The sequence below is a fragment of the Agriterribacter sp. genome (genome assembly GCF_035497235.1).
Classification (GTDB): Bacteria; Bacteroidota; Bacteroidia; order Chitinophagales; family Chitinophagaceae; genus Agriterribacter.
Genome location: NZ_DATJEB010000032.1, coordinates 1 through 57,671, shown reverse-complemented (window position 1 = coordinate 57,671; position 57,671 = coordinate 1). Strand labels below are relative to the sequence as shown.

At 42.4% G+C, this 57,671-nt stretch carries 46 protein-coding genes (1 of these 46 running past the window's edge); 18 read left to right on the top strand and 28 right to left on the bottom strand.

Translation table 11 applies throughout. The features are described 5' to 3' along the window. From VL121_RS09080 to VL121_RS09060, 5 genes are all read right to left on the bottom strand, one after another. Positions 1-256, bottom strand: the 5' portion of a protein-coding gene (locus tag VL121_RS09080) for a putative porin (protein WP_325404405.1). It extends 1,760 nt beyond the left edge of the window; the window shows 256 of its 2,016 coding nt (coding positions 1-256); the start codon lies at positions 254-256; the stop codon falls past the left edge of the window. A 73-nt stretch (positions 257-329) separates the two neighbouring features. Beyond that, on the bottom strand, positions 330-1,151 hold the full coding sequence (locus VL121_RS09075; protein ID WP_325404403.1) for a purine-nucleoside phosphorylase: 822 nt from the start codon (positions 1,149-1,151) through the stop codon (positions 330-332). A 344-nt stretch (positions 1,152-1,495) separates the two neighbouring features. Continuing rightward, positions 1,496-2,329 carry a DUF2911 domain-containing protein gene (locus tag VL121_RS09070; RefSeq protein WP_325404401.1) on the bottom strand — a complete coding sequence of 278 codons (834 nt, stop codon included), beginning with the start codon at positions 2,327-2,329 and terminating at the stop codon, positions 1,496-1,498. A 196-nt stretch (positions 2,330-2,525) separates the two neighbouring features. After that, entirely contained in the window at positions 2,526-3,842 is a 1,317-nt protein-coding gene (locus VL121_RS09065) for an energy transducer TonB (RefSeq protein ID WP_325404399.1), read from the bottom strand. A gap of 175 nt (positions 3,843-4,017) precedes the next feature. Then, positions 4,018-4,584, bottom strand: a complete 567-nt coding sequence (locus tag VL121_RS09060) for an RNA polymerase sigma factor (protein WP_325404397.1) — start codon at positions 4,582-4,584, stop codon at positions 4,018-4,020. 158 nt (positions 4,585-4,742) lie between these two features. On the opposite strand from VL121_RS09060, the gene VL121_RS09055 reads away from it, so the two are divergent. From VL121_RS09055 to VL121_RS09045, 3 genes are all read left to right on the top strand, one after another. Next, entirely contained in the window at positions 4,743-6,716 is a 1,974-nt protein-coding gene (locus VL121_RS09055) for a vWA domain-containing protein (protein ID WP_325404395.1), read from the top strand. A 169-nt stretch (positions 6,717-6,885) separates the two neighbouring features. Beyond that, positions 6,886-7,839 carry a bile acid:sodium symporter family protein gene (locus VL121_RS09050; RefSeq protein ID WP_325404393.1) on the top strand — a complete coding sequence of 318 codons (954 nt, stop codon included), beginning with the start codon at positions 6,886-6,888 and terminating at the stop codon, positions 7,837-7,839. Between the two features lie 51 nt (positions 7,840-7,890). Continuing rightward, positions 7,891-8,508 (top strand): FMN-binding negative transcriptional regulator, encoded by a 618-nt coding sequence (locus VL121_RS09045; RefSeq protein ID WP_325404391.1) that lies wholly within the window; start codon positions 7,891-7,893, stop codon positions 8,506-8,508. A 43-nt stretch (positions 8,509-8,551) separates the two neighbouring features. Here VL121_RS09045 and VL121_RS09040 read toward each other — a convergent pair whose 3' ends face one another. The 3 genes from VL121_RS09040 to VL121_RS09030 form a co-directional block, all read right to left on the bottom strand. Then, on the bottom strand, positions 8,552-9,319 hold the full coding sequence (locus VL121_RS09040) for a YdcF family protein (RefSeq protein WP_325404389.1): 768 nt from the start codon (positions 9,317-9,319) through the stop codon (positions 8,552-8,554). Between the two features lie 320 nt (positions 9,320-9,639). Then, complete coding sequence (locus VL121_RS09035; RefSeq protein ID WP_325404387.1) at positions 9,640-10,521, bottom strand: 3-hydroxyacyl-CoA dehydrogenase NAD-binding domain-containing protein; 882 nt, start codon at positions 10,519-10,521, stop codon at positions 9,640-9,642. A gap of 112 nt (positions 10,522-10,633) precedes the next feature. Next, positions 10,634-11,275, bottom strand: coding sequence for a carboxypeptidase-like regulatory domain-containing protein (locus VL121_RS09030; protein WP_325404385.1), 642 nt, complete (start codon positions 11,273-11,275; stop codon positions 10,634-10,636). A 151-nt stretch (positions 11,276-11,426) separates the two neighbouring features. On the opposite strand from VL121_RS09030, the gene VL121_RS09025 reads away from it, so the two are divergent. Then, a complete protein-coding gene (locus VL121_RS09025) occupies positions 11,427-12,521 on the top strand; it encodes an Mrp/NBP35 family ATP-binding protein (protein WP_325404382.1) in 1,095 nt (364 codons plus the stop codon). A gap of 205 nt (positions 12,522-12,726) precedes the next feature. Here the strand turns inward: VL121_RS09025 and VL121_RS09020 are convergent, their stop codons facing one another. Then, the gene (locus VL121_RS09020) at positions 12,727-13,422 is read right to left on the bottom strand and encodes a uracil-DNA glycosylase family protein (RefSeq protein WP_325404380.1); all 696 of its coding nucleotides are present in this window, start codon (positions 13,420-13,422) and stop codon (positions 12,727-12,729) included. Positions 13,423-13,502: 80 nt separating this feature from the next. On the opposite strand from VL121_RS09020, the gene VL121_RS09015 reads away from it, so the two are divergent. Then, positions 13,503-14,531 (top strand): phosphotriesterase family protein, encoded by a 1,029-nt coding sequence (locus tag VL121_RS09015; RefSeq protein WP_325404378.1) that lies wholly within the window; start codon positions 13,503-13,505, stop codon positions 14,529-14,531. A gap of 24 nt (positions 14,532-14,555) precedes the next feature. Here VL121_RS09015 and VL121_RS09010 read toward each other — a convergent pair whose 3' ends face one another. Together VL121_RS09010 and VL121_RS09005 are read right to left on the bottom strand one after the other, a co-directional pair. Further along, positions 14,556-15,500 carry an NADP-dependent oxidoreductase gene (locus tag VL121_RS09010; RefSeq protein WP_325404376.1) on the bottom strand — a complete coding sequence of 315 codons (945 nt, stop codon included), beginning with the start codon at positions 15,498-15,500 and terminating at the stop codon, positions 14,556-14,558. 36 nt (positions 15,501-15,536) lie between these two features. Further along, positions 15,537-16,226 (bottom strand): helix-turn-helix transcriptional regulator, encoded by a 690-nt coding sequence (locus VL121_RS09005; RefSeq protein ID WP_325404374.1) that lies wholly within the window; start codon positions 16,224-16,226, stop codon positions 15,537-15,539. A 213-nt stretch (positions 16,227-16,439) separates the two neighbouring features. Here VL121_RS09005 and asnB point away from each other — a divergent pair, with 213 nt between their 5' ends. After that, a complete protein-coding gene (asnB, locus tag VL121_RS09000; RefSeq protein WP_325404372.1) occupies positions 16,440-18,116 on the top strand; it encodes an asparagine synthase B in 1,677 nt (558 codons plus the stop codon). A 110-nt stretch (positions 18,117-18,226) separates the two neighbouring features. On the opposite strand, the gene VL121_RS08995 is transcribed toward asnB, so the two are convergent. Continuing rightward, entirely contained in the window at positions 18,227-18,430 is a 204-nt protein-coding gene (locus VL121_RS08995) for a hypothetical protein (protein WP_325404370.1), read from the bottom strand. A 216-nt stretch (positions 18,431-18,646) separates the two neighbouring features. Here VL121_RS08995 and VL121_RS08990 point away from each other — a divergent pair, with 216 nt between their 5' ends. From VL121_RS08990 to VL121_RS08970, 5 genes are all read left to right on the top strand, one after another. Then, a complete protein-coding gene (locus VL121_RS08990) occupies positions 18,647-21,577 on the top strand; it encodes an FAD-binding and (Fe-S)-binding domain-containing protein (protein WP_325404368.1) in 2,931 nt (976 codons plus the stop codon). Positions 21,578-22,085: 508 nt separating this feature from the next. Beyond that, positions 22,086-23,184, top strand: a protein-coding gene (gene prfB / locus VL121_RS08985) for a peptide chain release factor 2 (protein ID WP_414635409.1) whose coding sequence is annotated in 2 segments (ribosomal slippage) — positions 22,086-22,133 and positions 22,135-23,184 — 1,098 coding nt in all. Because the reading frame shifts where the segments join, the coding sequence is not laid out codon by codon here. Positions 23,185-23,381: 197 nt separating this feature from the next. Further along, positions 23,382-23,651, top strand: coding sequence for an RNA recognition motif domain-containing protein (locus VL121_RS08980; protein ID WP_325404364.1), 270 nt, complete (start codon positions 23,382-23,384; stop codon positions 23,649-23,651). A gap of 215 nt (positions 23,652-23,866) precedes the next feature. Beyond that, a complete protein-coding gene (locus tag VL121_RS08975; protein ID WP_325404362.1) occupies positions 23,867-24,244 on the top strand; it encodes a hypothetical protein in 378 nt (125 codons plus the stop codon). A 104-nt stretch (positions 24,245-24,348) separates the two neighbouring features. Continuing rightward, positions 24,349-24,594, top strand: a complete 246-nt coding sequence (locus VL121_RS08970; RefSeq protein WP_325404361.1) for an RNA recognition motif domain-containing protein — start codon at positions 24,349-24,351, stop codon at positions 24,592-24,594. An 81-nt stretch (positions 24,595-24,675) separates the two neighbouring features. On the opposite strand, the gene VL121_RS08965 is transcribed toward VL121_RS08970, so the two are convergent. Both VL121_RS08965 and VL121_RS08960 read right to left on the bottom strand, forming a co-directional pair. After that, positions 24,676-26,193 (bottom strand): RagB/SusD family nutrient uptake outer membrane protein, encoded by a 1,518-nt coding sequence (locus VL121_RS08965; RefSeq protein ID WP_325404359.1) that lies wholly within the window; start codon positions 26,191-26,193, stop codon positions 24,676-24,678. 17 nt (positions 26,194-26,210) lie between these two features. Further along, the gene (locus VL121_RS08960; protein WP_325404357.1) at positions 26,211-29,408 is read right to left on the bottom strand and encodes a SusC/RagA family TonB-linked outer membrane protein; all 3,198 of its coding nucleotides are present in this window, start codon (positions 29,406-29,408) and stop codon (positions 26,211-26,213) included. Between the two features lie 690 nt (positions 29,409-30,098). Between VL121_RS08960 and VL121_RS08955 the strand changes: the two genes are divergently transcribed. After that, a complete protein-coding gene (locus VL121_RS08955; protein ID WP_325404355.1) occupies positions 30,099-30,566 on the top strand; it encodes a hypothetical protein in 468 nt (155 codons plus the stop codon). 6 nt (positions 30,567-30,572) lie between these two features. Here the strand turns inward: VL121_RS08955 and VL121_RS08950 are convergent, their stop codons facing one another. From VL121_RS08950 to VL121_RS08940, 3 genes are all read right to left on the bottom strand, one after another. Further along, positions 30,573-34,070, bottom strand: coding sequence for a PVC-type heme-binding CxxCH protein (locus VL121_RS08950; RefSeq protein WP_325404353.1), 3,498 nt, complete (start codon positions 34,068-34,070; stop codon positions 30,573-30,575). Positions 34,071-34,189: 119 nt separating this feature from the next. Further along, the gene (locus tag VL121_RS08945; protein WP_325404352.1) at positions 34,190-35,317 is read right to left on the bottom strand and encodes a Gfo/Idh/MocA family oxidoreductase; all 1,128 of its coding nucleotides are present in this window, start codon (positions 35,315-35,317) and stop codon (positions 34,190-34,192) included. A gap of 230 nt (positions 35,318-35,547) precedes the next feature. After that, entirely contained in the window at positions 35,548-36,417 is an 870-nt protein-coding gene (locus tag VL121_RS08940; RefSeq protein WP_325404350.1) for an AraC family transcriptional regulator, read from the bottom strand. A 68-nt stretch (positions 36,418-36,485) separates the two neighbouring features. On the opposite strand from VL121_RS08940, the gene VL121_RS08935 reads away from it, so the two are divergent. Beyond that, complete coding sequence (locus VL121_RS08935; RefSeq protein ID WP_325404348.1) at positions 36,486-36,719, top strand: hypothetical protein; 234 nt, start codon at positions 36,486-36,488, stop codon at positions 36,717-36,719. A gap of 31 nt (positions 36,720-36,750) precedes the next feature. Next, positions 36,751-36,972: a YgaP family membrane protein gene (locus VL121_RS08930; RefSeq protein WP_325404346.1), complete on the top strand. Its 222-nt coding sequence runs from the start codon at positions 36,751-36,753 to the stop codon at positions 36,970-36,972. A 108-nt stretch (positions 36,973-37,080) separates the two neighbouring features. Here the strand turns inward: VL121_RS08930 and VL121_RS08925 are convergent, their stop codons facing one another. The 7 genes from VL121_RS08925 to VL121_RS08895 form a co-directional block, all read right to left on the bottom strand. Further along, on the bottom strand, positions 37,081-39,315 hold the full coding sequence (locus tag VL121_RS08925; RefSeq protein ID WP_325404344.1) for a hypothetical protein: 2,235 nt from the start codon (positions 39,313-39,315) through the stop codon (positions 37,081-37,083). A 137-nt stretch (positions 39,316-39,452) separates the two neighbouring features. Then, positions 39,453-40,724, bottom strand: a complete 1,272-nt coding sequence (locus VL121_RS08920; RefSeq protein WP_325404342.1) for an aryl-sulfate sulfotransferase — start codon at positions 40,722-40,724, stop codon at positions 39,453-39,455. A 140-nt stretch (positions 40,725-40,864) separates the two neighbouring features. Then, positions 40,865-42,502: a RagB/SusD family nutrient uptake outer membrane protein gene (locus VL121_RS08915; protein ID WP_325404340.1), complete on the bottom strand. Its 1,638-nt coding sequence runs from the start codon at positions 42,500-42,502 to the stop codon at positions 40,865-40,867. Positions 42,503-42,529: 27 nt separating this feature from the next. Next, on the bottom strand, positions 42,530-45,799 hold the full coding sequence (locus tag VL121_RS08910; RefSeq protein WP_325404338.1) for a TonB-dependent receptor: 3,270 nt from the start codon (positions 45,797-45,799) through the stop codon (positions 42,530-42,532). A gap of 219 nt (positions 45,800-46,018) precedes the next feature. Continuing rightward, a complete protein-coding gene (locus VL121_RS08905; protein WP_325404336.1) occupies positions 46,019-47,212 on the bottom strand; it encodes a FecR family protein in 1,194 nt (397 codons plus the stop codon). A 98-nt stretch (positions 47,213-47,310) separates the two neighbouring features. Continuing rightward, on the bottom strand, positions 47,311-47,904 hold the full coding sequence (locus VL121_RS08900) for an RNA polymerase sigma factor (protein ID WP_325404334.1): 594 nt from the start codon (positions 47,902-47,904) through the stop codon (positions 47,311-47,313). A gap of 251 nt (positions 47,905-48,155) precedes the next feature. Next, entirely contained in the window at positions 48,156-50,495 is a 2,340-nt protein-coding gene (locus VL121_RS08895) for a glycosyl hydrolase family 95 catalytic domain-containing protein (protein ID WP_325404332.1), read from the bottom strand. 72 nt (positions 50,496-50,567) lie between these two features. Here VL121_RS08895 and VL121_RS08890 point away from each other — a divergent pair, with 72 nt between their 5' ends. Both VL121_RS08890 and VL121_RS21675 read left to right on the top strand, forming a co-directional pair. Next, complete coding sequence (locus tag VL121_RS08890; protein WP_325404330.1) at positions 50,568-51,269, top strand: nucleotidyl transferase AbiEii/AbiGii toxin family protein; 702 nt, start codon at positions 50,568-50,570, stop codon at positions 51,267-51,269. Positions 51,270-51,367: 98 nt separating this feature from the next. Continuing rightward, the gene (locus VL121_RS21675; RefSeq protein ID WP_414635408.1) at positions 51,368-51,751 is read left to right on the top strand and encodes a hypothetical protein; all 384 of its coding nucleotides are present in this window, start codon (positions 51,368-51,370) and stop codon (positions 51,749-51,751) included. Positions 51,752-52,486: 735 nt separating this feature from the next. On the opposite strand, the gene VL121_RS08880 is transcribed toward VL121_RS21675, so the two are convergent. Together VL121_RS08880 and VL121_RS08875 are read right to left on the bottom strand one after the other, a co-directional pair. After that, positions 52,487-53,584, bottom strand: coding sequence for a baeRF3 domain-containing protein (locus tag VL121_RS08880; RefSeq protein ID WP_325404326.1), 1,098 nt, complete (start codon positions 53,582-53,584; stop codon positions 52,487-52,489). 346 nt (positions 53,585-53,930) lie between these two features. Next, positions 53,931-54,791, bottom strand: coding sequence for a universal stress protein (locus tag VL121_RS08875; RefSeq protein WP_325404324.1), 861 nt, complete (start codon positions 54,789-54,791; stop codon positions 53,931-53,933). Between the two features lie 416 nt (positions 54,792-55,207). Here VL121_RS08875 and VL121_RS08870 point away from each other — a divergent pair, with 416 nt between their 5' ends. Further along, on the top strand, positions 55,208-55,654 hold the full coding sequence (locus VL121_RS08870; RefSeq protein WP_325404322.1) for an Hsp20/alpha crystallin family protein: 447 nt from the start codon (positions 55,208-55,210) through the stop codon (positions 55,652-55,654). Between the two features lie 240 nt (positions 55,655-55,894). Continuing rightward, the gene (locus VL121_RS08865) at positions 55,895-56,296 is read left to right on the top strand and encodes a hypothetical protein (protein ID WP_325404320.1); all 402 of its coding nucleotides are present in this window, start codon (positions 55,895-55,897) and stop codon (positions 56,294-56,296) included. Positions 56,297-56,365: 69 nt separating this feature from the next. On the opposite strand, the gene VL121_RS08860 is transcribed toward VL121_RS08865, so the two are convergent. Further along, entirely contained in the window at positions 56,366-57,382 is a 1,017-nt protein-coding gene (locus tag VL121_RS08860; RefSeq protein ID WP_325404318.1) for a hypothetical protein, read from the bottom strand. Beyond that, positions 57,360-57,671: P-loop nucleotide/nucleoside kinase family protein (locus VL121_RS08855; RefSeq protein ID WP_414635407.1), on the bottom strand; the 312-nt coding region annotated here is incomplete at its 5' end. The genes VL121_RS08855 and VL121_RS08860, both read right to left, overlap by 23 nt.

The following is a 57,671-nucleotide window of genomic DNA, read 5'->3' as shown; positions in this document are numbered from 1 at the left end:
GAATCTTTATATAAAAATCAATCAAAGAAGAATCGAAAGTATAGGAGCGTACCGAATCAATATATTTAAAGCGTATGCTAACAGAGTCTGCAAAAGGGTCGCGGTGTTCGAATTTTATAGAGTCGCCTCCTCCCGACCTGCCCCCTCTGCCCATATTGCTGATATTGCCCAGCCGGCCCGGAAGTCGCTGCGATAAGGCGGGTAGCGCGGAACCCACCAGTATAAATAGCAGTAAGTATGAAAATATTTTCTTCAATGCTGTTAGCTTAATCCTGTTTACGGCGAAAATACCTGAAATCGGCTCATATCTGTTGAAAAAAATGACGGAATCAAATAGCTTTAACTAACGCTTTAAATAAAGCCGTAAGCTTTGGTTCTGCTGCAGATGCCGCCTCCAGCACTTCTTCATGCGTAATAATATTGTCTTCCTCCCTTATGCCTAAATCGGTAATTACGCTTATGCCAAATACCTGTATGCCGGCATGCGCAGCCACAATCACTTCCTGTACGGTACTCATTCCTACGGCGTCTCCTCCCAGCGCAAGAATCATTTTATATTCTGCGCGGGTTTCAAAAGTAGGGCCCGTTACCCCAAAATATACGCCTTCTTTTACGGGGATATCCAGTTGCCCGGCAATTGCTTTTCCTTTCCTGATCAGCGTTTTTGCATAGGGCTCGCTCATATCGGGAAATCGCGGGCCAAAAGCATCCTCGTTTTTGCCTATTAAAGGATTTACCGTTGCCAGGCTGATATGGTCGGTAATAATCATCAGGTCGCCTACGGCAAAAGCGGCATTAACGCCGCCTGCGGCATTGCTAAGGAGCAGCGTGTGAACGCCGAGTAGTTTCATTACACGAATGGGAAAAGCAACTTCAGTGGCAGCATGCCCTTCGTAAAAATGCAGGCGTCCTGCCATTACCACAATATGTTTGTGGCCAATTTGGCCAAAGATCAGCCTGCCCGAATGTCCTTCAACGGTAGAAACAGGAAAATGAGGTATTTCCGTATAGGGGATCTCTTTTTCCACATTCATTTCGCTTACAAAATTGCCCAGTCCGCTGCCCAGCACTATACCTATTTCTGATGGAGTGCTATAGCGGCTCTTAATATATGCAACGGCTTCCGTTATTTTTTCAGGTATTACACGCATGCGGTTTTTTTGTGACCGCAAAGATAAGAACAGGAGAAGGGAAAAAGGAAGATGAAAGGAAAAGGTTCATACGGGGTGTGTAAATGAGGTGGCTTTGCCGAAGATTCGAAGATCAAATCTACAGCATCTTTATTACGATTGGAGTACCAGCAATAGGGTAAAACAATTTCCGGGAAGCACTTCCCTGCAATCCAAAAGTTCAAATAAATGCTATTCCAACAGCTCCGATAGCACTATTCCAATAAAAAAGCCGCTCAGTTTCCAAAAACAGCAGGTAAATATTCCTTACTGCCTTTGCATCTCAGCGACCTTTCGATTTTGTTGTTGCGAAAGCAATCAAAAAATTAATTCAATGTAGCCAGTAACTTTTTATTCAGCGTAACATAATCTTCATTTTTAGCAGTAGCAGCCAGTTCGGTAGATTTATTGGCTGCTGCTATGGCTTCTTTCTTCTTGCCCAGTTTTGCCAGGCATTGGGCTTTCTGGTGCCATATCCAAAACGCGTTGGGTTCTTTTTCCGTTGCTTTATTAAACCAGCCAAGCGCTTTATTGAGGTCTTTGCCATTTTCAAGATAATAAGCCGCGGCTGCGAAATAAGGGAAATCTGCTTTTCCTTCTAAGCTGCTGATCTGCGCATTAACCTTAGTGCTTACATCCGTAGTAATGGGGATAATAACAACTGTTCTGTCCCATCCAATGATCATATTCAGGGAGGATGGTAAGATGTTGTCAAAAGAGATTAAAAAAGACTCCAGTGGAAAAGGAAGATCGGTAGCACTGATTTTAACGCGGGCCACATCCTGGTCTTCTTTGTAAGCGGATGGACTGGTTACATTGAGCTGTTTAGATAAAATTATCGTCCATTCGTAGGCGTTAGGAATAGTAAGCAATCCATATTTTCCGGCAGGGATTTTTTTTCCGCCAAAAGTAACATCATCGCCAAAACTAATAGTGGTAGCACCGTTTGCACCCGTACGCCACACCTTACCGTAAGGTACGAGATCGCCGAATATGGTTCTGCCTTTTACCGCTGGTCTTGAATAAGACAGTTCAATGGCTGATAAGCCAAATTCCTGTTTTACCGTTTGCAGTGGCGAAGGAGCCGGCGTTTTTAATTGTTGCGCTTCTGCAAAACAAATTATCGTAGAAAAAGCGGCGAGAAAAAAAATCTTTTTCATCTGTAGTTGTTTTTTTGGTTGATTAATCAGGTCTTTGTTTTATGCATAAACCCTGCGGTACGCATTCGTTTATTGCACTGTTATTTGTTGCGGCGAAGATAATGTTTACAGCGATGTAATTCAAGGCGGAAAGGAAATTGAAGAGAATTATGCCAGGTTTAACAGAATACCTTCTTTATCCGGGTTGTTTTAGCGGTTAAAACTGAACGGTAAGCGTCACTTTTGCCGTACTGCCGCCTTCCGCTAATTTCCATTGCGGACCTTCTTTTACCACGCGGATGGCTTCTTTATTACACTGCGGACAGGTAGAACGGGTGATCTTAAAATCCGAGAGCCGGCCGTATACGTCAACAGAAAACGACAAGTCAACAAATCCCCGGCTGGTAGTAAATGCCGTTTCGGGTAAACGGGTATTATTCACCAAATAAATATCATAATTGCCCCAGCCATCTGCAGGCGCTGCTTCAGGAGCTTCACCGGGGCTTTCATCCCTTACTGTTACTTTTTTCTTTTGGCTCCCATAGCCCGATACTACAACCTCCGGTAATTGTTTGCCATCGGGTTGAAGAATAATATTATTGACAGGAGCGCCGGCATATAAAACCACTTGCTGCGGTTGAAAGCCTACAGACTTTACATCCGCTACCAATGAGGTATCCCCGCTTAATAATTTAAAATTTCCCCTGGCATCGCTATAGGTACCCGATAATGTGTTGCTGATACGGATATTTACAAAAGGCAATGGTTTGTTATTGTTATCAGTTATTTTGCCGGTAATAATATAGGTGTACACTGCTCCCGAAGCATTGTTTTGCGATGTTGATGCAGGAGTAGTGCGGGGTACGCTTAATATTTTTTTTTCACTTTCCGCTTCTTCCTCTTTCCGCGCCCTTAGTATGGCGGCTGCTGCAGCCTGGTTTGCCGCACTAACCGTTAAATCAGGAAATACGGAATCGTTTTTTGCTTTGGGTTGTGATGCGGCAGAAGATTTTATTTTTTGGGGAGCGGCAGGAGGCAAAGCCGGAGATGCTTTAGCGGGGCTTGGAGGTGGTGTAGTACTTTGTTCCCTGCTTTTGTTCTCCAGCACGGCAGTATCCGTTGCCCCGGCTGTTATTTGGTCTGTGTTTTGTTTTTCCCGTAATGGCTCATTTTTTTGCTGTTTTTCTTTTTGCTGCGCGATATTGTTTCCGGTTGGTGCAAGCCAATACCATGTAAGTCCTGTTCCCAATACAATAAGAATGACTGCTGCGGCGCTCCACCATATTTTTGTGCTGCGCAAAGGCACTACTTTGGCGCCCGCTTTTTGCTGTAATCTTTTTTTAAGGCCCTCTATATCCAACTGAATATCCGGCGGGGAATGCTGCATATAGCCTTCTATTGCCTCAGCAAGAAAAGGGTCCTCCAGCGCGGCTTTTTCCATAGCATGCCTTTCTTCCACAGGCATCTGCCGGTTCAGGTAGCGCTGTATATCCGCTGCCGTATATTGTTTGGTATGTTTATTATTTTCTGGCATTGGTTATTTAGTGAGTAGTGAGTGGTGAGTGGTGATACCCGGTACCTAATCAGTGCCTGCGGTCTGACGCTCCTTCGTTGCGTACCAACCGCCACATTTTCACATTTCCCACATTCCCTTCCTTTTCTCCCTGTATATCATTTTCAAATTTTCAAATTCGCACATTTCCCCATTTTCACTCCTCTCCCATACAATTCTTCAAATTCCTTCTCCCGTTTTGAATATAGCTTCTTACCTTATTCCATTCGTAGCCTGTAATTTCGGCAATTTCATCATAACATTTCTGCTGTAAATAAAAGAGCTGTACTGCTTGCTTCTGTTCATCCGACAGGGTTTCTATACATTTCTCCAATTTAACGAACTGCGCTTCTTTTTCCAGCACGCCATTAAGATGCACCGTTTCTTCCAAATGCATATAATCTGCGTTAAATTCGGTGGTTTTCAGGTTTTTGGGGGTACGCAACTGCATCAGGCAGTAATTGCGGGCAAGCGTATGCAGCCAGCTTTTAAAATTATCCACTTCGTGCAGCCTGAGCTTCTCAACCAGTTCTTCAAAAATACTCATCACAGCATCTTTACTGCGCTCGCTGTCTTTAAAATATTTCAGGCAAACCCCGTATACCAGTTCCATATACCGCTGGTACAGGTCCGACAGCACACGCATATCCTGTGTTTGTTTATACAAAGCAATCAGTTCCGTATCCGTGTTGCCGGCAATTGATATGTTTTTAATAAAATCCAAACAATAAGAAAAAAGTAAAAACCAAAGATAAAAGATAATAAGAAAGGGGGCATAATTACTCCTTTACCTTCTTTTTGCTCAAAATATTTTTACGCTGTGTATGTAATACTTTCCGGCAGGGCATCCATCATTCAAACTAAACCTTAAAAATTATTTGTATGAAGCAATTAACCATTTGCGGCATTATAATTATTGCCGCCTTAACGGCATTTTTGCCGCGCACTTCTTTTACGGTAAAAGGTAAAGTAACCGATAGCACAGGCGCTGTCCTTTCCGCGGTATCTGTTACGGAAAAAGCCACGGCAAATATTACCCAAACCGATACCAATGGCAACTTTGTCATTACCGTTGCCAATGCCGGCGCCATACTGGTTTTTTCATCCGTTGGGTTCAATACCAAAGAAATAAAAATATCGGGCCAATCAATGCTGCATGTGCAGTTGTGCGGATCGGCAGCAAACCTGGAGGAAGTTGTAGTTACAGCATATAGTGCTGTTAAAAAGAAAAGCGTTACAGGAGCGGTAGTGGAAGAGAAAGAGGCGGATATGATGCTGCAGGGTATGGCGGCAGGCGCAGCAATAAGGGCAAATGCTTCCTATCCTTCGCCCGCTGCTAAGCAAATACGTAATCATAATTACCGGTTGCACCAGCAACGGGATGAAGGGTTTAATACTGAAGATTATGATGGCATTGCTGAAAACCGTTTTCTTACGGTGAAAGATAATCCGTTGTCTACTTTTTCTATAGATGTAGATGCGGCTTCCTATAGTAATGTACGGCGTTATGTAAACAACGGGCAGTTACCACCTGCCGGGGCAGTGCGTATTGAAGAAATGGTTAATTATTTTCATTACGATTATCCGCAGCCGGAAGATGATAAACCTTTTTCTATTTATACCGAATTGTCTGCGGCGCCCTGGAATAAAGATCATCGCTTAGTATTGGTGAGCCTGCAGGGAAAGAAAGTGGCAACGGAAAATATACCGTCCTCCAACCTGGTTTTTTTGATTGATGTATCGGGTTCAATGGAAGATGCCAATAAGCTGCCCTTAGTAAAGCAATCTATGAAACTGCTTACAGATCAACTGCGCGAAAAGGATAAGGTGGCCATAGTGGTATATGCCGGTAACGCGGGACTGGTATTGCCCGCCACAAGCGGAGCAAATACACAAACCATTAAGGATGCTATTGAAAGGCTAAAGGCAGGTGGCTCTACTGCCGGTGGCGAAGGGATAAAATTAGCTTACAATATAGCCAGGCAAAACTATATGCAGGGCGGTAATAACCGTGTTATTTTATGTACCGATGGCGATTTCAATATAGGTGCCAGCAGCGATGCCGATATGGAAAGGCTGATTGAGCAGGAAAGAAAGAGCGGTGTTTTTTTAACGGTGCTGGGCTACGGCATGGGTAATTATAAAGACAATAAGATGCAAAAGCTGGCCGACAAAGGCAATGGCAATCATGCTTATATTGATGATATGGGTGAAGCGAAGAAAGTATTAGTGAGCGAATTTGGCGGCACTTTATTTACCATTGCCAAAGATGTGAAACTGCAGGTGGAATTTAATCCCGCCAAAGTACAGGCTTACCGTTTAATAGGATACGAAAATCGTTTGCTGCATAAGGAAGATTTCAACAACGATAAAAAAGATGCAGGCGAGCTGGGTAGCGGGCATACCGTTACGGCTTTGTATGAGGTAATACCCGCAGGCGTAAAGAGTAATTTTACAGAAAAAGTTGATCCGCTGAAATACCAGTTCGAAGAAAACAATACGAAAAATAATAATTCTCCCGAGCTGATGACGATCAAATTCAGGTATAAAGATCCGGATGGCGAAAAAAGCAAGCTCATACAACACCCGGTTGTTGACGGGCACATTGCATTAACCCATACTTCCCATAATTTCCGGTTTGCCGCAGCCGTGGCCCAGTTTGGCATGTTGCTCACCCGTTCCGCGTTTATGCAGCAGTCTTCGTACAACAATGTGCTGGCATTGGCTAATTCCGCTATTGGTACTGATCAGGAAGGTTATCGCAAAGGCTTTTTGGAATTAGTGAGGAGAGCAGGAACGCTGGCGAAGAAGGAAAAGCGTGTTGAAAAAGAGGATGAGTTGGTGGGAAGAAAATAGTATGCGGGAAGCAATAAGCATAGCGTACGGCACCTGTGCAGGTGGTACGCTATGTTTTTTATGCATATTACCAATGAATGATCGTATTGATCCGGGTAATAAATAACTGACTGGGGAATGATGATTATAAATTGCAGCGTATTTTTATACGAAGGTTATTTGTAGCATTATGAAATTGAATAAATTTGTATTAGCGCTGTTTATTGCTGTTGGGGTTGGCTGGTTCTTCCCGCAATTCGGTTCCGCCCAAAGTGGTATTCCACTAAATACTATTTGCAGTGCGGGTATTGCGTTCATCTTCTTTTTTTATGGCGTGAAGCTGAGTCCGGAGAAAATAAAGGCGGGATTAAAAAACTGGAAGCTGCATATCGTTATCCAGGCAGCTACGTTTATTATTTGCCCGTTACTTGTATTGATCTGCTATCCTTTCCTGAAAAATGAGCAGCAGGAGATGATCTGGCTGTCTGTGTTTTTTTTAGCCACATTGCCATCCACCGTTTCTTCTTCTGTAGTAATGGTAGCCATGGCAAAAGGTAACCTGCCCGCGGCTATTTTTAATGCCAGCATTTCGGGACTCATTGGCATTTTTTTAACACCATTATGGATGGGATTGTTTTTGCAGCAGCAAAGTGATGTGGATTTTCTGCAAATCTATTTCAGGCTAATGATTGAAATCATTATACCTGTGATAGCGGGAATAGCGGTTCAACGGGGTATCGGGCGCTGGGCTGCCCGGTACGGTAAGCAACTGGCGGTATTTGACAAGAGTGTTATTGTATTAATCGTGTACAAAAGCTTTGCAGAATCATTTTACGATGGTACTTTTTCGGGTATGCAATGGAATGACCTGGCAATAATATGCGTTATTACTATCGTTTTATTTTTTGCATTGTATGGCATTATTTATTTGATCAGCATATTGCTTGCTTTCAATAGGGAAGACAGGATCACCGCGTTGTTTTGCGGCTCAAAAAAATCATTAGTGCATGGCACTGTATTTTCAAAAGTGCTGTTCGGTAACGCGTCTTTCGCAGGGTTTATGCTGCTGCCATTGATGATCTTTCACGCGTTTCAGCTATTTATTGTAAGTTATATAGCAGGTAGGTTTGGAAGGAAAGAATAGCGATAAGAATTTGCTGCGCATAATCAATTCCTGAAAATAAAATACTAAGGTATGTATATCCCTGAAATGAATGCAATGACAGATCGCGGAGAGGTGATTGCCTTCATGAAACAGTTCAGTTTTGCAACTATTATTACTGCCAGGGAAAACCTTCCTGTGGCTACACATCTGCCCTTTCTTGTATCGGTTCACGGCGATAAGATTATACTGACTTCTCATTTTGCAAAGGCAAATGAACAATGGGCAGGGGTTGTTGAAAATAAGGTTTTAGTGATATTTTCGGAACCACATGCGTATATCTCACCCAGGAACTATGATAAGGAGTTAAATGTTCCTACGTGGAACTATATTTCAATTCACGCTTACGGGCAGGGAAGATTAGTTATCCAAACGGATAAGGTTATTGACATACTGGAAGCGACTATTGGTAACTACGAACGGGCTTATATGCGGCAATGGAATAGTTTGCCGGAAGATTTTAAATTGAAGATGATAAAGGGTATTGTGGCTTTTGAAATTGAAGTAACTGAATTGCAGGCAAAGAAAAAACTGAGCCAGAATAAAACGGAGGCCGAACAACGAAGAATCATCAATTCGCTTTCGGGCAGCGATAATGATAATGAGCGGCATATTGCAGAGTATATGAAGCAAAACCTGAAGAGGATATAAAAACATTGTAAAAACTTGCGGATGCAGGATTAGCCCCGGATTGTTATCCTCTTCCGGTTATCCAATACATCAGGCTGCCTGTAACTTCCCTTAAATACATGTCCCAGTTTCTAAGCGCGTTGGCCGATGGGAGTATATAATCGGTTGGCACAACGCTATCCGGGGGCCTTACAAAAAAAGCAGCCGGGTAAGGAATTACTTCTATGCCCGCTTTAATAAAGGTTTTTTGGGCGCGGGGCATATGCATGGCTGAAGTAACCAGCAGGTAGGGCGGGGGAAGATGCAGTGAATCAATAATCTTTTTGGCATTGGCGGCGTTTTCGGCAGTATTTCGGGAATCCCTGTCTACTGCAATGTCTGCAGCAGGTATGCCCATGGCAATAAGTTGTTCCTGCACAAAATCGCCTTCCCTGAAATCGCCCCGGTTAAAAACGGAGCCATCGCCTGCCGCTACAATTATTTTTTTTATATGGCCTGTTTTATACAATAGTGCGGCTTGTATAAATCTATCGCTTTGCTCACTGAAATAGGTTTGTTGATCTGTTTTATTCCTGCCCGCAAAGCCGCCCAATAAAATACCGGTGCTATAATTTTGGACTGCAGCGAATGTTGCTTTTTTAGGTTGATAAACAAGGATGAGCTGACTGATGATAAAAGGATTGGTAAAGAACAGGAGCATAATAGTGCCGGCAATATAACATCTTTTTTTCCGGGTTGCTTTTTTACTGAGCCATCCCCATACAAAAACAATAACAATCCATAATATGGGGCTCAATAATACAATTACCAGCTTAGAAATAGCGAACATCATGCTTCAATATACATTGCAATGCGCAAAAACCCAAAAATGCAAATGAAATATGTGGTTTAGGGTTTGTGGTTTATTCCACTTCAGATTGTTTCACGCCCGCCTGAACAGACGGGCAGGCAGAGCACGCAAAGGAGGAAAGAACGCAAAGGAAGGTTTAAGGGTTTGAGGCAATCAGGTATTAGATTCAGGTGAGCAGGTACGGGTTAGGTTGAATATTTCTTCTTTCACCTCTCACTCTCTTCTCTGTGGTTATAGTTTATTGTTAGTAAACAGCCTTCATTTTCAAATTTCCACCCGCCTATTCAGTCGGGCAGGCATTTTCATAAAGCCGGTATCAAGTCTTTACTGCCGGGTGTATACCTGTAAAATCCTTCCCCGCTTTTTACGCCCAGCTTACCGGCGGCAACCATATTCACCAACAGGGGGCAGGGTGCATATTTGGGGTTACCGAATCCTTCCTGTAAAACTTTTAATATGCTCAGGCAAACATCTAATCCAATAAAATCTGCCAGTTGCAGCGGCCCCATAGGATGCGCCATGCCCAGCTTCATTACGGTGTCAATTTCCTCCACTCCTGCTACTCTTTCATATAAGCTGTACACGGCTTCATTAATCATGGGCATCAAAATGCGGTTGGCAATAAAGCCGGGATAATCGTTAACGATACATGGAATTTTTTGCAGTTGCGTGCTGATAGCCACCACTTCGTTCGTTACTTCCTGCGCTGTAGCATACCCGTTAATGACTTCCACTAATTTCATTACCGGCACGGGATTCATGAAGTGCATGCCTATTACCTTTTCGGGGCGTTTTGTTGCGGCAGCAATGGCTGTTATGGATATGGATGAAGTATTACTGGCCAAAATGGCCGCGGGAGGCGCTAACTCATCTAACTGTGTAAATATTTTTAGTTTAACCGCTTTGTTTTCTGTTGCGGCTTCTATTACCAGGCCGGCGTTGGCCACGCCTGCTTCCATTACTGTAGTGGTATGCAGAGTTGATAATATCCTTTCTTTTGTAGCCTGCGTAATCATTCCTTTGCTCACCTGCCGGTCCGAGTTTTGTGAAATTGTTTGAACGGCTTTTCCCAGCGCGGCTTCATTGGTGTCTATGAGGGTTACATTAAAATGATATTGGGCAAATACATGAGCGATACCGTTGCCCATTGTACCTGCGCCAATTACGGCAATATTTTTTATCATGATCGTATGTTATGAAAGGGGCGATCAGCCAGGAGTCATCAGCGGGCTCCCACCTCTCACGGCTCTCTCTTCTCACCACTACTCACCACTGACTATTCACCAACGCGGTTGCTCAGTATTTTTTTTTGAAATCGCCTCTTTTCCAGGCTTTCACAAACTCACTCCAGGCAAAGGGGTTGAATATATTCATAGGAGGGGCTTGTCCGTTGTAATAATAGCCCTGCGCATTTTTACTTAAAGCATAATTAGTGGCTTCTCCGCCATCGCGGGGTAAAGACCGTGCCAGTACTCTTCGTTTGGCTTCGCTGGTATTTTGCCGGGCAATTTCTATACCATCATCCGGAACATCATTATTAACAAAATCACGCTCAAATTGTTCACGGGTAGGACGCGCTTTTATTATAGCGGTAGGCAGGTAAATGGTATCCTGGGCCATTAATTTAACCATATTGAACTGGTTCCCTTCTAAGTTGGTGGGAATCCTGTCTGTTTCTGTTCTGTAGGATACGTGCGTAAACTGAACTTCATCTCCTTTTAATACCACTATTGAAAAAACACCCTGATCGTTTGTAATGGTACCCCTGTTTTGGCCTTTTACCATTACGGTTACTCCCGGTATGCCCTTTAAGCTGTCATGTGTCATTACTATACCATACAACTGAACAACGGAATCTTTCAATGATTCAAACTGTGCTTTTGCCGCAAAAGGAGCTAATAAGAATGAGAAAAATAAATATCGTAAAAAATATTTCATCAAGCTGTTTAAATGAACTGCAATAATACCTCAAAATCATAACTCCCGCATCCAGTCCTGTAATTTAATCCGAACACAGGAAAAAACCAAAGTAAGCATTTATGGGGTTAACTTTGCCGGGTAATATTTTTTTTAACAAAAAGTTCGGTTCATGAAAGAAAGTGATATTTTAAAAGCGTTGGGGAACGTAATTGAGCCAGATCTGGGCAGGGATCTTGTAACCCTTAACATGGTGAAAGACGTTGTAGTAGAAGGGGATGACGTGTCTTTTACCATTGTACTTACCACGCCGGCATGCCCTTTAAAAGATATGATTAAAAACGCGTGCATTAATGCGGTGCACCTGCTGGTCAATAAAAACGCACAGGTAAATATAAAGTTTACCGCTAATACCAACAGCAACAGAAAAGATAATAAGCATATTTTACCGGGTGTAAAGAATATTATTGCCGTGGTAAGCGGTAAAGGAGGAGTAGGTAAATCAACGGTTGCGGCCAATCTTGCTTTGGCATTGGCGGAAGGCGGCGCTTCGGTAGGGCTGATGGATGCCGATATTTACGGTCCCAGCGTACCTATGATGTTTGGTGTACGGGGCGAAAGACCCCTCATGAAAAAAGAAGGAGAGAAAGGTATTATTATTCCCTTAGAGAAATTTGGTATAAAATTAATGAGCATTGGCTCGCTGGTAGACGAAAAGCAGGCTATAGTATGGCGCGGGCCTATGGCAAGCAGCGCTATCCGCCAGTTTGTAACAGACGTGCAATGGGGAGCGCTGGATTACCTTGTAATTGATATGCCCCCCGGTACCGGCGATATTCATTTAACGCTGGTACAAACGGTGCCGGTAACAGGCGCTGTAGTGGTAACCACTCCCCAGCCTGTAGCCCTGGCGGATGCCAAAAAAGCGATTGCCATGTTTGGACAAGCGCAGATTAAAGTGCCCATCATAGGACTGGTGGAGAATATGAGCTGGTTTACCCCTGCCGAATTGCCTGAAAATAAATATTATATTTTTGGAAAAGACGGCGGCAAAAGATTAGCTGAAGAATTTGATGTGCCTTTTTTAGGACAAATACCATTGGTGCAGGGAATAAGGGAAGGTGGCGATATGGGCATACCGTTAATGGTGAGTGATGATGAAGTTACCCGGAAAGCTTTTATGGGGTTTGCCGGTAATGCCGTTAGAAGCATCGCCATGCGTAATGCCAATATGGAAGCTACTAAAATTGTGGAGATCGTAGTATAATACGCATATAATACAAGTTATCAGCAAAGGTAAAAAATATAGCATCACATAGCTGTGTCTTTTTATGAAGGTAAGAGGGCAAAGATGAAAAGAGGTATGAGATATTTCTCATATAGCTTGTGGAACCCGTGGTGGGCACCCAATGAAAGGAGGGTCAGACCGCACTGAAAAAGCGGTTTGAAATGCACCCGTTTTGAACTATGCATTATTCTAGCAGGCTGAAAGCATTGAGATATTTATCAATGTAATCCTGCATATATTTTGATTTATACTGCATTACGAACCGGGGGTGTTCGAGCGCTATTATTTTTTTAAAGAAGCCATGCGTTTCATTTAGCCTGTTTAATATCTTCTCATTTTTGCCACTGCCCAGGCAAAAGCATATATCGGTATGTATCCCCAGTGCAATGTGTTGTTTGATGCTTCGGATAATAAAGTTATGCGCGGCATCCGTTAATGCCTTATTGTCATAAAAATTATAATTCACTTCTTTGCCCAGGCTGTTTTTTATGGTAAAGCCCAGGGGACATATGGAATTGATATAGAATTTTCCGAAAAACTTTTCTGTTCCGCCATAAGCCTCAATCATATGGTATATAAATACAGAGGAAGGCTCATGGGCCGGTGGCCCGGGATATGCTATCGCGCACTTTTCTGCCAGCCTTTTAGGATCGGTGAAAGGAACGCCTGTTAGGCCTGCCCCAAACCTGCCGGGGTTAATGCCCAGTATGATATGCCGGGGATTGTTATCGTTATAGTATTTTTTATAAAATGCCGATGATACCATTAAACTATTCTTGTTTTCTTTAAAAGGGTTCATTACACGAATACCGGCAGGCAGTTTGGCTGTGAAACGGAGTGATTTGTTAAATGCAATTACTTTGTCGGCAAATGTTGGCATATAGTGAAGGAAGGTAAGTAATTTTAAAAAAGGAAAGCGGAACTATATCAAATCTTACATCTCCAATTTCAAACTAATATATGCATCGTAAAGATTTCATCCGTTCGGGTATTTTATTATGTACACCTTATGTGCTGCCATTGCGCAGCATAATGCTGCCAACCGGCGGTGAAGATTATATAATGACGGTAAACGGGCATATTCCTTCCGCACACGCGGGCTTTACCTTATCGCACGAACATATACTGGTAGATTTTACAGGAGCAGATAAGGTAACTACCTCCCGTTATGATGCGGATGAAGTGTACCATACAGCCCTACCCATTTTGCGGGAGGCAGTACAAAATGGCTGTACAACGCTGGTAGAATGTACGCCTGATTATTTAGGCAGAAATGTTGCCTTACTGCAAAGATTATCCAGAGCCAGCGGGCTGCATATTATTTCGAATACCGGTTATTACGGAGCGGCAAAAGAAAAATTTTTGCCAAAGCACGCTTACGCCAGTTCGGCGAAACAACTGGCAGCCCGATGGATAAGCGAATGGGAAACAGGCATTGAGGGCACGTCTGTTAAACCCGGATTTATCAAAACCGGCATTGATGCCTACCCGTTATCTGCTGTACAGCAAAAGCTCATTGAAGCCGCTGCATTAACACATTTGTCAACAGGGCTTAGTTTTGGAGTGCATACCGGCAATGGGGCGGCGGCGATAGAAGAATTGAACATCATTAAAGCTGCGGGTGTTAGTGCTGATGCCTGGGTGTGGATCCATGCGCAAAACGAAAGTAGCAGGGAAATGCATATTCAGATGGCGAAAGCAGGAGGCTGGGTTTCTTTTGACGGGCTGCATGATAATACGGTACAGCAGTATGTGCAATTTTTAAAAGACATGAAAGCTGAAAGATTGTTGCACAAAGCGCTCATTTCGCACGATGCGGGCTGGTATCATGTTGGCGAACGCGGCGGCGGTATATTCAGACCTTATGATACCGTTTTTACCGCTTTGCTGCCCTTGTTGCGGAAAGAAGGGTTTACAGAAGCTGAAATAAAACAGGTATTTACAGTTAACCCGGCCAAAATGCTAACGGTTAAGGTAAGGAGGGCATAATTTGCCGGTTGTGTTTAAGTTATTTTACGGCATAGTTACTACTACCTTTCCTCTTGTTCTTCCTGTTTCTATTTGCGCGTGGGCTTTCGCCATATCAACAAAAGAAAAAATATGCGAGACGTGCGATTGTATGATGCCTTGCTGCAGCAGGCTGGCTATAGCTTTCATATCGCTTCCAGCGGATTTAACCATAAAGGAATAGCCCTGCATTCCCTTAGCGCCGGCCTTCACTGTAACTGCTTCATTTAGTCCGGAAGGAATACTAACGATGGTAGCGCCTTTTTTCATCACTTCCAAAGAGCGGTCAATGCTTTCTCCACCCAGCGTATCCAGCACAAAATCAATATCCGATACCTGTTCATTCAATGGCGCGGCATTATAGTCAATATGTTCATCGGCCCCAATGTTCAATACAAAATCCCTGTTTGCTGCCGAAGCTGTTCCTGCAACCCATGCGCCAAAATATTTGGCCATTTGTACGGCATAATGTCCTACGCCTCCCCCGGCGGCATGAACCAATACTTTCTGCCCCCTTTGAATAGTAGTAAATGCTTTCATAGCCTGCCATGCCGTTAAAGCGGCAAGCGATGCCGCGGCAGCTTCATTATGCGAAATATTGGAGGGTTTTATGGTAAGATGAGCGGCAGGGGCGGCCGCATACTCCGCATAGGCTTTACCGTGACCCGGAAAGTTAACCATGCCAAATACTTCATCTCCCTTTTTAAATGCGGTAACGCCATTGCCTGCTTCCGCAACCACTCCCGAAATATCCCAACCCAGTATCAAAGGCTTATCCTCTTTTAACGCGTTGTACAGCGCCTTGCCGGAGCGGGTTTTTACATCTACAGGGTTTATGCTCAGCGATTTTACTGCTATCAATACCGCTTCATCTGTAATTGCAGGGATAGGCAGTTCTTTCAAAACCAGGTTTTGGCTTCCTCCCGGCTCTTGTAAAACCAATGCTTTCATATAATGTATGTTTTAATTGTTATTCAAAAGGTATGATCAGTAATTAACGGGTAATAGTTTCATGTATTCATTCAGGTCGGTATGGTCTTTTTTCCGGAATGCGGTTCCGGCAGAAGATAATTTTAAGATGCGCGAAACCCTGAAGTCGCGGTAGTCATTGCGCCACCAGCACCAGGCGATCATGTGCCAGTTAAAAGCATAAAATACAAGACCTATAGGTTCTGTCGCCCGGGAACTTACCTCATCCCTCAGGTTCTGGTATTCTATGTTAAGCATGGTTTGTGTTGCAATGGCATGCTGGATTTCAGATAAATATGCAAAATTATTTCCGCCAAATGCGCAGGTTACAATTTTTATCTGCGATTGCAGTTGCTCCAGCTTTTCTTTCTGGCTTCCGCGCAATACAGATCTGACCTTATTTAATGCCGTTTCGTAGTGTTTTTGAATAGATTGGTCGGAAAAACGGGCAGCAATACGCTCCATCAGTATCAGCGCGTTGGCTTCTTCGTTAGTAAAGGATACGGGCGGTAAAAAGTAGCCCTGCACAATGAAATAACCCCGTCCGGTTTCGAAACTTACCGGCACCCCAATTTCCGCAAGCGCCTTAACATCCCGGTATACTGTGCGGATGCTTATAGAAAACTTTTCAGCAATACGTTCCGCTGGCATATATCTTTTAGATTGCAGCATGGTTAAAATACCCATGAGCCGGTCAATACGATTCAATTGCGTTTTGATTTAGTGGAATTAAAATTACGCACAAAAGCATTCCCACCCATTCAGAAGAAGTATCATACATGCTTGTATTTTAAAAATTTTCATAATAATCGCCATATTCTTTGAATATTTTTCATCAAAATGAAAATATGTTTTTATATATCGCAAGCAATTGTGTATTTTTGACGAAATTTTTTAACCAAAGAAATAAATAGCATTTTTATGTGTGGCATAGTTGGCGTATTTGATTGCAAAACGGGTACGGAATCGCTTCGTCCCCAGATACTTAATATGTCAAAAAAGATCCGGCATCGCGGGCCGGACTGGTCGGGTATATACAGCGATGATCATATTGTTATTGCACACGAGCGTTTGGCCATTGTAGATCCGCAATCGGGCAGGCAGCCATTATATACAAAAGATAAAACCTTAGTGCTTGCGGTAAACGGAGAAATATATAATCACCGGGAGATACGGAAATCATTACCCAATTATGAATTTTTAACCCAGTCGGATTGTGAAGTGATCCTGGCTTTATACCAGGAAAAAGGTATTCATTTCCTGGAAGACCTGAACGGCATCTTTGCCTTTGCCTTATACGATAAAAAGGACGGCTCTTATTTTATCGCCCGGGATCACATCGGCATTATTCCTTTTTATATGGGCTGGGATGAATGGGGCAATTTTTATGTGGCATCTGAACTGAAGGCGCTGGAAGGTGTTTGTAATACTATTAAAGAATTTTTACCCGGCCATTATTTGCATAGCAAAGATGGCGGCTACGAACTGAAACGCTGGTACAAACGCGAATGGGAGCAATATGAAAATGTAAAAGACAATGTTTCTGATATAGCTGTTTTGCGTAAAGCGCTTGAAGACGCCGTACACCGCCAGTTGATGAGCGATGTTCCTTATGGCGTTTTGTTATCGGGTGGGCTCGATTCTTCTATTATAGCGGCAGTAACAAAAAAATTCGCGGCCAAAAGAGTAGAATCCGGCGATACACAGGCTGCCTGGTATCCGCAGTTGCATTCCTTTGCTGTAGGACTTAAAGGTTCGCCCGATCTGGCTGCGGCGCAAAAGGCGGCAGAACATATTGGTACCGTACATCACGAAATTCATTTTACCATACAGGAAGGATTGGATGCTATAAGAGATGTGATCTATCACCTGGAAACTTATGATGTTACTACCATCCGTGCTTCCACACCTATGTACCTGATGGCAAGGATCATTAAATCTATGGGTATAAAAATGGTACTTTCAGGTGAAGGTTCCGATGAGCTGTTTGGGGGTTACCTGTATTTTCACAAAGCGCCCAATCCGGAAGCGTTTCACGAAGAAACCGTACGGAAATTAAGCAAGCTGCACTTATACGATTGCCTGCGGGCCAATAAATCACTGGCTGCCTGGGGAATTGAAGGCCGTGTACCGTTTTTAGATAAGGAGTTCATGGATGTGGCTATGCGGTTAAACCCTGCTGACAAAATGGCCAAAGACGGCAAAATGGAAAAGTGGATACTGCGTAAGGCTTTTGAAGATTACCTGCCCGAAAGTATTGCGTGGCGTCAGAAAGAACAATTTTCTGATGGTGTGGGCTATAGCTGGATTGATACGCTCAAAACCGTTGCCAACCTTAAAGTAACAGATGAGCAATTAGCCAATGCCAGGTACCGCTTTCCTATCAACCCTCCCATGTCGAAAGAAGAATATCATTACCGTTCTATATTCAATGAGCACTTTCCTTCTGATGCTGCGGCGGCTTGCGTGCCTTCGGTACCCTCGGTTGCCTGCAGTACGCCGGAAGCGCTGGCCTGGGATAAATCTTTCCAGAACCTCAATGATCCCTCGGGACGCGCGGTAGCCAGCGTACACAATATGGCGTATGAAGAAAAATAAAGAGGGGAAAGGCTGTCAGCATTCAGCCCTCAGCTATGAGCAATACAGGAGAAGAAGTACATATCTTATCGTTAGTAGTCTTCACCTGATACCTGGCACCTAATGCCTGTTTACTCTGGTAACACAGGTCCATAATGCAATTTCTTTCCTATCTGGTTCCTGTTGGGGAAAAGAATATCGTGCGCGGTTTCATATCCTTCATCTGAAACCTGGTTAAGCATGCTCCTTTCTCTATAGCGGCGCGCGGCATATACAGCCAATCCGGCTAAAAAACCAACGGCTACCGCAACAAGTATTTTATCTGACTTTTTCATCCTCTGTCTTTTTACAAAGATAAAACAGCAAAGTATATAGCATATTAAATGGCGATAAAATATATACAAGCATGCAGCAACATTTACCGGTATAGTGTGTGGGCATTCATGGCCGGCTTTCTAAAAAAAACTAATTTCGCGGGCAAACAGTAAAGAAGAAAACGACCCGTAAAAAAATAAATACCCTTAAACGGTGTAATTTCCACATTTTAAGCAATGATGACAACTCAATTAGCGCAGCTTTCCTCAACCCTGGAAGGCGAATTGTATAGCGACAAAACAATAAGAACCTTATACGCAACCGATGCTTCGGCTTACCGCGAAATGCCCTTGGCCGTTGCCATGCCCCGCTCCGTAGCGGATATAAAAAAGCTGATCGCTTTTGCTCATGCGCAAAAAACGGCGCTGATACCCCGAACAGCCGGCACTTCACTTGCAGGGCAGGTGGTAGGCAATGGCATCGTAGTGGACGTATCAAAATACTTCACCCGGGTACTTGAATTGAACGCAGAAGAACACTGGGTTCGGGTACAGCCCGGCGTTATACGCGATGAGCTGAATCTTTTTCTTAAGCCACATGGTTTATTCTTCGGTCCGGAAACGTCTACCGCCAACAGGGCAATGATTGGCGGTATGGTAGGCAATAACTCCTGCGGGTCAAATTCTATAGTGTATCGCAGCACCCGCGAGCATTTACTGGAAATAAAAGCGTTGCTGAGCGATGGCTCGGAAGCGGTATTTAAGGCGATGGATATAGATGCGTTTCATGCCAAATGTGAAGCGCCGGATTTGGAAGGAAAGATTTACCGAAGCATACGCGGTTTGTTGAGCAATTACAACACACAGGAAGAGATACGGAAGGAATTTCCTAAAAAAACAGTGGAGAGAAGAAATACGGGATATGCCGTGGATATGCTGCTGGATACGGCGCCGTTTACCGCGGGAGAAGCCGATTTTAATTTTTGCAAACTCATTGCAGGCTCAGAGGGCACGCTGGCCTTTATTACGGAAATAAAACTGAATGTGGTTCCGTTGCCAAAGGAAGCAGGATTGTTATGCGTACATTTTAATACGATAGATGAATCGCTCAGGGCAAATCTTATAGGACTAAAATACAAGCCTTCTGCCAGTGAATTGATAGATCACTATATACTGGAATGTACGAAAGATAATATTGAACAAAGTAAGAATCGCTTTTTTGTACAGGGCGATCCGGGCGCTATACTGGTAATAGAGTTTACACGAAACACAAGAGCGGAAATTACTGCCGTGGCCCAACAGGCGGAAGCGGAAATGAGAGCGGCAGGACTTGGCTATTACTTTCCTTTATTGTTTGGAGAAGACACCAAGAAAATATGGACGTTACGGAAAGCCGGACTGGGCCTGTTAAGCAATTTGCCCGGCGATGATAAGGCTGTGCCGGTAATTGAAGATACGGCGGTTGATGTAAATGACCTGCCGGCATATATCCGGGAGTTTAATGACATTCTTAAGAAGTACAATTTGTATTCTGTGCATTATGCGCATGCCGGCAGCGGCGAAATACATTTACGGCCCATTATCAATCTAAAAACAAAAGAAGGGAATCTCCTTTTCCGGACTATTGCAGAAGAAATAGCCACACTGGTAAAAAAATACAAAGGCTCATTAAGCGGCGAGCATGGCGATGGCAGGTTAAGAGGAGAATTTATCCGGCAAATGATAGGTGAAAAAAATTATGAACTGCTCAAAGCCATAAAGAAGGCCTGGGACCCCAATAATATTTTTAACCCCAATAAAATTGTTGATACGCCGGCCATGAATACCATGCTGCGCTATGAACCCGGCCGGCAAATGCCTGCTTTTAAAACCATTTTCCGTTATCCCAACCAGGATGTATTGCAGCATGCCGAACAATGCAACGGGTCGGGCGATTGCCGCAAAACCCATTTGTCGGGAGGAACAATGTGCCCTTCATACATGGCAACAAAAAATGAAAAAGACACTACAAGAGCAAGAGCGAATATTTTAAGAGAGTTCCTTACGCATTCAGATAAAATAAATCGCTTTGATCATAAAGAAATTTATGAAGTAATGGATTTGTGCCTGAGCTGCAAAGGCTGCAAATCAGAATGCCCCTCCAACGTGGATGTAGCCAAACTAAAAGCGGAATTTTTACAGCAGTATTTTGACGCTAACGGGGTACCCTTGCGGAGCCGCCTTATTGGTAATTTTACCGCATTGTCAAAAGCTGGCGCTATGCTGCCCGGGTTATACAACCTGGTAATGACCGGTAAGCTAACCGCGGGGCTGGTAAAACGCATAGCGGGGTTTGCCCCCGGGCGCTCGATGCCTGAAATGTACAAAATAACATTAAGGCGTTGGTATAAAAGGCACAGGCAACAGGCTGCAAAGCATTATGCCCGGAAAGTGTACCTGTTTTGCGATGAGTTTACCAATTATAACGATACGGAAACCGGCATTAAAGCGATTTTGCTGCTGGAACAATTGGGCTATGAAGTGATTATTCCCGAACATATAGAAAGCGGAAGGTCATGGCTTTCCAAGGGATTGTTACGAAAGGCGAAAACGATAGCGGAAAAGAATGTCAGGCTTTTATCGCCGTTAATAAATGAACAAACCCCGCTCATAGGTATTGAACCCTCCGCCATACTTACTTTCAGAGATGAGTATATTGACCTGGCGGATGATGCTATGCTGGAAGAAACAAAACGTTTGTCGGCAAATGTTTTTACCATAGAAGAGTTTTTAAGCCGTGAGGCAGATGCGGGTAATATTACCGGCGGAATGTTTACAAAGGAACAAAAGAAAATTGTTTTGCATGGTCATTGCCATCAAAAGGCATTGTCTTCTACTGCGCCATCGGTAAAAATATTATCACTTCCGCAAAATTATGCTGTACAAATTATTCCTTCGGGATGCTGCGGTATGGCAGGCTCCTTTGGCTATGAGAAAGAGCATTATGATCTTTCCATGCAAATTGGGGAGCTGGTATTATTGCCCGCCGTTCGCAAACAGGCGGCCGATGTAATTATTGCCGCGCCAGGTACCAGTTGCCGGCACCAGATCAAAGACGGCGCTTCAAGAAAAGCATTGCACCCGGTGGAAATATTGTATGATGCGTTAGCGGACGTTGAAAGAAAATAAGGAGGCTTTAGTTTGCGGGACGGAGTACTATTGTCATTTCGCTTTTAATTTCAGGGGATTTCGATACGTATTCCAGAATTGCAATAATTCAATTTCTTTTTTTCTGCTATTAATACGATAAATCAATGACACTCTTTTATACAAAACAGTATGCCTGATATTTTGCTGCTTCCGGTTACGGGGAGCGCCAATACCCGGTTGCCTTGATAAAACAGAAACCTTCTTTTCAACCGTTAATGCAAATTTCTTTACTTCATTCGTAACTTTGCATCCAGCACTTTAGTATTTACCGGATAAAAGAAACAATGACAACAAAAAAAATCATATTTTCCTTCCTGCATTTTTTAAAAGGATTATTTGTGAAAAAGGATTGCTGCAGGTGAATGCATTTTTAATTTTAATGTGCGGTTTAACCCTCCTTGCGTTGGGTACCAACCGCATTAATTAAACTGTATTGCATCTCAAATTTTAAATTTCAAATCTCAAATAACCCTTATTTTTGCCAGCTATGACACAGGAGCACATAAAAGATATGAGACAAGCCGTTGGCGTGTTGGGGAGGTTTCTTTGACGTTGCTAACAGGCGCGACAAAATAATAAACGATAAGCAACTTACGCTTTCCTCCGGTTTTTGGGACGACAATGCCCGGGCCACACAAATTCTTAAAGATACTAAGCTCAACGAATATTGGGTAAAGTTGTATGAAGATGTACATACGGCAGTAGAAGACTTTGCCGTGTTGTTCGATTTTTGGAAAGAAGGAGAAGGAACGGAAGATGAAGTAAAAGCTGCGTACGAATTTGCCCATCACCGTATTGAAGAAGCGGAATTTAAAAGTACACTTAACCAGCCCGAAGATGAATTACCCGCTGTGCTGCAAATCAATAGCGGCGCAGGCGGAACGGAAAGCCAGGACTGGGCTGAAATGTTGGCCCGCATGTACCGTATGTACGGCGAGAAACAAGGCTGGAGCGTTAGTGAGTTAGACTGGCAGGAAGGCGATGGGGCCGGCATAAAATCTGCCACTTTGCAATTTGACGGACCCTTTGCCTATGGATTTCTTAAATCGGAAAGCGGTGTGCACCGGCTGGTACGCATTTCACCATTCGACAGCAATGCCCGGCGCCATACTTCCTTTGCCTCCATTTTTGTATATCCGCTGGTAGACGACTCCATTGACATAGCGGTAAGTGCCGCAGACCTGGAGTGGGAATTTTACCGCAGCGGAGGCAAGGGCGGTCAAAATGTAAACAAGGTAGAAACCGCTGTACGATTAAAACATACGCCGTCCGGCATTATTGTAGAATGCCAGCAGAGCCGCACCCAGGGAGAGAACAGGGAGAAAGCGTTAAAAATGCTGAAGAGCCGTTTGTATGAAGAAGAAATACGCAAACGGGAAGAAATGAAAAACGCTTCAAACGCCAACAAGAAAAAGATTGAATGGGGCAGCCAGATACGTTCTTATGTATTTCATCCATACAAAATGATCAAAGACCACCGCACAGAGTATGAAGTAGGCAATGTACAGCCCGTAATGGACGGTGAATTAGATGGCTTTATCAAAGCCTACCTGATGATGGAAAAGGAAGCGGAAACGCATTCCTGATTTGGAATAGCGGCACAACGGGTAACCCGTATTTTTAAAAATTAGCAGCATAACCAATATTTAAGTGTATATTCGTAAGGATAACAATTTGAGTTTATCAGCATTTTGTAAGTGAATGATTCCTGCTATTGGTTAGCCATCTTTTTTACCGCTGCTTTTTTCTCAGATCATTTTTATTCTTAAAATAATTTAAAGAAATGAACATTTATGTTTCAAATCTAAGTTTTGCCGTAGTGGATGCAGACTTAGTAAAACAATTTTCACAATACGGCGAAGTAAATTCCGTAAACATCATCATGGATAAAATTACCAACAGGAGCAGAGGTTTTGCCTTTGTAGATATGCCTGAAAACAGTGCCGCGGAAAAAGCTATCCGTGAACTGAATGGCGCATCTCTTGACGGACGGGTTATTAAAGTAAACGAAGCCCGGCAAAAAGAAGATAGAAATAAGTCTTCCTCTTATTAAAGAAATCAGAAGGGGCTGTCTAAAAAGTAATATTTTGCCACAAAGTCTCTAAGGCACGAAGAAAATAAAACCTGAAGATCAGCGCTATGTTTCTTAGGGGCTTAGCGGCATATCTTCTATACCAGCCCTTTTGAGACAGCCCCTTACTTATGCTTTTAACTAAAAGAATGTACATTCTGTAACTTTTAACCTTAGCAGGTGTTACCTGCCGGAATATGACAATTACTGACGCGGATAAAATTTTAAAACACTTAGTATTCAATTTGTATAAAGAGCTTTACGGATGCGGTATTAAATTAAGAAAAGAAGAGTTAATAGATCATCCCATGGAATCTGAGCTTAGCTTTTTGGGCAGATATACCATTAATATTAACCAGGCAGCTTTGTCGTTGTCCACCAATGAGTTTACTGTTTGCCTGTCACACCAATTAAGCAAGATAGTGGAATTCCGGAGCATGAACCTGTTATCAAAAATAAAAGACACGCTGTTTTCAAGATACTCTCCCTCCTATTTCATTGGCCGGGAAAAAAGGGCCAAAACCATGACGGCAAAAAGAAGCAAACAAACGCCCTATGCTACGGCAAACAGTTAATAGCCGTAATGCAATTACACTTTTGACAACCGGGTAAACGCCATTCCATTAAATAAAATAGGTGGTGTTGTTTTATATACTTAATTTATCCGGAAAGTTTTTATATGAATATACAGATATCCAACATCAGCCTTAATACCATTGATGCCGATGTACGGAAGCTATTTTCTCCTTTTGGTACAGTTGATTCTGTAATGGTAGTCCGCAACAAATTTAACGGGCGTTCAAAAGGCAGTGCCATTATAAATATGCCTTCTGATGCACAGGGCAGGCAGGCTATTATTTCATTGCATCAAACAATGATGGATGGAAAAAAGGTGTCGGTAGATGAGCTTCGCGATCCATTGTAGTTTTACCGGAATTATTAAAAAGAAAAGGGCCGCCCTTTTAAAAGCAGCCCCTTATCAATAAATAGCCATGCTATACTTACTTTAGAAACCCGGGTTGTTCGGCAACAAATTAGGATTAACATCTGTTTCCTGCTTGGGTACAGGAAAGAGCAATTGCTTTTCAGTAAATGTTGCATTGAAAACCGTTGTATGCCCAATAAAATCATCCCAGTTACCCGTTACATCGTTGTGTACTTTACGTGTTCTCAGCATATCAAACCACATCTTATTTTCAAAGCATAATTCAAAATAGCGCTGCAGCCAAACTTCTTTTTCAAAAGCATCCTGGCTCAATGCTCCAATTGGAGCAAGTTTAGCTCTCTGGCGAATAGCATTAACGTATGCTATCGCATTTGAATTGGGCGCGCCTTCTGCCCGGTTGGAAGCTTCAGCATACATGAGGTACACATCGGCTAAACGGTACAGGGTATAATTCAAATCCGATTTTACCGTGTTAACTACTGCCACCGAATCAAACCATTTGTAAATATATGGGCCTTTAAATGTTACCACTGTTCCGGGCGATTTAGCGCTGGGATAACTGCTGTAAAAAAACTGGCGTTCCTGCACCCGTTTATCACCTGCAGGAAAAGAGGCAATAAACTGGGGCGTTGGATATACCGATCCGTATTCGTCAGAATATTTAGAAATACCTGAATAGTTGGGAATAGTTAAAGGCGTTAACGGATTGGTGGAAGGTACACTGGCAGCATATTGCACCTGGAAAATAAATTCACCTTTATTTTTGTTGGCAGGATCAATCATATTCTTATACTCCGGGAACAACGTATAGCCACCATTATCTATCACTTCTTTTGAACGTTTGGCCGATTCGGTATAAGCGGCATCTCCACCATTGATTGCAGCGCCCGCATAGGTAAGGTACACATCTGCCAAAATGGATTTTACAACGCTCATGGAAACATACCCTGTAGTATTATTCCATCCCAGTGTTGACTGTTCGGCCAGCAGGAGATCGGGTATAATGATACTATCATAAATGGCTTTTGCCGGAGTACGCGGAAGATTTAATCCATCTACCGACCTGGGTACTTTTGTTACGTTGGGTACAGCGCCATACATCCTTACCAGGAAAAAATAATAGAAAGCCCGGAGCGTATGCGCTTCCGCAAGCAGGTTGGTTTTGGCTTCATCCGTCAATCCCGGCGCATTAATACCCGGAATTTGTTCTATAGCCTGGTTACACGCACCTATTCCTTTATACAGGTTCTGCCACCAGGTATCCACATAAAAAGAAGTGGCATTATAACTCAGGTTCTGAAACAGGGTGAAGTTCGTTTGACCCAGGTCGCTGTTTGATTTACCGGTCATAAATTCCATCAGGTTCCAGGTGTTACCGCCATAGGAAGAGGGCTGACCGCCCAGCATAGCACCCTGCAGGTTCTGGTAACAGGCATTGGCAAAAGCTCTTGCTACTTTAACGCTCGACAAAGACGATTCGGGCGTAATAAAATTCGTAGGTTCCTCTTCAAGGAATTTTTTGCATGAAGCGGTGAGCAAAATAACCGCTCCAATAATAATATATTTAATCTTCTTCATAATTCATTTTTTTATAGTTAGAAATTGAGGGTAACACCTGCATTCCATACGCGCGGCCGGGGATAGGAAAAAAAGTCGAGGTTCTGAGAAAACGAACCGTTAGCACCGTATGAACTGTTATAGGTATCCACTTCCGGATCGTACCCTGTATACTTGGTAATAATAAACAGGTTCTGAACACTTGCGTAAATCCTCAATTTGTTTATTTTAAGCCTGTCTAAAGTGTGGGATGGCAATGTGTAGCCCAGCACAACATTCTGTCCGCGAATAAAAGAACCGTCTTCTACCCACCAGGTATCGAACTTGGAGTCCTGCGCAAATTTGTAATTCCTTACCTGCGATATCATGGTATTCTGATGCTCCGGCGTCCATGCGTCCAATACCGTTTTAAGGCTATTGGCAATCGTCTGCCTGTCTTCTGAAGAATGCTTGAATGTGGCAGCCGTATTTATACCTTCCACAAAACGGATATCAAAAGAAAAATCCCAGTTTTTATAATTGATCGTGCTATTAAAATTACCGGTCCATTTTGGATACGCGTGCCCGATAATGCTATAATTTTCTGAACCATCCGCATTTAGCAGGTACTTCCTGTCGCCCGGCTTTAAACCCTGTGAGGCGGCAAGATCAGTTTCTTTGTCGCTATATGTACCCAGCCTTGTTCTGCCCCAGAAAGAACCAATAGCTTCTCCTACACGCAGGATATTCGTTTGCCCGAGGAAGTTAGGGCCGGGAAATATATCGGCATTACCATCTTTAAGTTTGATGATTTTGTTTTTGTTAGCGGCAAAAATAAAATTGGTTGACCATGTAAAATTTTTCGATTTGATATTAACGGTATTCAGGTTAAGCTCAACGCCGGAGTTTCTAACAGAACCTACATTAATGTACACAAAATTATTATTCAGGCCTGCAGACCATGGGATAGGCGCCTGCAATAACAAATCTTTGGTAACCCGGTTATAATAATCAGCGGTTAAGTTGATGCGGTTATTAAACAAACCCAGTTCAACACCTCCGTCTGCCTGCAATGATATTTCCCATTTCAGGTCGGGATTACCCAGGTAACTTGGAATAAGCGTTGACTGCAGGCTTCCGTTAAGTACCGTAGTGCTTGGCTGTATTTGCGCGATAGACTGGTACTGCCCGATTTCCTGGTTACCAGACGTACCATAACTGGCCCGTACCTTCAGGTTGCTGATGATACTATTGCTGTTGTCCTTCATGAAATTTTCTTCAGACACTCTCCACGCGGCGCCTACCGAGGGGAAGAATGCGTATTTTTTATTGGCGCCGAATTTAGATGACCCATCGTAACGACCGGTAGCAGTAAATAAATATTTATCACTGATATTATAAGTAACGCGGGCAAAATAAGAATTCATTGCCCATTTGTAGTCCTGCGATTCTTCAGCAGAGCGAACAGAACCGGCCTGCAAATAATGCCATTGAAAAATATCATCAATAAAGTTTTGTGCTTCCGCTCTTATTCGTTCCTGGTTGAACTCCTGCCACGAGGCGCCCAGCAAAGCGGTCATTTTATGACCATTACTGAACTCCTTATTCCAGGTAAGATAGTTTTCAGACTGCCAGTAAGTATTGTTGTAAGCGTTCAGGTTGGCAACACCACCCTGGTCCTGCGACAGGTTATGTAAATCTCCGGCAGAGTAGAAATTATTTTTTTGATCATTCAAATTAAATCCAAAATCAGATTTAAAATCAAGGTCTTTTGTAATGTGAAATAACAGGTAGGTATTACCCAGCGTTTGGAAGTTGTTATTGAGCGTATACCTGTTTTGAGCTATGTGCACAGGATTAGCGCCACCTTCCAAACCATCAATATCACTATTGCCGGCCCAGGTGCCATCGGGGTATTTTACAGGAAGAATGGGCACTTCTTCTGTAACCATCCTCGGCACATTTAATCCGCCATTACCGTCTGACACCACCCGTTGACGGGACTTTATTAAAGAAAGGTTACCGCCAATCTTCAGCCACCTGTTTACATCATTATCTAATGTAAACCTGGCAGAATAACGTTTGAAGTTTGAATTTGCCATTATGCCATCCTGGTCTAAATAACCTAAGGAAACGCTGAATAAAGTTTTGTCGTTGCCGCCCTGGAAGTTAAGCTGGTGACTATGCGATACTGCGGGTTTATATACTTCCGATTCCCAGTTGGTATTATAAAGCGGCTTATCATTGGCGTCAAAAAGCAAGGGGAAGTTGGTATGATTTAAAGCTTTGGGAGGCGTCCATACCCCACCCAGCGGATCAAATTTTTGCCCGTTGGCAAAGGACAGGTTGTATACATCCACAAACTCCTGTGCATCAAGCGCAGGTAAATGCCGGTATAGTTCACCAACATTTACGTTTCCATCATAGGTAACGCTTGTACCACCGCTCCTGCCGCGTTTGGTAGTGATCATAATAACACCATTGGCGCCACGTGCACCGTAAATGGCGGTAGAAGAAGCGTCTTTTAATACTTCCAGTGAAGCAATATCATTAGGATTAATGCTGTTGCCATCAACGCCTGCCACACCATCTACTACGTACAGCGGATCAAGACTCGAATTAATAGATCCCAGTCCGCGAACGCGAACCTTAGCTCCGGCACCGGGAGCATTATTATTTACGCTTACATCAACGCCTGCCACTTTTCCCTGTAAAGCCTGCGTAACGTTTGGCACCGGCCGGTCCATTAACTGATCTGCCTTTACTACGGCAACAGCGCCGGTAAGATCAGATTTTTTAGCGGTACCATAACCTATTACCACTATATCAGTGAGGCTGCCCGTTTCAGGCGTTAATGTAATGTTTTGTAACCGGCCCGCATTATTAGCCGGTACTTCAACACTGTTAAAACCCACGTAGCTGATGACCAGTACGGCATTGGCATTACTTACATTAATACTAAAATTACCGTTAGCATCCGTTGTGGTTCCGTTAGTAGTTCCTTTTTCAAGCACGGTTACTCCCGGAAGCGGCTCTCCTTTATCGTTCTTCACTTTTCCTTTAATATCAATCGCATCATTTTTTTCAAAACCACTATTTGCTGATCCGGGTTTAAGCTCCGCATCCCTATTGTAAGGATGTGCAAAAGCGGGAGCATGTAAACCGAAAACACTCAATAGCACCATCTCCGTAAGAAGCAGGTACCTGTTTAACAAATGACGTATGCCATGCCATACGCCGCATTCATTTTTTTTCATATCAGATTTGTTTAAGTTGATGATAGCTGCTGTAAAAGCAGTTTACTTTTTTTACAGAGGAATGAGCTATCCTCCGTATGCTTCATGTGTGTGCTTAGGTAATTGTATTCATATGCAGATAGTTTAAACGAATGAATGAAATAGATACCCTACAAAATGAACACCAGGGGATGCATTTCAAATTGTCGCCGGTTGGTGAAACACCAACCGGGGCGTCCGCCGTGGGCAGTGAAGACACTGCCCATATAAAGCAAAGCAATGCGACAATTTTGAAATGCACCCACACCAGGGATAATGCTTATCGCTTATTTATTCATACATTGTATAATAGCATTACATACATATACCGGGGTGAGCTGACACGGATATGCCTGTAATTAAATTATAACGCAGGTGGGGATGTTGGGAACTTATGCAGGGTCAAAGGAATGTGAAATTTACCGGATATTTCGCTATTGATTTGTTAACCTGAAAAAAATGTTGCAGACCAAAAAGATAACCAACGGGTATTTATTTGCGATGCACAGAACTAAAATATTTTGAAAGAAGAAAAATTATTTATAAACTTTGATCATGATCGCTTGCCAAAAATGAAAACGCCTTTCTACATAGAACATGAACACAGCCCGCCTGCTGCAATACGCATGAGCCTTGTACATTAATGTGCTATTTATTCAAAACAGGTATTGTATGAAAGCAATATTACTTGCCGCTAAGCTTTGCTTCTTTCTGACCGCTGCTTTGTGTTTTAGCCGCTGCAAAAAAAACAACAGTACACCCATTGACAGGCTGAATATCGTATTATACGATAAACCGCTTTCCGTGATCCGGCAGCATATCCAGGGGAAGTGGCAATTGATTTATGGTAAAGGAGGCATTGCCGCTAACAACATACAGCATTTTCGTAACAATTTTTGGAATTTTAATGATGATAGCGTTAAGATTTTAGACGATAATAGTGTGTATGCGGATGCTATTATGCACTGGAATTATGACTTAGGTACCTATACTAATGGTGATTCTACTTTTTTGATGAAATTTTATGACAAGGAAAGTGTTCCATGGGTTTACGTTGTAGAAAGGATTTATAATGACACATTGATATTACACGATCACGCTTCAGACGCCCTTTTTTATCATTTTATCAAATCGAATTAACCAGTTTTATCTCTCCACCGTTAATACACCATTCATTATCCGCCAATGCCCGGGGTAAGAACAGATATACGGATAATCACCTGGAATATCCGGCACACGGAACTTCAGGCTAAACTGCTGATCAGGATTAACCAATGGCGTTGCAAATAAAACATCCGGAACGGAAGGAATATACTGCATACTAACGCCTTCGGGTACCTGCGCAAGCTTATCTGCTGCCGCCCCTACCCTTTCCATGCTGCCGGGTTTTAATACCAGCAAATTGTGTTGCATAAAATCTATATTGGTAAGCACAATTTCTACTATCGTTCCCGCTTTGGCGGTAATTTTTGTTTTCTCAAATTTCATTTGATTCTGCACTGTTTTCATTATAATTACCTGGTCGGGCTTACCCAGGTCAACCTGTTGTGCTTCCGCCAGAAGGGTTTCCATACGTGCATCGTATACCTTACCTATATTTCTTGCGCTGTCTTCATAATCGCCTGCTTTTTTTGCGCCGCTGTTCCAGTAATCATTTGCTATGCGAATGCCGGCATCACGCAAAGGTATTTTAAACAATCCTTTTGCTTTCCCGGTAGCAGCTCCTTTATCATTCAAAAGCAATTCCATTACGCCTCCTTTTAAAAGTTTGGCGGTTACGGAAAAGGTATCAGTAATACTATCCTTGGATTGTATATTAAAAGATTGATTATTTTGGTTAACCTGGAAATGCAATTTCTTAGCATTGTCAACATACACTGCATATCCATTGGCTTTATTGCCCTGAGCTACAATTACTCCTTTTTTACGGTCCTTATTGTTCAATTCCACATTTGCAGTAAAAAACAATTCTCTTCCTGTAAGGTCGGGCAGCAGGTCGGGCCTGATATAAGTATTTTGAGGCAGTGAGAGCACATTTAATTTTGAACGCAGCATTATACGATGAATCAAACCGGCTTTACCCAATTCTACCTGTTCGTTGATGCCGCTGGCTTTAAATGCTTTTTCAAAACCCTGCTGTTGTATGCCCGATGCAATAAACAATGCTTTTTGAATCCATTTATCTTCGGCGCTTCCGCCTTCCTTACTGGCCAGTTTAAATAAAATCTGTCCCAACGTTTCAGATGAAGGAAGATCGCATGCTTTTAATACAGCAGCCAGCACCACACGCAAATCCTTATCTTCAAATATACCAGCCTCAATCAGGGCTTTTGAAACTTCTTCAGTTGCTGGCAACACCTGTATGGCAGCCCTGCGCACTCCTGCCGAAGGATGCTTTAATGCGCCAATGGCAACATTCAGCGCTTCCTTATTATCACCGCTAAAAGCTTTCAGCCCCTGCAATGTCCATAATGCATGCACTGCAGGCGCATTTAAACCAATCTCATCAACCGAAATATTTTCTATAATCTTATACAATTTATCCACTACCTTTTTATCGCCTGATTCCACCAGCAAACGCTGGGCTGTAGTGCGCCAGAACATATTAGAACTGCTCAGCGCTTCGATCAGTTCATCCGGATCATTTTTATCGAGTGATGATATTTTCTCTCCATCCGATTTCTTATAGCGAATACTATAGATGCGCCCCCTGAGTGAATCTCTTATCGGGTTGATATACGCATTTCCCTTGCCGGTTTCATATCCCTGCGGTGTGGGGTTATGCTGGATAATAAAATTATACCAGTCCGCTATCCATACATTTCCATCCGGGCCAACATCAGCCTGAACAGGTCCAAACCAGTCATCGGCGCTTGCCACAAAGTTCCAACCATCCTCACCCTCTTTAAAAGTAGAACCATCGGGTTCAATAATATTGCGATGAATAACCCTGCCGGTGGGTTCGCTTACAAAAGCAATCCTGTTCCAGAATTCTTTCGGATAATTACGCGCTGTATATAAGCTATGCCCGGCCGCAGCAGTGAAACCATTATGCACATCTACCTGCCGCAGGTTTTTGGTTACCACATGCATGGCATAATGACTTTCAATTTTATCTATACCAGTTTCGCCGCCCTGTCCCGACATTTCAAAGTACCGCTTAGGAATAGTGTACGCGGCGCTGTGGGTATTATTGGCTGTAGATATAAAAGCATCAAAATCTTCGGAAAAGCCCAACCCCCAGGTATTATTGGAAGTATTACCCAGGAACTCCAATTGTTTTCCATCGGCGGTAAAATGATATAAGCCCTGGCTAAAGCGCATCGTGTCTTTGCTATCGCCTATCACACCTTTAAAACCGGAATAGCCAACGGTTCCCCATATGGTATTATCGGGGCCGTAACGGAAATTGGAAGGCCCCGCATGCGTATCAAATGTTCCCCAGCCCGAAATGATCTTTTCCCGTACATCCGCTTTATCATCACCATTTGTATCTTTCAAAAATAAAAAGTCGGGCGCCTGCGCCACTACTATTCCACCATTAATAAAAGCAAAGCTGGTAGGTATATTCAGCTTATCGGCAAACACGGTAAATTTATCTGCCTTACCATCTCCATCCGTGTCTTCCAGTATCTTAATCATATCCTTACCTTCCTCTTTATTATCACGCACCATATTGGGATAATCCATGGTTTCCGCTATCCACAGGCGGCCCCTTTCATCCCAATCCATGTGTATAGGTTTGTTTATATCGGGCTCAGCAGCAAAAAGTTTTATTTCAAACCCTACCGGTACCTGTATCAATTTCATAGATTGTTCGGGCAATAAGGGCTCCTGGAATTGCGGCGGCGGGTCACGTTTTTCATAATTAGGCATTCGTGCATCTGTATACTTCGGCTGGGGCGTTTGAAATTGCTCTACCAGTTGTTTTGCATGATCGCCTACCGCCCACATGATACCGTTGTATACTAATTTTAAAAATCCGGGGTTCGCCCATGTTTTTTCATCATGCCCGTAAGCCGTATAAAAAACTCTTCCTTCTCCATAATTGCGCACCCAGGTATAGGGTTCGTGATGACCGCCTTCCACCCGTTCCGTAAGCACTTCTATATTTTTACTGATCTTATCATGCACATAGGTTTCATCCTCGGTAGAAAAAGCAGGCACATCTTTCATTACCGGGTGATCCGGCTTCACAATTACAGCAGTAAAGGAATCGTATTGATGTGTTTTAAACTGGCCCCCGATCAGTTCTACCACTTCCGGTGAATTACGGAAGCACCACGATGCGCAATGCAACGGAATAAACCCTTTACCCGAACGCACATATTCCAGCAGCGCTTTTTCCTGTGGTGCGGTAATACTGTCGTGGTTGGCATATAGCAGCAACCCGTCATATAACTTCAAATCTTCTGTTAACAGATCATCCGGATTGGTAGTGTACGTAATATTGATCCCCTTCTTAAAATATTCCTGCGAAAGCAATTCGGCCAGCTTCTCCGAATCGTGGTGTTTGCTTTTATGCCCGAGAAATAATATTTCCAGCCGCCGGGGCTTATCATCTTTCTCCTGCCGGTTGCAGGCGTTAAACAGTAAAGCAAAACAAAAAATACATAGCAGGGATAGCAAAACATTGCGTTTCATTTGTTCGGTTTTATTTTGATTTAGTCAACTACCGGCATCATGGATGCACATTTGCTGAAAAGAGCAATTATAGCTGATCCGTTTTATGGCATATTATTATACCCTAAATAACAAACAATTCAGGACAAAGTGAAGTCCGGCAGTTTAATGATCTCGCCTCCTTTCTTTGCCGACTCGTGCGCCAGAATACCCACGCAGGTAATATTGGCGGATTGCCTTGCATTGGGAAAAGGTTCTCTTTTTTCCACCAGCGCACTTACAAATTCATGCACCAGGTGCGGATGTGATCCGCCGTGACCTGCGCCCTGTAAAAAAGAGAGGTGCTGGTGTTCATCGGTATCATACACACCGCCGGTAGTAAAGCGCCGGATAGGCTCGGGCAGCAAATGCGCATAATCGGGCGATTCTACTTCTTCCGGGATCTCAGGTTCGGGGCGTTTGGCAGTGTGCACCACTAACGGTTTGCCTTCTATCAACGGCCATTCAACAGATTTTTTTGAGCCATATACTTCAAAGCTTTCGCGGTACTGCCGCGCCGTATCAAATAAAGAGCGGTATACATAAGCGCTGAGATCGGAATTCCTGAATTTGATATGCGTACTCTCTACAGCATAAGGAGAATTGTAAAACGCATGCAGCTCCGATCTTATGGTTCCCGACCCGAAGCACGATACATATTCCGCTTCGGACCTTGTTAACCCCAGCACCGGCCCCACGCAATGTGTGGCATAATACATGGGCGGCAACCCCGGCCAATAATTGGGCCAGCCGTCCATATCCTGCTGGTGACTGGCTTTTAGAAATTGTATTTTCCCCAGTTCTCCTTTTTCATATAATTCTTTCATAAACAAAAACTCCCTGGCGTATACCACGGTTTCCATCATCATATAGGTGAGCCCGGTATCTTTTACCGCCTGCACAATTTGTTTGCATTCTTCCACGGTAGTAGCCATAGGAACAGTACAAGCCACATGTTTACCTGCCTTTAGTGCCTTTAATGACTGCGCCGCATGATCAGGAATGGGCGTGTTGATATGCACCGCATCAATATGGGGATCTTTCAGCAATTCGTCATAATTCGCATATCTTTTCTCAATGCCAAAAGCATCTCCTGCTTTTTCTAAACTTTCTTTGTTTCGCTGGCAAATCGCGTACATATTTGCGTTAGGATGCCGCTGGTAGATAGGAATAAATTCGGCGCCAAAACCAAGTCCTATAATGGCGATGTTGATTTTTTGAGAAGACATAAAGCAATAGGCTTATATTAAATAAATAATTACAGGTTAAAAGCGAATGAACACTGGTCAACACACGATTGCAGCACCGGCTTCCTTTTTTTTGACTGAACCCATACGGGAAACAGAAAAACAATCGTACTAAATTACGCTTAATTACGTACCTGTAATTTATCGGATTATGTCCAATACCGACTTTATTTTATCCTAAAAACGGAAGAAACTGCCAGATCATGAAAAAATCATAGAACTGAGAACTGCTCACGATACCCTTTTGGCGTCATCTTCATATACAGTCTGAACTGGCGGTTGAAGTTTGACAAAGTATTAAATCCGCATTCATAGCTTACCTGGTTAATGGTTTTTCCGTCTTCTTCACTTAATAACTTACAGGCATGCCTGATACGCAGTTCAGTAATAAAATCGGAAAATGATTTACTGGTTTTCATTCTGAAATAGCGGCTGAATGAAGTAGGCGTCATACTAAGCAAGTCGGCTAATTCCTGCAGGGCAATGCGGCTGCGGAAGTGCTGGGCGGCATAATTATACACTACATTGATACGCCGGGTTTCTGATTCTTTTAACCCGTATATATAATCAGCATTATGCAATAAATGATAGTTTTTTGCCTGTGCCATTGTTTCCAGCATTTGCAATAACTGTATAAGACTTGCAGCGCCGTGCGCCTCAATAATATGTGTCATCATTGCAGCAAGCCGGCTAACTGTTTGCCCGTAATATGCAATGCCGCGCTTTGCTTTTTCAAATAAGTCTTTCACCTGTTGCATCTCTTCCTTCTCTATAAGATCCCCGATGAAATCGGCCCGGAAATAAATAACCAGCCCATGCGTAAGGAGCTTACTCCGTTTATCAAAATAGGTGCTGTCGCTTCTCCATAAATGGGGCATACCCGGGCCAAGGAAAGTTAGGTCACCTTCATTAAAGGATTGCACCGTATTGCCAATGAAACGGGTGCCTGTACCTTTCAATACCATAAACAACTGGTATTCGCTATGTGCATGCCAGGTAGCGTCAAAATGTTTTTCTTTCAGCTCTTTTGCTACAAATATCCTGGATTCCGGTATGGGAGATTTTTGGAGCGCGAATTTCATACAAGCTATTTAACACCGTGTTTATCAATAAAGGTAATGGATTGAATGTAACATATGTTACAAAGAAAATGAATGTAATTACCGACTTTTGCAGTATGAAGAAATGGCTGATACACAATAAACTTTTGCTGACCGGCGCTATAGTTGGCGGTGTGGGAGGTTTTATTTACTGGAGGCTGGTAGGCTGCAACAGCGGCACCTGTGCCATTACATCTAATGCGCGCAACAGCACAGTTTATTTTGCCGTAATGGGCGCTTTGCTCTTTAGCATGTTTAAAAAGCAAACAAAAGACGCAGCATAATATCTCCGCTTATTATAAAAAACAAAAGACAATGCTAAATACAGTATCATCCAAAAATGTAATATGGTTCAGCAGGTTACTGCGCTGGGGGCTGGGTATTGTTTTTATAGTAACCGGGTACTTATATTATTCTGAAGGAGGCTGGCCCGCCCTGTTATTTGGGGTCATTCTTTTTGCCACGGGATTTCTTCGCCCCAAACGATGTTTGGATGGCACTTGTGACCTGCCGGATAAGCGTACCGGCATTGTGTAAAAAATAGTTGTAAGAAATTACCGGGTAGTTTTGATATCATCCGGTGTATTTATGCTCTTTTTTCATTGTTCACTTTTAGCTTATCAGTGATCTCTTTATGCTCATCCGTTAATACCCACCTGCCACATCCCTCGTTAAATTAATGGCTGTTCCTTTTACTCCACCCGGCATTGGATAGAGTTTCCAGTTGTTATCATCTGCCTGTTCCAACCGCCAGCTTTTTGCCGGATCAGCTAATTGTTTTTTTAAGCTTCGGGAAAAAGCATTGGCAGCCCTTGCGTTTTCCCAGGTACGGATCACGCTGAAGATGGCTTCTTTCTGTGCACAACTTTCCACATCTTTTTGGTTCAACTGAAGACTGTAAGTAGTACCCACACCCACCGAAATGGCCTGTATATGTTCATACTGCTCTACCGTAGAATTGGATTTGATGGGAAAATTGCCACCCATACCTACCGGAAAATAGTTGGAATACGTTACGTCCCGAAGGTCCTTACCCTGGCTGGTAGCGCTTCCCCATTCCCTGGTATCCGCATCATACAAATTTTTTCCACCGCCTACATTCCATATACTTTGATAATGCCAGGAACCCTCCGACAAAGTGGCCCCGGTAAAACGAATATAAGAAACGCCTGATTCCTTAGCCCGTTCAAACATTTTCCGGAAAAACCGCTTGGTTGAATAATAACCATGCCCATTATTGAACAGGAATTCCTGCCCGTCAAAATCGTAATAGGCTAACCCGTTTATGTAACACACTTCCGCGTAATATTTTGCAATCTCATCCTGCAGTTGCATATTGGGAATAACACCATCATACCCATAATTGATGGTAACCTGTAATTTATAAATAGTATCACCCGTATTGTGATTGGAAGGCGTAGTTTTCCAATAGCCGCGCTCTACATTAAGCAAGCGATAAGGCGGATTGTTGGACACCCCCAGATAATGGATCAATTCCTTGCCTATTTTAACCATATTCAAATTTTGGGCATGGCCTTCCCAGCTTCCTGTTTCTTCCAGGTGTTTGGGATCATTTACGATAATGGTGGTATCTGAAGGGCTTATGTTTTTTATAAGCAGGCGCTTCTGCTGATAACATAAGCTATCGCTCGGAACCGGGCTCGCATCCTGGGTTCCCGGCGCCAGGGAAGTAGTAATGGGTGTTCTTCCGATAGTAATGCCACGGCTGGCAGCCATTTGAGAAAAGGCTTTGTGCGACACATTGCCTGAGCTCAATTTTATCGGCTTTTTTTCAAAATTTCTTCCGTCAATGTATCCCTCATTTCCCCTGTCGGGCCGCAAAAAACCCTGGTCGTATAAACTGATCGTTTTAAACCCTAACCTGCTGGTGTAGGAAATAATGCTATCGTTCAAATTTCCGGCAGACATGGCGTCAGGAACATATGCCGCAGGGTCCTTCACCCATTTGCCGTTGATGGTTGGATAAGGCAAACCTTCCAACTGTACTATATTTTTGATAACATTCATTAAAGCAATACTGTCGGGGCTGCCCCATAAAGCTATGCTTGAGCCAATATAATCAATACCAGGTAATGGCTGAACCTCAATATGATTGGGCGTATTAGCTGCCATATTGGGTATGAGTGAAAAATAAACTTCTCTTTTAACAGACCTGTTTCTGGAATGATAGGAAATGAAAATTCTTCCTTTTTCATCAACCTGCGCGGCATTACCATACATAATGCGGTACCAGGGCTCTTTATGGGCGTAAAAAGCCACATCGCTGATGCCATCACCGCCCAGCGTAAAAACCTGTCCTTCGTGTAAAGAATCAGGCAGAGGAAAGCGTTTTGCATCCGGTGTATGAATAATGTATTGAAATGGCGCCGCATCTCCTATGGTTGTTGACGTGCCTCCCAATGTATTGTCGTTAAGGGCAAGCATACCAATTGCGTAATTAACGGCTTCACTGGTGTCCCTGGCCACGCCAATTATTTCTCCCAAAAGATTGGTGATACTGGTATAATAAAACCCCCATTGTATATCATCAATTTCGCTTCGGTTGGTAAGCGACTTCAACGTTAACTTAAAATATTTCGCTTTTGCTTCAATAGCAACCCGCGCTACGGAACCATTCGCATACTTTAACGTAAGCATGCCCGTGCCTTTTGAATAAGTGGCTTTTTGCGGCTCGTAATATTTTTTCTTATTACCGTTATACAAACACAGCAACGGCGATGGTTTGTCTGCCGGGCTAAACTCCCGGTAAGGTGTTTTGCTAATGTTCTTCATACTGGTAATAAAACCTTTTGCATTAATGTGTATCCTGAAATAACCGGTGGAAAGATTTACCTGGGCATAACCCTGTTCTGCATACATGCATATTCCAAGCAAGAATAGAAATACGTATTTTGTAAAGCAACCGGGGCATTTGTTTTGCATATTAATATTTTTCTGTTAATGCCCTATAGTTTGATCCCACCACATTTATTATGCTGCACGCGTATGATGGCATTTTAAGGATATGAAGGAAGGCTGTCAATAAATTCTGCCCGGTAAGGAATAAAACCGGTTCTTACCTTCCACAAAATGTTCCCGGCATTATTCACCAATGTTACCGCCCCTGCCTGGGAGCTGCAAACTAAAAAGCTTGTATCATTTACCTGATAGGCGCTACCCATTCTTTCGCTGTAAAGACTTACCGGCAGTTCAATTGACAAAGCCAGTGCCGCTTTCCGGGAATCTTCATCTAAAGTATAAGCCAGCACCCTTGATCGTTGTTTATTGATTCCGTTTTCAAACAGCATCAATTGATTTTTCGAAGTTCGGTGTACGGCATGAGATTCAGAAAACTCATCTCCTTTGGGGAAGGTAAAACCGCCACCCCGCCCCATTCGCCATATCAGCTTTCCTGTTTTTGCATCAATTTTCCATATCTGCCCGGAAAGATAGAAAGACAGCAAATAATTTCCATCAGTGTCTATGCTCAGGCTGTTGGCATGAAGCCAGTCGGCTTTGTCTTTTAAAATATGAGGATCTGTTTTAGGATCCAGTACATCAAACACAGACCAACTCCAGACCTTGTTGCCCTTGCTGTCCAGTATCAATATCCCGTCTCCGGTTACCGTATCCGTTCCGGCGCCACCCACGCTACTTAAATCAACTACTTTTTTTTCAAGCGTAAGGGTAACTAACTGTTGAGCATTATTATAGAATACTTCGTGGTGAATGGTTTTATCCAGCCCCTTTTCTCCTTTTTTTAAATGGAACACCGTATCGCCCGCAAGTGAAATTTCCAGGATTTCATCTCCATAGCTGGTAGGATAAGATAAGGGGGCTACAATGGATAAGATAGTTGCGTTTTTTGTAAAATGCGCCACTTTAAATCCCGCGTCTCTGATGGTATAATACCAAACAATATCTCCCTTTGCATTCACAATATACACCTGACCCGGCAGATCGCGCCGTGCAATCAGCGAAAAGCCCTTTGAAAACAGTTCAGGTAAGGGAGCCTGCATGTCGGCAGGCATCACCATTTCCTGAATTTCCAGGGGTATCTCTTTTGTACCAAACATGCTCACCCCGCTAATAACGCTTTCGCATTCTTCGTGGCGGGCTACAATTTCGTATTCGTAGGTTTGGGCGGGCTTCAGGAATAATAAAGAAAAAAGATGTTCTTTTTTATCTGAAGAAAGAGGGCTGGAAAACACTTTTGCATGATTTCCTTTTTCCCAATACCGTATAAACAGGTCGGCTTCTTTATCACAGGCAACAGCAATTTTTTTCATTAATACATTGCCGATCGAAGGCTGTTCACTAACTGAAACCAGTTTAACTCCGCAGTTTGTTCTGCAACCGGAAAACAGTATAAAACAAAAAGATACTACAGGTATAACCTGTAGTATCTTTTTTAAGAAAGGTAGCTTCACTATTTCCATAATGGGTTTTGGGTAAGCTTATTATTGGTTTGTAATTCCGCGGCGGGAATTGGAAAAATATAATGCCTGGCTTCTATTTTATCGGCTCCCTGCTTAAGGTTTGAAGACATATAGGCCTTCAGGTCAGCAGGAGCAGGATACCATCTTTTTAAATCGTTCCACCTGTTTTGTTCAAAATACAGTTCGAGTAATTTCTGGTGCTGGATTTCGGCCATCATATCATCAGTGGAAGGAAAACTGGCTGCTGTTTTGGATAATAAGCCCGCTCTTACTCTTATCCTGTTGATGCTCTGCAATGCCTGGTCGGGATGACTGTTCAGCAAAGCCGCTTCGGCATGCAGCAAAAGCACTTCAGCAAAACGCATTACCTCCACATTGGCCTCAGACGGCGTTGCAGCCCAGTAATTATCAGCTCCGCCTGCATTGCGCCATGCGCTGGTAAACTTTTTATTTAAAAATTTACCTTCGGGAAAGGTCTTATAAAGACTTTCAAACCTGTCTATGCTGGTTGATGCCGCAGCCCATAAATCATCAAATGTTTTATTATCATACCAGCTTGTATCAGCCTCGCCAAAATCGGAATACTTCCACATCAGCGTGGCATACATCCGTTTATCAAACTTTGTATCGGAACCGCCCGGCCTCAGTTCTTTTTTAAACTGCTTTGCCAGGAACTGGGATGGTATGTACTTGAACCAGCCGCCACTGGCCGGACTGCCGGTAAGCTGCGGGCGATAGTTGTACATGGCATTACCACCGCTTTCTTCGTTCCATGGACTATACTGGCTATTAAAAGCCCCGTATACCCACTCCAGAACCGACTCCTGGTTAAATTCATTTTTGTCGGTGAAGTTATCCTCGAAGTTGTCAACAAGATCGTAATTGAAAGGCGCTGTAAAAAGTTTTGCCAAAGTAGTTTCAGCATTACTGTAGTCTTTAATATAAAGATAGGTTTTGCCCAGAAATGCAAGTGCCGCTCCCTGTGTAATTCTGCCTCTGTCTCCCGCTGGTCTTGTAACCGGCAGGTCTGTTGCCGATTCAGAAAAATCTTTTACGGCCTGCTGGTACAAATCAGCTACCGGCGAACTCGCAACAAAAGCATCCTCAGAAGATTGGGCTACGGTTATTTTAAGCGGTGCGTCTCCAAAGTTGGAAGCTAAAATAAAATAGCTCAGGCCACGCAGGAACTTTGCTTCCGCCACATAGCTTTTGGTTAATGCTGCATCTAAATTTGCTTTAGCGGCATTTTCAATAACTAAATTTGCACGGTAAATACAACTGTACAATTTGGCAAATATGTCCTGGGTATCCCCGTTTTTCGCATCATTAATAAAAAACGCGATCTGCGTTGTTGACGGCTCTCCCCCCGGAATCGTCAGCACATCATCGCCCAGCGTGTTGATATCCTGGTATCCCCTGAAAGCGCCCCAATAACCACTCAGGGGCAACCGCATGGGGCTGTATACAGAGGCAACGGCTGACTTTACATCAGCTTCTGTTTTCCAAAACTTATCTTCCGTAAGCTCGTTGGGGTTGCTGGTTTCCAAAAAGCTTTTTTTACATCCTATTACCACAAGGGTGGCAGTTGCCACGAAAGCGATAAAGGATAGTCTAAAAATCTTGTTCATTATTTGAAATTTAATGTTGTTATAATATTAAAAAGATACGGTGATGCCTGCCAGAATAGCCCTTTGAATGGGGAACCCGCCCCAGTCGTTTCCTCTGCTAAGCGGGTTGCCGCCATTGCCAAGATCGGGGTTAAAGCCACTGTATTTTGTGCTGGTAAACAGGTTCTCTGCAGAAACATAAATTCTTGCACGTTCAATGCCTAACCTGCTTTTAGTAAAATCGGGCGATAACTGGTAGCCGATCTCTATACGTTTTAACCGGAAATAGGAACCGTTTTCGAGCCACCTGTCGCTATTCTGCCTTGCATTCAGGTTGGGGTCTGCCAAAATAAAACGGGGATAATCAGAACTGGTGTTAGTAGGAGACCAGGCGTTTAAAGCATCGCTGGAAAAGTTAGTGTATTCATTCATTTTCTCCATCCAATAACGTGGACCGTTGTATATTTTGTTGCCAAATACACCCTGCAATAATATGTTGATGTCAAAGTTTCTCCAGGAAGCATTACCGCTAAGCCCTGTTTCAAAAGTAGGAATGGGTGAGCCAACATATTGCTGATCATTGTTGTCAATTATGCCATCATGATTATAGTCTTCAAATTTAAGATCGCCTGGCGCTGCGTTCGGTTGTATTTTCTGCCCGTTAGGTCCAACGTAGTCATCAACCTCTTTTTGTGTTTTGAAAGTACCTTCGTTTTTAACCAGGAAAAAGCTGCCCAAAGGGTGGCCCACAATACCTCTTTGTAAGTCTCCAAATTGCTGGTTACCGCTACCAATGGTTACTGCCACCATCTTATTCTTCATAGCGGCCATATTCCATCCGATAGTATAAGACCAGTCGTTCTTCCTGTCGCCATAAGTTAAGCTTAACTCAATACCGCTGTTGTCAATATTACCCGCATTTACCGGAGGCGCAGCATTGATCCCCGTACTTAAAGGAATAGGCACGCTTAATAATACGCCTTCAGACCGTTTTTTAAACCAGTCAAAAACAATACCCAGCCTGTTACTGAACAGGTTGGCGTCAAAGCCAATATTTGTTGTATTTGATTTTTCCCAGGTAAGATTTTTAGGAGATTGCGCCCCGCTTGGTATGCTGCCAATAACCATTCCTCCATCGGTAAGGAAATTTAAGTTAGTTCTTAGGAGTGCCATGGTTGTATATAAAGAGATACGATCATTTCCAAGTGTGCCTATACCCCCACGGATCTTAAATAAGTCAATGATGTTTGCCAGGGAGGATTGCCTGAAAAATGCTTCATTACTCAGATCCCATGCGGCAGAAACCCCGTAAAACAATCCTTTGTTATAAGCAGGGTCAAATATGGATGAGGCATCCTGACGAAGCGATGCATAAAGAGAATACCGGCTGTCGTAAGAATAAGTAACTCTTCCAAACTGCGATGTCCTTGAGCTGGACTGGGTTGATCCGGAAGGCTTATCCGATGAAGTGGCCGCCGATATTCCATATAAGCCCAAAGCCGGGTAATATGCGGTAACGCCAAAGCTACCCGAACTGTCTCTTTGCGCGGAATAGCCCGCCATTGCTGAAAAATGGTGTTTCCCGATAGTTTTATCATAGCTAAGAATATTTTCTACCAGCCATTGAGTACCCAGGGAAGAGCCCATACTATTAATAGGATCCTTAACGGTTGTACTGCCGTCTGCGTAAGGATGCAAATAGCTATTGGAATAGCCCCGCTGGCTGGAATAGCCAACATTTAACCTGTACTTTAACTGATCAATAAGCCTCACTTCAGCAAATGCGTCCAAAATAACACCTGCACTATTATTGTAATTACGGGTCGCGTCCAGGAAGGCCACAATATTGGTTAGGTTCTTTAATTCAGCCGGGCGCTTTCCCCAACCGCCATTGGTATTCGTTGGATCGTAAACCGGCACTGTGGGAGAAGCTACTAATGATGTGATAATAGTACTATGTGTTTGGTCGGCGCTGCCCCCCGCATAAGCTCTGCCGCCGGTTTTATTATAAATAAATGTTTCCCCGATCTTTACCCTGCCTTTTTCATATACAGACTTTATCCGGAAATTGGCATTTGTGTTGTCCGAGTGAATAACCGCCCCTTCCTGCTTCAAATAACTTCCCGACAGGCTGTACAAAAAGTTTTCGGAACCGCCGGTTAAATCAATATTCGCTTTATAGCTTGGCGCAGAACGAAAAATTTCATCCTGCCAGTTAGTATTTACGCCGGTAACAGGCTGCATGGCTCCGCCATTATCATTAAACATATTAGTAAGCTGCTCACTGTTCAGCACAGACATTTTTTTGGGAATACTGTTTTGCCCGTATACAGCGTTAAACTGTATTTTAGGAGATGTATTTCTTCGCCCTGTTTTAGTTGTTACCATAATCACCCCCCCGGCGGCTCTTGCCCCATAAATATTTGCCGCCGATGCATCTTTAAGAATATCAATACTCTGGATGTCGGAAGGATTGAGCCCGTCTAAACTTCCGAAAGGAATACCATCTATTACCACCAATGGGTTATTGTTGCCCAGGGTGCTGGATCCCCTGATGGTAATGGACAACCCGGAACCGGGAGCCCCACCATTCGATTCTACCGATACCCCGGCAATACGGCCCTGTAGCGCGGAGCTCAGGCTATTAGCCGCATCTGTACTTAACTCACCTATTTTTACAGAAGCAACTGCTCCTGATACTTCTTTTCGCTTCTGCGTACCATACCCTACCACTACAATTTCCTCCGAACTTAACCCAGCCAGTTTGAGTGTTACGTTTACTACCGTTTTTTTATTGGATACGGGCACTTCAACTGTTTCATATCCTACATAGGAAATAACCAGTACGCCCCCGGCATCGGGAATTTCAAGTGAAAAATTACCCAATGCATCGGTAGTGGTACCCCTGTCTGTACCTTTTAGTTTCACCGATGTCCCGGATAATGGTTTCCCGGTTTCTTCAGTTACCCTGCCGTCTATTTTAACCGGAGGCGGAAGATTATCCGGGAACTGGAACATTACGGCAGCTTTTGGTTTAACAACCACGGTTTTTTCCATAATAACATAACTCAGTGGCTGGTTCCAAAAGCAGGCATTCAATGCTTCAGACAATCCAACATCTTTTACTCTAATCGTTACAGGCACACATCCCTGCAACATTTCATCCGTGTACAAAAATTCGTACCCGGTTTGTTTTTTGATTTCTTTAAACATTTTTTCAAGATGCACCCCTCTTTTTGAAAGCGTTACCTTCTGTGAGTATCCCGTAGCGCTTACACTGAGGCAGGCCAAAAGCAACATGGCAAGAATCAGTTTCATAATTCGCAAGGTTTTGGTCAAATACCTCCTTTCTACAACAGGAGGAACATAGTCAATCGTTAAATACATAACTTTGTGCTGTTCCGGTTACCCCGGAACTGGTTTTGGGTTTAATAAAAGCAGTCTTTAGCCAGATCTGTTTGTATGATTAAGTAATCCAAACTACTCGCAGGACTCCGCCCACCGGGGTCCTGTTTTTTTGGATGCTCCTTAATTTTTTCAGGGCATTACTATTATTCGCCTTCCTTCTATTCTGAAATGAACGGCACCGGTTGTTTCAAGCATTTTAAATACGCTGGAAACGTCCACATCCTTTGCAATACCTCCGCGAAAATGTTGCGCTTTGGGTTTACCTTCATAAGCCACTTCTACATCGTACCACCTGCTCACCTGGCGCATTACATCTTCAATACCGGCGCCTGCAAATTGAAAATAGCCATTCTTCCAGGCCATTACCTCTTCCAAATCAACATCATCAGCCATTTTTATATCCGATGAAACCCTTGCCTGTTCTCCGGGCTTCAATACTTTGCTTTCACTGTTTTTAACAATACGCACAGATCCTTCCAGCAACGTAATTTTTATATCCGGTTCATCGCTGTAACTATTAATATTAAAATGCGTTCCCAATACTTCTGTTGCCACATTGTTATGAGTTACAATAAACTTCCTGGCCGGATCTTTTGCTACTTCAAAATAAGCCTCACCCGTTAACTCCACTTTCCGTTCATTATCATAAAAGGCAACGGGATAACGCAATGATGATGCAGAGTTTAGCCAAATCCTGCTTCCGTCAGACAAAGTAATATTTATTACCTTGCCGCCTCTTGGTACAGTTAGTGTATTGTACTGCATTTCTCCCCCCGGCTTACCATTGTATACAATTTGCTCGGCGCCTGCTTTTTTGATTTGAATATTTCCCTGCATGGCTATTGCCCCTGCATTTACACTATCTAAAACAATGCGTTGTCCATTGGCAAGAAGTATTGTTGCATGGGTTCCTGCCGGAGGATTAATATCCTTTATTATTTCAGCCTGAGCTACTTTAACATCAGGGATATTGTTACCCGGTTGTAAATAACTGTACATACCTATGGCTATAATTACAATGGCTGCGGCCGACCAAATCCACTTTTTATAGGAAGATTGCCGGGGCTGCATTTCCACAATAGTTGAAACGTTTTTTTGATACATCAGGATTTCATCATAAATTTTTTGGGAGCGAACAGCAGGTAACCGGTATGCTTTTGCTTCAGGCTCACCTCGCAGCTTTTCAATATACTGCTCAATTAAGTTTTTAATTGCAGGTTCATTCTCGTGAACAAGAACAAGTTGCATTAATTCTTCCGCTTCGGAAGGGGTGCAATTGTTACTCAGATAACGTTCTAATAAAAGCTGTAACCTTATATTCATTATAGTAATGGCTTAACAATAGTAAAGGAAGAAGCCAGTTCTTCCTTTACTATTGACACCTGACTGAATGAAGAGGGGTAGTTGGTTTAAATATTTTTTTACTTTTCTGAGGACAACAATAATAACAGTAAAAGAAACCAGGATAGCAGGGTTGTATTCCTGAAGTAAAAAATACGTTTAAGTGTTCGGGAAGCTTCCATAACATGCTTCTTCACCGTTTCTTTGGAAATGTTCATCAGGCGGGCAATTTCTTCGTGCTTTTTGCCTTCGATACGGCTTAGTTCAAATGCCTTTTTTTGTTGTGGCGGAAGCTTTTCTATGGCTTTGGTCAGCAAATTGCGGGATTCATTCAATAAAACATTGTCTAATGTATAATTGTGATGCTCAACCTGGGTAGCAGCAGCTTTACGGATAAACACTTCTTCATTGGCCAGCTTACGAAACCTGTTATAAATATGGTTACGGAGAATAACAGTTAAATATGCACTGAAGCTATCAATTACAGAGAGTTTTTCTTTGTGCATCCATATTTTAAGAAACACTTCCTGTAACACATCTTCAGCAATGCTTTGAGATTTAAAGAATTTAAAGGAAATATAATACACCTGGTCTTTGTATTTCTCATACAATTGCCGAAATGCAATTTCATTTCCCTCCGAAACCTGGCAAAGGATTTGTTTCTCTGTCATCATACATAAGCAATGTTACCCGGCTTCATTAAACAGCCATCTTTGACAAAAGTAATTTTTAAATACAAACATTGTTTCTTTTTGATTTATTCTGATACAAAACCCGCCGGCTCAAATCTCCCGTTTACCAAAGTTAAGCAACAGCGCATCAATAGCGCCAATACCAACTTCCGGCTTATCTACGGCGGCAAGCAACCCCTGTACGAATAACCTAATGACAACATGCATAAGCCTGTGGTTTCCTTTAATTGTTATTATAAACTTGTTATTAACAACTCCTCTCCTGCTACTGTTTGCAGTTGAATGCGCTCACCGCTTCGTCTTTCTGTTTTTCGCATATTGCTTTTCACCAGCACCTGCTTTTGTGGCCACGGATTTTGAAAGTTGCAGATGCGGCCCTTCTCACTCAGGATTTTCACAAACCGCACTTCCCTGTTTTGCAAAGCAGCGGAAACTAAAAAAGCGCCTTCGCATCTGACAGATGAAAAAGAAGCATCCTGCGTTTTGGGCCATACTTCAAATACACGCAATACATTTTGATTGGACATGCACAGCATTTCATTAATGGTATTAGGTACCGTGCTGCAATTTTCAATTCCATGCGGATTGTTCAGCTGGAAGCCGTTGGAGTAGGTATGCAAACTGTATTCATGCAATTTTGCTAAGATCGTATCCGGATTATAACCAACACGAACCGCTGCGGGAAAGAAACTGTTCGATCCGTTAAAATCTTTCCAACGCTGCATTTCAGCAATTGTGTTGCGGGCGATCTGCAAAAGGCTGCTGTCGCTACACAGCCCAATTTGCCCTGCCGGGTAAATATGCTGTATGCCCAATGTATTATCGTTCCACCATGCAGTGCCTTCTTCACTATACCTGAACACTTTTTTTTTTCCATTTCTTATTTGTACAGGAAAAGCAGCTATCTTTTCTTTTTTCTCCTTCCAGTCGCTTCGCAGTTCCTGGTCAACACCAAGCAATATACTCATATCAATAGCAGTTTGTAAAACCATTGGCACAAGCCCTAACGAAAGAATAGCATTCTTTGTTCCGATAGTGCCTTCATGTATGGCATCGTTCTCAATCACATAACGATTACCTTCCTTTTTCAGATAGTGCTGCCAGAAAACAGCAACAGCTCTCATATAAGGATATATACGTTTCGCAAACACAGCGTCATATGTCCGGTAAAACTGCATAGAGAAATTAACCGCACAATAAGCCGCATTGCTTTTTTGCCCGAAGAACAAACCTTCATCTTCAACTTCACCACTTTTAATATATCCGCTTCCGTGTTGAATCATCAACTCATTTTTACGGGTGCTTTCAATACCCAACGGACCAATACCAACAGGATATAAAACGGCGCCCGGTATTTGTGTAACCTTTTTTGCATAATAAGCTCCCCGCTGCATAAATGCAAGAAGCGGCGCTTCATAAGGCAGTGCCTGCTGCAAATGATTGGATGAATACAATGCATAAAAAGGCGCGCTGTAATTATAATTGAGGTGGTAGTCACCATTCCAGGCCGGTATTTCTTTTGTAACCCAACTGCCAAAGATGCCCGGCGGAAAACGGGGGTCACGGCTGCACGAAGCCATATTGTATTGCGACTTATAATACTGATGCTCAATAACACTATCGGCAACATCTATATAGCTTTCGTTCCAGAAACGATGCCACCATTGCAAGTGCTGTTGTTTGGTTTTTTCAATTTCGTTTACAGTTGCCTGTTGAACCTGTTGCTGAACAAACGATAAACCATTGCCTGATTTAAAATTGCCTGACACGGCACATATGATCCGAATTGTTTGACCAGGCGCAACAGAAAATTGATTTGACGGATGATTTAAGATTTTACATGCGGCTGCTGCCATTGTTGAAATATCAACATCTTTTATAAAGCCACGTTGCATCCACTGAAGGCCATTTTTATTTTGCCCGCTGGCAGTTGTATCAGGAAATTTATTTTCAAGCGGAGGGTTGATATGAAACTGATCGTTACCCGGTAATAGTAACGTTGCACTACCAGCAACAGTTGAGCGGCCATTGTTATGCACTTCAATGATTAACCAGTCTTTTGTTGCAGCCATTATGGAACGAATGCCGACTGAAGTATCACCTTTGCTGAAGGAGGCAATAGTAACAGCATTGTATATATCCTGTTCAATACGGTACGAAGCCGCTTTCAATGCAGGTATGCTAATTTGCAGCTTGCCCAGCACAGCGGGAAAAGATTCATTAAGTCCTGATTTTAAACGCCAGAAATCATTTCTTGCCAGGTAATAATTTTGCTGCTCAGGCGGGCCGGCTATGGTTGCTGCCACATATCCATTTCCAAGTAAAGGCGCATCAGCAGCAACAGTTGCGGGTACCTGGCCCGATGGCTTAACAAATACATTCCGGTACGGGCTGATTATTTGTCTGGCAGATTTCAACTGAGCCTCAACTGTACTTGCCTGTATAAACAAAAAATATACTATCCCTGCTATCTTATACTTACAAAAAACATTTTTAAATAATGAACAGAACAATAAGTTTGAAATTACCCTGCCGGGGAAACGCTTTATTCTTACCTGCATATAGATAAACATATAACGGAAATTAACAATTCTGCTGTTACAACGCTCTTTATTGCAAATAAAAAAGGGAATCCTCAATTTATTATGAACGTATTTAAAGATAAAGCCCCTTTTGAAAAAGCAGGGTTGATAAAGAACATCAACCCTGCTTTTGTTGAGAAAGATTGGTATGCGGTACAGATATTAAACAAAGTTTACGAATTTTCTTATCCCGGTTTTGAGATTATATTTTCGGGTGGAACGGCTTTATCCAAAGCTCATAATATCATTCAGAGATTTACAGAAGATGTTGATTTCAGGGTACAATCCAATCTGCTTGAAAAAAAAAGCAAAAGCCAACAGAAGAAGATATTATCCGATTTTAAGAATGCAGTTATTGCCCATTTAAGAACAGGGTTTGATATTGCGGATGATAAAATTGTCGCAAGGGACAGCAACCATTTTTTTTCCGTTGAATTGGATTATCCTGCTTTATTTCCACAGCCCGATGTCCTACGTCCACACCTGTTAATTGAATTTAGGTTGAGCAATTTGTTTTTGGACGCACAGGTATTTTCTGCTTCTTCTTTTATCAATAAATTATCCCGCAAAGCACCGGAAGTAGCGTATATAAGCTGCACCAATGCAATAGAAATAGCCATTGATAAATTTAGTGCCTTATTGTGGCGTATTCCTCAGCGGGAAGAAGATATTAAAAACAACACAGAGAATCCCGATGACAGAAATATCGTAAGGCATTTGCACGGCTTAGTGCCCGGCTGGCATCAGGCAGTAACCGGCAGGTAACCACTACCCATTACGACAAGAAGCCCGCATGGCTTGCAGGTTCATTATACAGCTTCGGTTTGTTGTAAAAACAATTTATCTATTCCGAATGGGCAGGTGTGGCTTTTACTAACTCCCCGAGATGCCTTCTTAATAAGAAAAAGCATATCAGTGAAAACAACGCTATATTAGACGCTAAGGCCGCGTTATGCTGTTGCTCCTGGTATCCGGTAAAAACTGTCAGGAACATAATAGTAATACTCATCAATAGCATAAACGTTAGTAATGAAGACACCAGCAGGAAAGCGATCCGGCGACCCTGTAATAATAGTACAGCTACTATTATAAAAGATGGCAACACAACAGAGATATCAAGCACATGCACGGGGTTCGTGAATAATGCCGTTTTATCCAAAGAGCCGGGTCGGCCTCCGGCTATAATTGCCGGCACTATTTCAAAAAGCCACAACAGTATAAACAGGCAACCCACCATAATAAAGTAAACTGCAATTATTTTTGATGAAAACGTTGGGCGAAACAGTATGGGAGAGTTGAGTAGAAGCAGGCGGCTGAAATACCAGAGCAAGGAATATACAGATATCCCTAAGATGCCGCAATACAATAAAAACAAACTGTTGAAATGGACGCTAAAGGCGTAAATGATAAAGGTATACAACAGGTACAAATGAAATCCACCCCAAATATAAAAAGCTTTTGCCTTGTTCCGGAGCACACACACCGTACATATGACCAGTGCAGGCACAACCAATATACCGTCTATGAGGTCTTGCCCGATGGCCTGAATTTGCCAGTTGCGGGATTCCAGCTTATACACTGAGGGCTGGAGCATGCTCAGTATTACAGCCGTAAGAATCATTGCCGCCTGCAGAAAAGATAACGACAAAAAGAGATTGTCCTGTTTGGTGCGTAAGGCGTTTGTGTTACTATACATACTTTTGTATTTTCTAAGTTAAAAGAACCGCGATAATAATTGACAGAATAACCGGGCCCCGAAAACCAGAACCTGTTCCGGGCAGTAGTACAATACTTACCGGGAAGAGGATAGCGCCTGAACCAACAATGTGAAATACCGGCCGGAGCCTGCGTGCTTATTGCAATCCACGTCTGGCATATAGCAATGGTAACCACCATTTACGTTGATATGAGCTGCAAGCCAGCCTTTGATAAATGCTTTATACCACAAACTCCGCGTTATGTTTATGTATAACAATAGGGTACTAATAATGTTTAATCAGCACGGCGCCCCCATATTCGGGAAGCATTCCATCTTCTACAAATTCCACGTCCCCACTATTCAGTAATATTTTTTCGATTATATCATCAATGGCATCATGTATATTTGAAAACTTACTGTACGGGTGAGGAGGGAGCGGAATGATTCGAAGCTCATTTTGTCTTTCAGCGCTAACAAAATAATTCTTTTCTACAATTAAAAGCTTCCCTTTACCGCACATAGCCTCTTTCCAGATTTCCGCTGGTCCCACCACCAGTTTATGTTTATCTGCGGCATCATTAATTTTGTGTAACAGGTCTGTTTGTTTTACCTTTTCCCAATTGTGAATCAGGGGTTCCAATAGTTTCTCCAGTTCGTTCACAGAGAATTCATGATAGCTGCCTGTCAGGTATTCTATCACATGGGCTTTATGATGGGTGATTTTTTTAAAATGTCCCAGCACCCTTTCCGGACCAATAACGAAGAGTGGTAATTTATAAGCATCCATGATTATCCGGAGTGAGGCATCGGTATGCCGAAGGAATTTTTCCATGATGATTTTTTTACGCTCCGAAATATCGCTGAAGTTCGATACACGTTCCGGAAGATCGTTTCTGTATATATATGCGGGCTTCAACGGCGGTGATACAATAAGTGTCAACCTGTTGTTTTCACCAAGATAAATCTTCCCGTTTGTTCCGCTCAGTAGCAAAACAAGGTAGTTTTTCATCAGTTTTTTGTTATACAGCAGATCCCTGATCTCAAATGTTTCATCTACTACAATCTTATGCTCCATCTCGATATCGAGGTATAAAATCTTTTCAAAAACAGGTGATACATAAATGGCGATGCTTTTTTTATAGATATTATAATTGATGTTGCTTACAAGTGTATGCAACTTATGCATAATGAGCTTCGCAACTTCAGATGGGTAATCCCGCAGCAGTTGCCGCTCTACCTGGTCAATCGATGCTTTGATAACGTGAGAAAGCATTGTTTTTGAGGTCATAACGGGTTTAAATGGCAGGAATATGGAAACGGCGGGGCGATAATGCGCTGTTTCTATCAGTTCTTGTATCTGAGGTTGCAATACTGGGTTCATAAAAAATGATTTAGAGATCGAAGCTACTCTCAATCATTTGCGCAGCGGTTGATGGCTGTCACAGGTATTGTTGATTGTCCTCACTGTTTTCGCTACAGAACAGTGTCTGTAGGGTAATAGGCTTTATCCATTATTTTGGCTGCCTTTCAACATCTTTAGGTAAAGCAGATAATATTACAATTATATCCGGACTGGTGGATACTGTAACAACGCCCACGCTGTTAAATTAAATATTGTACACTATCAACGGCAAAGCAAAATGTGTTTTCAGCAGGGAAGACGAAAAGTTGGTTGGCACTAATATCCGTTTTATGTATTTTTTTATAATTTAAGATCACTGTAATAATCAAAATATATTTTCCTGCTTTCCCGGAATAACCAGCAAAGGGATTTTCGTGTGATAGCTCATACGTTTAGTTTTACTGGGATTGAAAATTCTGTCTCCAAATCCACGTTGATACGTTACCATTGCCAGTATGTCAATTTCCCTGTCGTCAATATGCTTCTGCAAAGTCTCCTCAAACTCTTTTCCATAAAGATGAGTAGCCGTCAATGTTTCTTCCTTATACTGCGCTTTCAGCATTTTTTCATACTGCGGCGTTTTACGGGTATGCTCCAGAAAGATGGCTGCTTTATCATCGTCTTCATCTGTCATCACAGCCACATGCACCTGCGCCATATACAGGTCTGCCATTTCAAATAAAAAATCAAGAATAGCCGGTTCCGTTTCAAAATGGTTGGTGGATAGTAATATATTTTCCGGCTTTTTCCAGGTATAAAAAAACGGAATAACCATTACGGGAACTTTTGTTTTACCAATTAGAGCCGCAGTTTTACTGCCCCACAGCTTTTCCTTAATTGCACCTGCACCTAAAGTACCCATTACCACCAAATCAATGTTCAGCTCTTCTGTTGCCTGAAGAACAGCATCCACTACAGAGGTTACTGCCACATGCGTGTTTACTGTTACTTCTTCTGTTTCTTCAATAGCCTTTTTGAGTTCTGCTAATTTGTTGCGTGCATCATTGAGCAGAGCCTGATTAAATTCTTTGTTTACCCCCATATAATCGGAATAAACACTTCCTTTTTGTTCAAATATATGGAGCAGGGTAATTCCTACTGGAAATAGTTTAGCTGACCGAACAGCAAAATCAATTGCATTGTTAGCACAGGTTGAGAAATCGGTTGGTACTAATATTTGTTTCATATAAATAAAATTTACTATTACGATTTATTGTATTATTAAATCTTTTCAGGCAATACTTTCAGCCGTTCCTATTCTTTTAGCATAAGATGGTGCAGCATCAACCATTTATACTGCTAAACTTTATATTTTATTTCCATCATCAAGGTATCGGCCATACTGGTTATAACCCAGTGACCTGGTTCATTTCGATAGAATAGTCAAAACTACCGGTGAAATATAGTATAATACATGACCGATATCATTGGACAGGCTAATGTAAATAATCGCTTATTTCTTTATGCGGTGTTCAAAATTGATACATCAGAAACCACTGATCTCTCTCATTGTTTTTGTTGATTATCGGTACCTGTTTCGGAAAAGAGCTGGTATATTTTTGCTGCATAAACAATATTTCTTAACATCAAAAGCAAATAATCATGAATACGCGAACATTGGCAAAAAGAACCGAAAGAATGCCATCCTTTTTCGAAGACTTTTTTAACAAACCCCTGCTGGATTTATTTGACGGAGGCTTTCCATCAAGAACGATGAATGTGCCCGCCGTGAATATTACCGACAGAAAAGATGATTACCTGGTATCTATGGCTGCGCCGGGATTAAAAAAGGAAGATTTCAAAATTGATGTGGAAGGCAATATGCTTACCATTAGCAGCGAAAAGGAAGAAGAGAAGGAAGAAAAAGAAGAAAAATACACCCGCCAGGAATACAGTTATTCCTCTTTTGAACGCAGCTTCACCCTGCCTGATGAAGTAAACAAAGACAAAATTGACGCACATTACCAGGATGGCGTTTTAAAACTTGTTTTACCTAAAAAGGAAGAGGCTAAAAAAATGGCGATCAGCAAACAAATTGCCGTTAAATGACCCTAAAGATTGGTATGGCAGTTAAGTGCCCCGCCCCGTAGAAATGGCGGGGCTTTTAATAAATAGCCAGACTTCATTCCGGATGAATGATTGTTCAGTGAGTACCTTATTAAAGGCATTTGTTTTAGGGTGTTATTATTAAATAATAAAGGATTGATTATTGTCATGGTAATTGCTGATGAAAATCGCTGCTTCCCCTTTCTTTCGCTACTAACTTTATCTAAGGTAAAAATAAACCTTTTGAAAAATAATAGGGGTATTCCGGAAAAAAATGTAAGGCAATTTCAAACTGAAATTGAAACCTGGAAGCAGTCGCTTAACTCCAGGATGGAAGAAAATGTTTTGCTGAAAAACAGGCTTTCGGACATCCTTAAAAGCAACTATGACCAAAATTCGCTTGAAGAAATAGAGGATTTTCAAACCCAATTCATTAAAGAAGATGAGTTAATTAATTTATTAAGAAGGGATGTAAATGATTTGGATAATTTACTGTACAGCAAAATGTTTGAAAATGGGAAAATAGATAAATTATTTGACACTAAAATGGAAAATCTGGGTAAAGATATTGCCAGTTCTGTAATAAGGTTTCACATCTTACAATCAGCCTTTGACGATTTTCAGCATAAAATACTTAGCAGTTGAAACATTGATTTATTGTCAAAATCATTCTATGATTTTCTGCAAAAACATTTCATCAACGCCTATTTCTGCTTATGCCTTTCCTAATTCTTTCATATAGCTTTCCATCAGGTAAAGATATTTTTTTACGGCAGTCAATGATCTGGTTCTTTCCTCATCCGTTGTTGCACTTTTTGCCCGCAAGGCGTTTACTTTTGCCCGTATATTGGCGCGATAGCTTTTGTAATAAATAAAAAGTTCACGTCTGCCTGCCGTTTTCATCGCAGGGAAGAAATGATTATAATATTCAAGAAACAAGGCTGACAAATCCTTCCGGTCAAATGCATCCAGATCCATACAAAGAAAAGCCACTTCGTTTAATACATCAATTTTCCGGAAATCGTCATTGAATTCAATGCAATCAAACGGCACCGGATCCGGCAATAAGAATATATTCCTTGAATGTAAATCGCCATGGCAATCCCTGTAGAATCCATCTCTTAATCTTTTCGCTATCAATGCTTTATTCTTGTTCAAAAATGCATTGGAAAATTCAACAGCCCGACCTATGATGGTGCTGAATGAACTACCCAATTGTTCGGACAAATATTCTTTTTCACCTTCCAGGTCATTGAATTTTTCCCGGATATTCAATAAGTTTTTTTGATAAATAATAGTTGTCTTATTATGAAAGAAAGCAATTTTCTCTGCCAGTTTTTTTATATCAGGTTCCGTTACAACATGCTGAATCAACAACTTATCCATTCGTTTTTTTGTATCCAGTCTGTACATTTTTACGGCATAATCTATTATGGCTCCTTTGTTCCCGCCTATAATAATTTTATTCCGCCATTTGTTTACAGGCAACACTTCAATATACACATTCTGGGTAAGCCTTTTATTTAACTCTATTTCCCTGTTGCAATAATACAGGCGAAGCGCCAGCGTGGAAAAATCAACAAAGGAATAGTGTACCGGCTTTTTAATTTTATACACGAACCGGTCGCATAATATCACCCAGGATATATGTGTTTCCATTAGTTCCCGCTTGCCGGTTTCTTCCGGAAATTTTCCATTTAATAACAAACTATTGATTTGTTCTTTTGTCATTTCTTATTTTCAAATATGCAGAAGCCTTCCGTAACATCTCATCTATATCGTCATCCGTTGACTTTAATATCAGGTGAGGCGCATCTAATGGTTCATTTTGCTGGCTGATGATTTTGTACACTTCAAAATCTGCATCGCTGTATGGCCGGGGCCTTTTTAATCGTTCCCTGATTGTATTTTCATCAGCCTGTATTTCAATAAAGGAAATCCCGCCCTTATCTTTCATTTCTTCAACAAAGGTTTTCCTTGTATTCTCTTTATGAAAAGTGGCATCCAGTACTACATTTTT

What these genes read in the sequence shown, in the direction of transcription:
- VL121_RS09075 (WP_325404403.1), bottom strand. Translation starts at nt 1,151, where the DNA reads ATGCGTGTAATACCTGAAAAAATAACGGAAGCCGTTGCATATATTAAG.
- VL121_RS09070 (WP_325404401.1), bottom strand. Translation starts at nt 2,329, where the DNA reads ATGAAAAAGATTTTTTTTCTCGCCGCTTTTTCTACGATAATTTGTTTT.
- VL121_RS09065 (WP_325404399.1), bottom strand. Translation starts at nt 3,842, where the DNA reads ATGCCAGAAAATAATAAACATACCAAACAATATACGGCAGCGGATATA.
- VL121_RS09055 (WP_325404395.1), top strand. Translation starts at nt 4,743, where the DNA reads ATGAAGCAATTAACCATTTGCGGCATTATAATTATTGCCGCCTTAACG.
- VL121_RS09050 (WP_325404393.1), top strand. Translation starts at nt 6,886, where the DNA reads ATGAAATTGAATAAATTTGTATTAGCGCTGTTTATTGCTGTTGGGGTT.
- VL121_RS09045 (WP_325404391.1), top strand. Translation starts at nt 7,891, where the DNA reads ATGTATATCCCTGAAATGAATGCAATGACAGATCGCGGAGAGGTGATT.
- VL121_RS09040 (WP_325404389.1), bottom strand. Translation starts at nt 9,319, where the DNA reads ATGATGTTCGCTATTTCTAAGCTGGTAATTGTATTATTGAGCCCCATA.
- VL121_RS09035 (WP_325404387.1), bottom strand. Translation starts at nt 10,521, where the DNA reads ATGATAAAAAATATTGCCGTAATTGGCGCAGGTACAATGGGCAACGGT.
- VL121_RS09030 (WP_325404385.1), bottom strand. Translation starts at nt 11,275, where the DNA reads ATGAAATATTTTTTACGATATTTATTTTTCTCATTCTTATTAGCTCCT.
- VL121_RS09025 (WP_325404382.1), top strand. Translation starts at nt 11,427, where the DNA reads ATGAAAGAAAGTGATATTTTAAAAGCGTTGGGGAACGTAATTGAGCCA.
- VL121_RS09020 (WP_325404380.1), bottom strand. Translation starts at nt 13,422, where the DNA reads ATGCCAACATTTGCCGACAAAGTAATTGCATTTAACAAATCACTCCGT.
- VL121_RS09015 (WP_325404378.1), top strand. Translation starts at nt 13,503, where the DNA reads ATGCATCGTAAAGATTTCATCCGTTCGGGTATTTTATTATGTACACCT.
- VL121_RS09010 (WP_325404376.1), bottom strand. Translation starts at nt 15,500, where the DNA reads ATGAAAGCATTGGTTTTACAAGAGCCGGGAGGAAGCCAAAACCTGGTT.
- asnB (WP_325404372.1), top strand. Translation starts at nt 16,440, where the DNA reads ATGTGTGGCATAGTTGGCGTATTTGATTGCAAAACGGGTACGGAATCG.
- VL121_RS08995 (WP_325404370.1), bottom strand. Translation starts at nt 18,430, where the DNA reads ATGAAAAAGTCAGATAAAATACTTGTTGCGGTAGCCGTTGGTTTTTTA.
- VL121_RS08990 (WP_325404368.1), top strand. Translation starts at nt 18,647, where the DNA reads ATGATGACAACTCAATTAGCGCAGCTTTCCTCAACCCTGGAAGGCGAA.
- VL121_RS08980 (WP_325404364.1), top strand. Translation starts at nt 23,382, where the DNA reads ATGAACATTTATGTTTCAAATCTAAGTTTTGCCGTAGTGGATGCAGAC.
- VL121_RS08975 (WP_325404362.1), top strand. Translation starts at nt 23,867, where the DNA reads ATGACAATTACTGACGCGGATAAAATTTTAAAACACTTAGTATTCAAT.
- VL121_RS08970 (WP_325404361.1), top strand. Translation starts at nt 24,349, where the DNA reads ATGAATATACAGATATCCAACATCAGCCTTAATACCATTGATGCCGAT.
- VL121_RS08965 (WP_325404359.1), bottom strand. Translation starts at nt 26,193, where the DNA reads ATGAAGAAGATTAAATATATTATTATTGGAGCGGTTATTTTGCTCACC.
- VL121_RS08960 (WP_325404357.1), bottom strand. Translation starts at nt 29,408, where the DNA reads ATGAAAAAAAATGAATGCGGCGTATGGCATGGCATACGTCATTTGTTA.
- VL121_RS08955 (WP_325404355.1), top strand. Translation starts at nt 30,099, where the DNA reads ATGAAAGCAATATTACTTGCCGCTAAGCTTTGCTTCTTTCTGACCGCT.
- VL121_RS08950 (WP_325404353.1), bottom strand. Translation starts at nt 34,070, where the DNA reads ATGAAACGCAATGTTTTGCTATCCCTGCTATGTATTTTTTGTTTTGCT.
- VL121_RS08945 (WP_325404352.1), bottom strand. Translation starts at nt 35,317, where the DNA reads ATGTCTTCTCAAAAAATCAACATCGCCATTATAGGACTTGGTTTTGGC.
- VL121_RS08940 (WP_325404350.1), bottom strand. Translation starts at nt 36,417, where the DNA reads ATGAAATTCGCGCTCCAAAAATCTCCCATACCGGAATCCAGGATATTT.
- VL121_RS08935 (WP_325404348.1), top strand. Translation starts at nt 36,486, where the DNA reads ATGAATGTAATTACCGACTTTTGCAGTATGAAGAAATGGCTGATACAC.
- VL121_RS08930 (WP_325404346.1), top strand. Translation starts at nt 36,751, where the DNA reads ATGCTAAATACAGTATCATCCAAAAATGTAATATGGTTCAGCAGGTTA.
- VL121_RS08925 (WP_325404344.1), bottom strand. Translation starts at nt 39,315, where the DNA reads ATGTATGCAGAACAGGGTTATGCCCAGGTAAATCTTTCCACCGGTTAT.
- VL121_RS08920 (WP_325404342.1), bottom strand. Translation starts at nt 40,724, where the DNA reads ATGAAAAAAATTGCTGTTGCCTGTGATAAAGAAGCCGACCTGTTTATA.
- VL121_RS08915 (WP_325404340.1), bottom strand. Translation starts at nt 42,502, where the DNA reads ATGAACAAGATTTTTAGACTATCCTTTATCGCTTTCGTGGCAACTGCC.
- VL121_RS08910 (WP_325404338.1), bottom strand. Translation starts at nt 45,799, where the DNA reads ATGAAACTGATTCTTGCCATGTTGCTTTTGGCCTGCCTCAGTGTAAGC.
- VL121_RS08905 (WP_325404336.1), bottom strand. Translation starts at nt 47,212, where the DNA reads ATGAATATAAGGTTACAGCTTTTATTAGAACGTTATCTGAGTAACAAT.
- VL121_RS08900 (WP_325404334.1), bottom strand. Translation starts at nt 47,904, where the DNA reads ATGATGACAGAGAAACAAATCCTTTGCCAGGTTTCGGAGGGAAATGAA.
- VL121_RS08895 (WP_325404332.1), bottom strand. Translation starts at nt 50,495, where the DNA reads ATGTTTATCTATATGCAGGTAAGAATAAAGCGTTTCCCCGGCAGGGTA.
- VL121_RS08890 (WP_325404330.1), top strand. Translation starts at nt 50,568, where the DNA reads ATGAACGTATTTAAAGATAAAGCCCCTTTTGAAAAAGCAGGGTTGATA.
- VL121_RS08880 (WP_325404326.1), bottom strand. Translation starts at nt 53,584, where the DNA reads ATGAACCCAGTATTGCAACCTCAGATACAAGAACTGATAGAAACAGCG.
- VL121_RS08875 (WP_325404324.1), bottom strand. Translation starts at nt 54,791, where the DNA reads ATGAAACAAATATTAGTACCAACCGATTTCTCAACCTGTGCTAACAAT.
- VL121_RS08870 (WP_325404322.1), top strand. Translation starts at nt 55,208, where the DNA reads ATGAATACGCGAACATTGGCAAAAAGAACCGAAAGAATGCCATCCTTT.
- VL121_RS08860 (WP_325404318.1), bottom strand. Translation starts at nt 57,382, where the DNA reads ATGACAAAAGAACAAATCAATAGTTTGTTATTAAATGGAAAATTTCCG.